The organism is Roseomonas sp. SRI_022 (assembly GCF_057586215.1).
Map to the genome: position 1 here is coordinate 1 of NZ_JBYCZL010000003.1, position 53,292 is coordinate 53,292.

Below are 53,292 nucleotides of genomic sequence, written 5' to 3' on the forward strand. Positions count from 1 at the left end.
CACTGAACCCGCAGCCGCTGCCGCCGTCCGGTGGGGATCGGATCTTCGTTTCTCCGCTCGCGCGGCGGATGGCACAGCAGGCCGGACTTGATCTGGCCGGCGTGAAAGGATCCGGTCCGAACGGCCGCATCGTGAAGGCGGATATCGAGGCTGCGCTCGCGCGTGGTCCCGCCGCCGCACCGGCCGCGGCACCCGCTGCCGCCGCGCCGGCACCGCGGCCCGCCGCCACGCCGGTTGCCATCACCGCCCCGCATACTGCCGTGCCGAACAGCACGATGCGCAAGGTGATCGCGCGCCGCCTGTCGGAATCCAAGGCGACCATCCCGCATTTCTATGTGACGATGGATATCGAGATCGACGCGCTGCTGAAGCTGCGCAGCGACCTCAATGCGCGTTCGCCGAAGGATGGGCCGGGCGCGTACAAGCTGTCGGTCAACGACCTGGTCATCAAGGCGACGGCGGCCACGCTGCGCCGCTTCCCGTCCTGCAACGCGACCTGGACCGACGACGCGATCATCCAGTACCACGACGTCGATATCTCCGTGGCCGTGTCCATCCCCGATGGGCTGATCACGCCGATCGTGAAGCAGGCCGACAGGAAGGGCTTGGCTGCGATCAGCAACGAGATGAAGGACCTCGCGGCGCGCGCCAAGTCCGGCAAGCTGAAGCCGGATGAATTCCAGGGCGGCGGCTTCTCCATCTCCAACATGGGGATGTACGGCGTCAGCGACTTCAGCGCGATCATCAACCCGCCGCAGGCCGGCATCCTCGCGGTCTCCGCCGGGTTGCAGAAGCCGGTGGTGAAGGATGGGGCGCTGGCGATCGCGACGGTGATGACCTGCACGCTGTCGGTCGATCACCGCGTCATCGACGGCGCACTGGCGGCCGAGTTCATGCAGGCGCTCAAGCGCACCATCGAGGATCCGCTGAGCCTGCTGCTCTGATGGGGGCGGGGCTCATCCTGCGGGATGCCGTCCCGGCCGACGTGCCGACCATCGCGCGCTTCGTGCGCGCGCTGGCCGAGTACGAGAAGCTGGGTCACGAGGTGCGCGGCACCGAAGCGGACTTCCACGCAGCGATCTTCGGCAGCCCGCCGCGTGCCGGCTGCCTGATCGCAGAGGTGGATGGCGTGCCGGCCGCCATGGCGCTCTACCACTGGACCTTCTCCACCTTCCTCGCCCGGCATGGGCGGTGGCTGGAGGATCTCTGGGTGGAACCGGCCTATCGCCGGCGTGGCGTCGCCAAGGCGCTGTTCGCGCGGCTGGCTGCGGAAACGCTCGCCGAAGGCGGCGGGCGGCTCGCCTGGAACGTGCTCGACTGGAACACCCCGGCCATCGCGACCTATGACGCGATGGGCGCGGAGAACATGAAGGAATGGATCACGCGCCGCCTGTCCGGCGATGCGCTGAGGTCCCTGGCAGCGGAGGCAGCGTGATGGCCGAACAATTCGACCTGGTGGTGGTGGGCGGCGGCCCCGGCGGCTACGTCGCGGCGATCCGCGCCAGCCAGCTCAAGATGAAGGTCGCGCTGGTGGAGCGCGAGAATCTGGGCGGCATTTGCCTCAACTGGGGCTGCATCCCGACCAAGGCGCTGCTCAAGGCGTCCGAGATCAACCACATGCTGCACAGCCTCGATGCCTATGGCTTCGCGGTGGACAATCCGCGCTTCGACTTCGCCAAGGTGATCAAGCGCTCGCGCAACGTCGCCAATCAGCTGTCCTCCGGCGTGAAGGGGCTGATGAAGAAGCACAAGATCACGGTGTTCGACGGGCATGGGAAGCTTGCCGGGCCAGGCAAGCTGTCCGTGACCAAGGACGGCAAGCCGGTCGCGGAGGTCGCCGCGAAGAACATCGTCCTCGCCACCGGTGCCCGCGCCCGCGTGCTGCCGGGGATGGAGCCGGACGGCAAGTTGATCTGGGACTATCGCGCGGCGCTGGTGCCCGACGCGCTGCCGAAGAAGCTGATCGTCATCGGCTCCGGCGCGATCGGCAGCGAGTTCGCCTCCTTCTACCTCAACATGGGCTCCGAGGTGACGCTGATCGAGGTGATGGACCGCATCCTGCCGGTCGAGGATGCCGAGGTTTCCGCCTTTGTCGCCAAGGCCTTTACCAAGCAGGGGATGAAGGTCATCACCGGCGCCAAGGTGCAGGGCGTGCGCAAGGAAGGCGGTGGCGTCGCCGCCATCGTCGAGGTCGATGGCAAGGTGACCGAGATCAAGGCCGACCGGCTGATCTCCGCGGTCGGCATCGTCGGCAATGTCGAGGATCTCGGCCTCGAGGGTACCAAGGTGAAGGTGGACCGGACCCATGTGGTGATCGACGGCTATGGCCGCACCGGGGAACCGGGCGTCTATGCCATCGGCGACCTGGCCGGCCCGCCCTGGCTTGCGCACAAGGCGATGCATGAAGGCGTGATCGTGGTCGAGGCGATCGCCGGGCTGCACCCGCATGAAATGGATGTCACCAACATCCCCGGCTGCACCTATTGCCGGCCGCAGGTCGCCTCTGTCGGCCTGACCGAAACGGCGGCCAAGGCTGCCGGGCACGAGGTCCGGGTCGGCCGCTTCCCCTTCATCGGCAATGGCAAGGCGATCGCGCTCGGCGAGCCCGAGGGCTTCATCAAGACGGTCTTCGACGCCAAGACCGGTGCGATGCTCGGCGCCCATATGGTCGGGCCGGAAGTCACCGAGATGATCCAGGGTTACGGTATCGCCCGCACCCTGGAGACGACGGAGGCCGAACTGATGGCGACCGTCTTCCCGCACCCGACGCTGTCCGAGGCGATGCATGAGTCTGTCCTCGACGCCTATGGCAAGGTGCTGCACATCTGACCTGCGCACGGGCCTTGGCCGGGAACCTCGCAGAACGCCGGGGATGGCCCTATATCCCCGGTCGGAAGGCCCCATGAGCACCCGTATCGAGATCGACCACCGCACGCCCCGCACGGGTGCCGACAGGCACCCGGAAAAGGCCCATCGCCCGGACAACCCCATCCAGCGCAAGCCCGCCTGGATCCGGGTGAAGGCGCCGACGCACCCGATCTATCACGAGACGCGCAACCTGATGCGCGACAAGAAGCTGGTGACGGTCTGCGAGGAGGCCGCCTGCCCGAATATCGGAGAGTGCTGGTCGCAGCGCCACGCCACCATGATGATCATGGGCGAGACCTGCACCCGCGCCTGTTCCTTCTGCAACGTCGCGACCGGCATCCCCAAGGCGCTCGACACCGACGAACCGCGCCGGGTGGGGGAGGCGGTGGCGACCCTCGGCCTGCGCCATGTCGTCATCACCTCCGTGGACCGCGACGACCTGAAGGATGGGGGCGCGGAACATTTCGCCCAGACCATCCGTGCCATCCGCGCCTCCGCCCCCGGCACGACCATCGAGATCCTGACCCCCGACTTCCTGCGCAAGGACGGCGCGCTGGAAGTGGTCGTCGCGGCGCGGCCGGATGTCTTCAACCACAACCTCGAAACCGTGCCGGGGCTGTATCCGACGATCCGCCCGGGCGCGCGTTACTATCATTCGCTGCGCCTGCTCGACCGGGTGAAGCAGCTCGACCCGTCGATCTTCACCAAGTCCGGCATGATGGTTGGCCTCGGCGAGGAACGGCTCCAGGTACTGCAGGTGATGGACGACCTGCGCTCGGCCGATGTCGATTTCCTCACCATCGGCCAGTACCTGCAGCCCACGGTGAAGCATGCCGCGGTCGATCGCTTCGTCACGCCGGATGAGTTCGACGACTACGCCACAACGGCCCGCGGCAAGGGCTTCCTGCTGGTCTCGGCGACGCCGCTGACCCGTTCCTCCTACCACGCCGACCGCGACTTCGCGGCCTTGCGCAGTGCGCGCGAGGAACGCCTGGCGGCCCGGGCCTGACATGCCCACCCACGCTGAGCGCAAGGTCCTGCGCTACTCGCCGGAGCAGATGTTCGACCTGGTGGCGGATGTTCGCCGCTACCCCGAATTCCTGCCCTGGTGCGTCGGTGCGCGAGTGCTGTCCCGGACCGACGGCGAACTCGTCGCCGACATGACCATTGGCTTCAAGATGTTCCGCGAGACCTTCCGATCCCGCGTGACGCTGGAACGGCCCGACCATGTCCACGTGACCTATGAGACGGGCCCCTTCCGCTACCTGAACAACCACTGGCGGTTCCGCCCCGTCCCACAGGGCACCGAGGTCGATTTCTTCGTCGATTTCGAGTTCAAGAGCCGCATCCTGCAGATGGCGATCGGCGTCGTCTTCAATGAGGCAGTGCGTCTTATGGTGCGGGCCTTCGAACGCCGTGCCATGGCGCTGTACGGACGCAATACGGCGCCCGTCGCGCCAAGTACGCCGGCACCTTCCGCCGCGGGCTGAGTCGAACTGCTTCGGTCACACGGTCTTCGCGGAGTTGGGGTTGGCAGGCGCAGCCGCGGGCATCAGCCCAGCGTTGCGAGGGCGGCCAGCGCCCTGTCGGGGTCCACAGGTGCATGATCGCTGTCTTGGTCGAGCACGCACATCGCGATCCCGAGGGTGCTGCACAGCGCGCTGAAGTAGGGCGCCTGCTTGATCTTGCGATGGGGAACGCGCTCAGGGTTCGGCAGGAATTCGAGGAGCCCTCCGTCGGGCCGAGCCCAGATCATGTGGGACAGGCCCGCGCCATGCTGACCGACGACGCGCCAGGCGCGGGAAAACAGGTACATCTGCTCGAACAGCGAGCAATCTTCGAGGCGTACGAGCAACGCGTCGTGCCGGCGCGCGATGGTGTCAAACACCTCCGTCATGTTGGGCACGCTGCGTCTCGCCGATCCACCTGAATGGACCCCGCCCGATGCGTCCAAGTATGCGGGGTGAGGCGGCGCGCGGTCCACCACCAGCACCATCCGCTCCGAAGCGGCAACGGCGTGCTTGGCGACGAATTCCTCGATCCGATGGCCATAGATCCGGGCGATGATGCGGCGGATGCGCCGGAACCTCTCGGCACTGTAGCCGTGCGGCCCATCAAAGCCCGGAATCATGATGCGCGGCATTCCGGCCATGCCGGACATCGTGCCCACCACCACCTCCAGCACCTTGTGCACCGGCCTCGTCTCGATGATGAAGCCGTCAAGCTCCTTGAACAGGTGGTTCATCGGGCCGCAATCCCGGACGCGAAACCGGTGGGATCCGCGCATGCCGTGGCAATGTTCGATGAGGGGCAGCAGATAACCGAACAGGAAATGATAGAAATGCTCGACAGACCCGCCGAGATTTCCTGGTACGACCAAAAGACTGGCGCGCCGATCGGCCGCAGGACCCGTTAGGTCAGCAAAGGTCATCGGTCTACGTCCTGGTTATAGCGCACCCCAATAGTCGAGTCCCCGAAGAAACAAGTAAACAGATATCATCAATCGCCGCGTCTGACGAATTTGTTAGCGGCGGATGGGCCGGTGCGGCAACCTTCACGCATGACCTACATCCTTTACGGCGACATCGGCTCCGGTTCTGCCCCTGTCGAAATGGCACTCGCCGAGATCGGTGCACCGGTCGAGTTGCGCGTTGTTCCGCTCGCGACCGATGCGCAACTCGCGGCCGAATACCGCCGCATCAACCCGATGGGGCGCATCCCCGCACTGATCCTGCCGGACGGCACCGTGCTGACCGAGAGCATCGCCATCCTGCTGGCGCTGGCCGATCGCCATCCGGATGCCGGGCTGTTGCCTGCGCCTGGCTCTTCCGATCGCGCTCGCGTCCTGCGCTGGATGGTGCTGGCCGGGGCCGAGGGCTACCCGCACGTCACCCGCGCCGACTATCCGGAGCGATTCAGCGCCGACCCCGCCCATGCCGAACCGATCCGCGCACGTGCGCGGGAGATGTATCGCGATCTCTGGCGGTTGGTGGAGGCGGAGGCGGGGCTGACGGGCCAGGCCGATGCACCCTTCCTGCTCGGTGCGCGCTTCACCATCGCCGACATCTACCTCGCCGTGCTGTCGCGCTGGCTGGGCGGCGCCAAATGGCTGCCGGAGGCCTGCCCGCGCCTTGCCACGCTCGGCCGCGCCGTCGCTGCCCGTCCTGCCATCACTCCGGTTTGGCAGCGCCACTTCCCCGCCTGATCATGCGCTGTGCGTGGCGCCATCTTCCAGCGAAGCGAGTGCCGACAGAACCTCCTCTCGCGCGACAGGCGCGTGTTGGCTGGCCTGCATCACGGCACGCCAGGGCATGCCCAGCCCTCTGCAGATGCCCTGGAAGTAGTCGACATTGGGAATGGCTTCGATCAGCCGGTTCCCGGGGTTCGGCAGGATCTCGACGAGTGCGGCATCCGGCCTCGCCCAGATCATGTGCGCCAGGCCCGCACCGTGCTGGCCCACCACGCGCCAGGCGCGCGAGAACAGGTGGATCTGCTCGAACAGGGAGCATTCCTCCAGCCGGACCACGAGCGTTTCGTGCCGGGTGGCGATCGCCGCGCGGAGTTCCTCCATGTTCGGCACGCTCCGCCGCCCGGCGCCGCCGGACCGGTTCTCCGCTGCGGCCGTCTCGTAAAATGGGTGTGGCGGCGCGCGCTCGATGATCAGCACCAGCCGATCCGAGGCTGTCTGCGGGTATCGCGCGGTCGCTGTCGCGATGCGCTCGCCGTAGAGGTCGCGCATCACCGCCCGGCTCCGCAGGAAGCGGTCCCGCGCATAGGCCCGCGGGATGTCGAAGCCCGGAACGATGATCTTGGGGAAGCCGCCGACCACGTCATTGACCCCGACCAGGCTGGTCAGGACGGTGTTCGCGGGAACCGTGCTGATGGTGAAGCCGTCGAGTTCCCGCAGCAGGCGGTTCATCATCGGGCCGCAATCGCGCAGCAGGAAATGATGCGTCGGCCGCAGCACGTGGCAATGGTCGAGGAACGGCAGCAGGTAGCCGAACAGGAAATGGTAGAAATGCTGGACCGAGCCGCCCTGGTTCGCCGGCACCACGATAAGCCTCGGCCGCCGCTGCGCGACGGAAGCTTCAATCGGCTCGATCGTCATGCCGGGCGCGCTGCGGTCATCGCGTATCGGTAACACCAGCCGTGCGGCAGGGCACGAGGCCAGGCGTCAGGCCCGAGGGCATCCGCGTCAGAAATGCACCAGCGTCGGCGCGAAGAACCCGAGCGCCGCGAAGCCGATGCCGATCAAGCCCAACAGCCCGCCGGCCATCGCCAGCATCGCCACCCCGGTGATGACGCTCGCCGAGGCGACGACGATGCCGACCTGGAAGGCCGCCGAGCCAACCTCGTACATGTGGTAGGCCGCCAGCGACCGGTCGCGCTTCTCCTCCGCCGCGCGGGCGCGCGCCATCAATTCGCGGCGCCCCTCGCCGGTTTCGGGTTCGCTGTCCCATCGAGCAGCGGTGCCGCGCCAAGCCGCTTGCTGCCGGGCAATCGCCTCGCGCGCGGCATCCGGCAGGGCGGGCAACCCGAGCTCCGCGTGCTCGGCCGCCGTGCGCACCGTGGTCTGGCGGATCGTCCGCGCCTGGAAGAAGGCCCAGAGGTTCGCGGCCTCGATGTTGCGGCTGATCGCTTCGGTCTGCTGGCTCTTTGCCCCGGTTTCCGCCAGCGCGAGGAACAGCGCCAGCACCGCGATCAGCAGCGCGACGCCCTTGTTGGACCCATGATCGACATGCGCGCCCCCGGCCATGGCAGGCTCCCCTTTGTTACGGAGAAGCCATCTGCCTGGGCTGCCCGATTCGTGGAAAGAGTCAGCGCGGCGCGCCCTCGCCGATCCGGTGCAGCAGCCGCCCGCCATCGGCCAACGCCATCACCACCACGATCTCCTCGGGTCGGGGGGCATCCCCCATCATCACGGTGATGGCGTCGAAATGCCCGCGCGACCAGGCATCGTCCTTGTGCCCGAGCGGCAGGTCGAGCGCCGTGCCCGGGCCACCCATCTTGACTGCGGAGGGGATCAGCGCCGCACCTCCGCCGATCGCAGCGCGCAGCGGCGCGCCCATGCGCGGATGCAGCAGCGCGTGCCCGTGCTCCAGCTCCCCCATCGATCCGATGATGGCGCCCTTGCCGTAGGACACGGGCGGCCCGTCCAGCATCTTCACGAGGTCCCCGGCAAAACGCTGGGCTAGCGCAGCACCGGCATCGACCAGCTCGGTCAGGTCGCCGACGAAGCGCCGGGCGAACGGGTTCTGCATGGCCACCAGAGCGACCGCGCGCACCACCGGGCGCTTGGCGGCGTGGCCCATCTCGCCGAAGGCCTGCTCGCGCAGCAGCGTCACCTTGCGGATCTCGACCATGGTCCGGGTCCTCCCTCTGGCCGGATCGTGGCGCCGGGGGCATGCTCCGCGCAACCGCATCGCAGGAAGACGCCAACCATGGTCCACGCCCCGAACCGTCCACCCGCCGGCGCACCGCCCACCCGCATCAACCTCTATTCCGACACGCAGACGCGTCCGACGCCTGCGATGAAGGACGCGATGATGCGCGCCGAGGTCGGCGACGAGCAGCATGGCGACGACCCGACGGTGCACGAACTCTGCGACCGCATGGCGGCGCTGATGGGGAAGGAGGCGGCCGTCTACCTGCCGTCCGGGACCATGTGCAACGTCATCGCGATCCTGACGCATTGCGGCAAGGGCGATGAGGTCATCGCGCATGAGACCAGCCACATCCTGCATTCTGAGGGCGGCACCCATGCCGCGCTGACCGGCGTGCAGATCATGCCGATGAAGGGCCCTCGTGGCATGTTCACGGCCGACGATGTGCGCGCCGCGATCCGCCCCAAGACCCGCTACGCCCCGCCGCAACGCCTGCTGGAGGTGGAGCAAACCGCCAATATCGGCGGCGGCGCGATCTGGCCGTTGGCGCAGCTCAACGCGGTCGCCGATGTCGCGCATGAACAGGGCTGGTCCACGCATATGGACGGCGCGCGGCTGATGAATGCCTGCGTCGGCGCCGGCATTGCGGCGAAGGACATGGTCGCGAATTACGACAGCGTCTGGCTCGACTTCACCAAGGGGCTCGGCGCGCCGCTCGGCGCCGTGCTCTGCGGGTCCGAGGAATTCATCGGCCGCGCCTGGCGCTGGAAGCAGCGCCTTGGCGGTTCGATGCGCCAGGCCGGCGTCTGTGCGGCAGCGTGCCTCTACGCGCTCGACAACAACATCGACCGCCTGGCCGAGGACCACAGCAACGCAAAGGCGCTTGCACGCGGCTTGCGCCAGATCCCCGGCGTGGTGGTGGAGGAGCCCGACACCAACCTGGTGTTCTTCGACATCAAGGATGCCGGCATGGATGTCGCGACCTTGCAGGCGAAGCTGCAGATGCGTGGCGTCGCCGTGTCGGGTCTCGGCGGCCGCGTGCGCGCCTGCACGCATCTCGACGTGACCGCGCCGATGATCGAGGAAGCGGTTGGCGAGATCCGGACGGCGCTGGCCGCCGCCTGACCGAGACGGCGCTAGGTATCCGGCCCGTCGTTCCGCCATGCGGCATGGTCCGCCCGGACCAGGGCCGCTAGGCGCGTAGCCTCGGCCGCGAGCCAGGCGGGGTCGCCGCGCCCCGCCTTCAGCGCAGCCGCGATGATCGCACTATCCTCCGGTCGTGCGGCATGCATGGCTCCGAGGTCTCGGCCCATCGCCACCAGCACCTCCCGGTCCAGCGGTGGCGGGGGCAGAGGTTCAGCCTCGCTCTCTGGATCGGGAAACTCGATCTTCCGATTGTTGGGCGATAGTCGCCGCACCGCGATTCCACCCTCGACCGCGAACCAGGCATCGGGCGAGCGCGTCGGGCCCTGTGCGGCCTCGGCGGTGCGGTTGCGAGGTGGGTCATCCCCACGGGCGACTGACCACGCCGAGGGCAGCAGCGCCTTCACTTCCCGCAGCGCGCGCCCTCCGCGAAAGGTCGCGATTGCCGCGAAACGCGGGCGCCCCAGGCTGCCCGTGCCGGCCTTGCGGGCGTATATGCGGCCCATCACCGCGCCCGGTGGGAAAGCACGCGCAAGCGTGGCGCGATAGCGTGGCGGCGGCTCCTCGGCGAACTTTTCGCTCTCCTTCGTCTCCTCCGCCCAGAATTCCGCGTGCATCCGGGCGGTGGTGAGTACGAGCTTGTCCCAAAGCCCGATCCCACCATCGAGGAGTACCGGCTGCCGCTCCCGCACGCCTTCGCCGTAACCCTTCAGGATCGCCGCCGCCATGGCCTTGGTATCGATATCGATGGCCGCCGCTTCGCCGCCGAGTAGGGCACTGGTGACCAGCCGCACCGGATCCTGCGGCCAGGGCATTTCGGCGGCCTCGTCGAAATCGTTGACGCCGAAGACCAACCGGCCCTCCACGTCACGCCAAGTGCCGAAATTCTCGACATGGATGTCACCAACGGCGAGGACGCGGTGCTCCCCCTCGAAGCCGAGCTGGTACCGGCACCAGCGCCAATAGGTGCCGCGCAGGAAGTGGAAGGCGTCCCTCGCGATCTTCTTCCGCCGGTTCCTGTAGTGCTTGGCGCGGAATTCATCGCCCAACTGGGCAACGAGCCAGTCGCGGTATCCGGCCTCGGCCTCGACGATCGGCAGCATCCTTGCGGTCCTCCCAGGCGAACCGCCAGCCTAGTCAATTACATTGCCAATATGAATCAATATGGCATTCCGCCAGATCAGAGCATCCGCGACCAGGACGCCTTCGGCCCGATGTCGATATGGGTGAAGGACCCGTACCAGCCGATGCCCATGAAGCCGAGATGCTGCGACAGCACCATCGCATGGCTGCACACATCGGCCTGTGACATGCCGCGCACGACGATATCGGCCGCCATGCCGCGCATGTGCAGGCTGTTCGGCGCGGCATAAGGCAGCATCGCGTTGGTCTGGGGCGTGCGGTAGCCGGAGATCAGCTTCAGCGGCCGCGTATAGCCCAGCCGTTCCTGCACCAGCGACAGCATGTCGAGCAGCAGCCCGGGGATTGGCCCCGGCGCGTCCTCGCGCAGGTCGCGGAACAGCCGTTGCAGCCGCATCAGGGCATGGATGTTGTAGTCCTGCCCGGTGCGGTAGGCGACCGCCTCCTCCTCCCCGGCATTGTTCTGCAGCCATAGCCAGCGGTCGCGCGGCGGCATGGCCGGCGGCGTGGGTGGGGGGACGTCGCCATAGCCGAGCAGATCGGCCCGCGCGGCACCGCCGCCGATGGCAGCTGCGCCCAGCCCGGCGAACAGGGCCCGCCGTCGCAGCCTCGCGGTATCCGGTGCGGGCGTCTTCACCATTTCTCGATCTTGCGACGGCGGCCGTCGCGCGTGCAACCACCCGACCGATTCGCGCGCAACGTGCGCCGGCGGTGTTGCCTGCGCGCCGCGATTCAGGCCGGCATGGCCAGGCGCAACGCCGCCGCGACTGTCGCCGCCCGCACCGCGGCGCGATCGCCGGGGAAGACGTGGCGTTCCACCACGGTCGCCGCATCCCGCCGCGCGCAGCCGATATAGACGAGGCCCACCGGCTTGCCCCGCGTCGCACCGCCCGGGCCCGCGATGCCGGTGCAGGACAGGGCGATATCCACCTCGGCCCGCGCCAGCGCACCCTCGGCCATCTCGCGCGCCACTGCCTCGCTGACCGCGCCATGGGCGGCGAGGCTGGCTTCCGCCACGCCGACCATCCGCGCCTTGGCGGCGTTGGAGTAGGTGACGAAGCCGGCCATCACCACGCTCGACGATCCCGCGATCGCCGTCAGCGCCGCGGCGATCAGCCCGCCGGTGCAGGATTCCGCCGTGGCCAGAGTCTGGCCGCGCGTCTCCAGCGCCGCCAGCAGGTCGCGCGCCTGGTCGAGTGTTCCGGCTGGCAGCATGGTCACAGCACCCCCGGCGCGACGGCGCCCATCAGCAGCAAAAGCGCGGCGGCGATCGCCCCGGCCAGGATGTCGTCCAGCATGACGCCGGTCGCGCCATGCAGCCCATCCGCCCAGGACACGGGCCAGGGCTTGAGGATGTCGAAGACGCGGAACAGCAGGAAGGCGATGCCGGCGCCAAGCCAACCCGCGCCATTGGGCAGGGCGGTGAGCGCAACCAGCATCCCCGCCGCTTCGTCCACCACGATCCAGCCGGGATCCTCCGCCGGCCGGTCGGCCAGCACGTCGCGCACCGCGGCCCAGCCCAGCGCGCCGACCAGGCAGGCGAGGATCAGGGCACCTTCGCGCCCCAGCAGCACGGCAGGCAGCGCCACGAGCGATCCCCACGTCCCCGGTGCCGGCCGGATGCGCCCGATGCCGCCCAGCGTGACCACCGCCATCGCCGGGGTCACGGCAGCTCCCTCAGGAAGGCGTCGAGTGCGGCGACTACGGGGGGTTCATCCAGGGTCGGTGCATGCCCGGTGCCTGGCAGGGAAACGACGCGCATCTCCGGCCGCATGACGCGCATGGCGGCGACGGTGTCGGCGGTCAGCAGCCGGCTCTCCTGCCCCCAGACCAGCATCACCGGCAAGCGCGCGAGCCCGCCGAAATAAGGCCAGAGATCGGGCGGCGCGCCCGCCCCGCCACCGACGGCCTGCTGGCCGACGCGGATGTCCCACCGCGGGTGCCAATGCCCGTCCTCGTCCTCGGCATAGGTGCGCCAGGCGAAATCCCGCCAGCCGGCGTCGTCGAGGAAGGGCAGCGGCGGGTGGCGCTCACGCAGCCAGGCCGTGGCGGCATCGAGCGAGGTGAAGGACGGGTCGCTGCCGACGAGCTCGACCACGGCCTCGCGCCCCATGGGTTCGATATGCGGGCCGATGTCGTTGAGCACCACGGCGGCGAGGGCGGTCGGTCGCATCACGCCGATCGCCATCGCGGCCAGCCCGCCGAAGGATGTGCCGACCAGCGCGACGCGATGCAGGTGCAGCGCCGCCATCGCATCCAGCGCATCGCGGATCAGCGCCTCGGGCCGGTAGCGCCGGGCGTCGATGGCACGCGCGCTCTCGCCGTGTCCGGCATAGTCCAGCGCGACCACCCGCCGCGTCCCCGCTTGGCGCGCGGCGAGGGAAGCGAAGTCGAGCGCCGTACGGCAGATACCGGGCAGGCAGAACAGCGGCGCCCGATGCGGATCGCCCGGCCAGACCGTCGCGGCGAGGCGCAGGCCGTCATGGGCCGTAACCTCGACCTGGTGGCCGGTCACCGCGCCTGCCGCAGATAGGGGGCGAGCGGATGATCCCGGTTCGCCGCCGAGGGGTCGGAGGCGCGATAGACCACGACATTCTCGATCACGCGCTGGACGTAGTTGCGTGTTTCGGAAAAGGGGATCTGCTCGATCCAGTCGAGCATGTCGACGTCGCCGCCGCGCGGGTCGCCATAGGTGCCGAGCCACTGGTCCACGCGCCCCGGCCCGGCATTGTAGGCGGCGGCGGCGAGCGGTAGCGCGCCCGCATAGCGTTCCAGCATCTGGTCGAGATACCCCGCGCCGAGCCGCATATTGGCCTGCGGATCGGCTGTGAGCTGCCCGACCTGGTAGGGCACGCCGAGCCGCCGCGCGACCAGCGCGGCGGTGGAAGGCAGCAACTGCATCAGGCCGCGCGCATTGGCGCCGCTCACCGCCTCGGTGTCGAAATTGCTCTCCTGGCGGGTGATGGCGTGGATATAGGCGGGCTCGGGGCTGCTGACAGGCGGCCGATAGGGGGTTGGCCAACCATCCGGCAGCAGGATGTCGCCATCGGCCCCGGCGCGGCGCGCGACCCAGACCGCATGGTCGGGCCGGCCGATATGGGTCGCGAGACGCGCGGCCAGCATCCGGTCGGTGCCATCGGCGGCGAGGTCTTCGAGCCGTAGCAGGAAGATGCGGGCGCGGCGGGTATCGCCGAGGTCGGCGAGCGTCAACACGGCGCGCGCCAGTTCCCGCCCGGTGAAGTCCACCGCGCGCGGCTGGGTCAGCGGCGGTGTCGGGGCGCGGGAGACGCGGGCGGACAGCCGCGCCGCATCTTCCCCCAGCGCCAGGGCGGACAACTGGCCATAGAAGGCGACCGGCAGTTCCGCGCCGGCGGCGAAGCGCGTCCGGGCGCCGGCCGCATCGCCCCGGGCCGCGAGGGCACGCCCTTCCCAATAGGCCGCGCGCGCCTTGGTGATGACCGAGCGGCTGTCCTGCCCAAGCGTGGCGAAATGCCGCTGCGCCGTGTTTGCATCGTTCAGCCGGCGCAATGCGATGAAGCCGGCGAGGAATTCGCCTTCCTGGCGCGGCTCGCCGGGTGCGGCCTGGCCATGCGCGGCGGCGGTGCGGTAGGCCTCCCGTTCCTGGCCGAGGCGCAGCAGCTTGCGCGACAGGACCTGGCGTTCGGCCCAGACGGCACGCGCGGCATCGCCTTCCAGGCCGGACTGCAAGGGTTCGGCCACGACCCAGGCGGCGGCGGCTTCAGCGTCGCGGTCGCGGCGCCGCAACAGGCGCGCCTGTTCATAGGCCCAGCCGATATCGGTCGGCCGCGCGGCCAGCACGCTGTCATCGTCCCGCGCCAGGGCCAGCCGCGCCGCAGCGGCGGCGGCGCGCGCACCGGACAGGCGGCCGGCGGCGCGGCCGGCGCCGGCGTAGTCCCGCGCGAAGGCCAGCCGGTCGAAGCGGCGCCAATGGTCGTCGTCGGTCAACTGGCTGCCGAAGCGCAGCAGCAGCGTCTCCTCGCTCAGCGCGTCGCCGGGGGTCTCGACCCAGCCCTGCCGGACCACGGCGCGCAGGTCGGCGGCGCGGCCGCCGCGTTCCAGCGCCTCGGCATGGCGCAGCGTCCCTTGCAGCGTGCGCGCTGGATTGCGCGAGAAGTGGCGCAGCGCGAGCGCATCGTCGGATTCCACCGCCAGCGCGGCCTCGGCCCGCCGGTTCATCGCGTCGGGCAGGGGCCAGTCCGGATTCTCGGCGATGAAGGCGACGAGTTCGTTCGCGGAGGCCGGGGCGGTCCGGTTGGACAGCCGCATCCACAGCGCGATCTTGGCGGCGAGCGGATCGGCCGCGGCGGCGTAGGACTCGGCTTCGCCCCAGCGCCCGGCGCCGGCGGCGGCGAGCGCCTGGCGGCCGGCCACGCGCGCGCCTTCGGGCGCCCAGGGCTGCGCCGCGGCGGGCAGGGGGAGGGCAAGGGCGGCGAGGAGGAGCAGGCGGCGCATGGCTGCCTTCCTAGCCGAACATCCCCCCGCTTGTCCCGCCGGCCTTGTCCCGGCGGGGGGCGGCGCCTAGGTTGCGGCCTTGCTGCCGGAAAAGCTGGAGGAAGACGCCATGTTCAGGGGTTCGATGGTCGCGCTGATCACGCCGATGCGTGCCGACGGATCCGTGGACGAAAAAGCCTTCCAGGACCTGGTCGAGTGGCAGATCGCCGAGGGCACCGAGGGCCTGGTCCCCGTCGGCACCACGGGCGAGAGCCCGACCCTGTCGCATGCCGAGCACAAGCGCGTCGTCGAGATGTGCGTCGCCGCCGCCAGGGGCCGCGTGCCGGTGATGGCCGGCGCGGGTAGCAATTCGACCGCCGAGGCGATCGACTTCGCCCAGCACGCGAAGAAGGCTGGCGCCGACGGCATCCTCGTCGTCACGCCCTACTACAACAAGCCGACGCAGGAAGGGATGTTCCTGCACTTCACGGCGATCGCCGATGCCGCGGACATTCCGATGTTCATCTACAACATCCCCCCGCGCAGCGTGATCGACATGACGCCCGAGACGATGGGGCGCCTCGCGAAGCACAAGAACATCGTCGGCGTGAAAGACGCGACGGCGAACCTCGCGCGCCCGCTGCACACCAAGCGCGCCTGCGGAGAGGACTTCATCCAGCTGTCGGGTGAGGACCACACCGCGCTCGCCTTCAACGCCGCGGGCGGGGTGGGCTGCATCAGCGTCACTGCCAACGTCGCCCCGCGCCTCTGCTCGGATATGCACAAGGCCTGGCGCGATGGCCGTTTGCGCGACGCCATGGCAATCCAGGACCGCCTGACGCCGCTGCACGACGCGCTGTTCAGCGAGACCTCGCCGGGTCCGGTGAAGTATGCCGCGAGCCTGCTCGCCAAGAGCACCGACCATTGCCGCCTGCCGCTCGCCCCGGTGGGGGAGGCGACCAAGGTGCGGGTGCGCGAGGCGATGGTCTCGGCCGGGCTACTGAACTGAGGAGGATTGGAGGGGCGCTGCCCCTCCGAGCCACCCGCCAAGGGCCCGGGGCCTTTGGAAACCGTCACTTGGCGCCTTGCCAGCAACGTGGGTGGAGCGGCGATGCTCGCTCCTGCGCGACGCCCCCATGCTGGACCCGCGCGCCCGAACCGCGTAGAGCACCGCCCCTTCTCCGGATCGCACCGCAATGGCTGAACCACGCAAGAAGGGCCTGATCTCCCACGGCATCGCCGCGCAGAACCGCAAGGCCCGTTACGACTACAAGATCGGCGAGACGATCGAGGCCGGCCTGGCGCTGATCGGCCCCGAGGTGAAGTCGCTCCGGGCCGGCCGCGCCACGCTGTCCGAGGCCTGGGCCGGCGAGCGCGACGGCGAGATGTGGCTGTTCAACTGCTACATCCCCGAATGGCAGGCCGGATCCTTCGTCGCGAAGTTCGAACCGCGCCGGCCGCGCAAGCTGCTGCTGCACCGCAAGCAGGTGGCGACGCTGACCGGTGCCATCACGCGCGAGGGCGCGACGCTCGTGCCGCTCGACATCCACTTCAACGACCGCGGGCGGGCGAAGATCCTGCTCGGCGTCGCCGAGGGCAAGAAGCAGCACGACAAGCGCGCCGCCATCGCCGAGCGCGACTGGCAGCGCGACAAGTCGCGCATGATGCGCAACAAGGGGCAGGAGTAGCCCCGGGGCCTTGCATCCACTGGCCCGCGCCGCACGTAATGGCGGCGAGGAGATCCCGATGGCCGAGGACGACGTCCCCCTGACCGGCGCGGTCAAGGACAAGCTAATCCGCACCAAGGAACGCTGGGCCGAGGAAGGCCGGCTGCTGACCGGCACGACGGCCGACCCGGCGCGCGACCGGCTGCCGCCCGGCCAGACCCTGGTGAAGGACTGGCCGGTGCTCGATCTCGGCGTGCAGCCGGATGTCGCGAAGGAGAAGTTCCGCCTGCGCATGGAAGGGCTGGTGGAGAACCGCCTCGCGCTGGACTGGAACGGCTTCATGGCGCTGCCGCAGACCGAGATCGTTCGCGACATCCACTGCGTGACGCAATGGAGCCGTTACGACAACCGCTTCACCGGTGTGCTGGTGCGCGACCTGTTGGAACTGGCGCGGCCGAAGGCGGAGGCGCGGTTCGTCTCGCTCACCTGCTATGACGGCTACACCACGAACCTGACGCTCGACGATTTCGCCGAGGCCGATGTGATGTTCGCCCATGCCTGGGAAGGCGCGCCGCTCGCGCGCCAGCATGGCGGTCCGGTCCGGCTGGTCCTGCCGAAGCTGTATTTCTGGAAGAGCCCGAAATGGGTGACGCGGGTGGAGCTGCTCGCCGAGGATCGCCCGGGATTCTGGGAGGTGCGCGGCTACCACAACCGCGGCGATCCTTGGATGGAGGAGCGCTATGGCTGATGCGTCCCGCCGCGCCATCCTGGCCGTGCCGTTGCTGATGGCTGCGTCACCGCCCGTGCCCGATGCCTGGTCCTTCAGCCTGCCATCGCTGGAAGGTGGCATGCACGACCTGGCCGCCTGGCGCGGGAAGGTGCTGCTGGTGGTCAACACCGCGTCCTTCTGCGGCTACACGCCGCAATATGCAGCGCTGCAGCGGCTGCATCAGCGGTTCCAGGCGCGCGGCCTCGTGGTGCTCGGCGTGCCGTCCAACGACTTCAATCAGGAAAGCGCGGACAACGCCGCGATCCGTGAGTTCTGCGACGCGCAATTCGGGATCGAGTTCCCGATGGCGGCGCTGGCGCATGTGCGCGGCAACGATGCGGTGCCGCTGTTCCGCTGGCTCGCGGCGCGCGGCGGCGGGGAGCCCCGCTGGAACTTTCACAAATATCTGGTGGCGCGGGACGGCAGGACGGTGCGCGGCTTCGCGACCGGCGTGGAGCCGGACGGCGCCGAGATGCTGCGCGCGATCGAGTCGGCGCTTGCGGCAACCGTATAGTACTGACGATATGAGCGAAATGCATTTTGCTCATGCGCGCAGCACGGTTATTGTGGGTCACTTGAATGATTATTCCCGCCGCGATGCGGCGAGACAATTGTCGTAAAATATTCAAATTTTCAAAGATTTTCTACTCTTAGGCGATCATTCTGAACTCAGATTCTTAACCGGGCGCCCGACAGCATTGGTAAATTTGAGAATTTCGGAATCTATCAGCGCGTGATTAGGATCACGATATGCGGACGCTCGACGCGTAAACGTGATGCTTCGGCAACGGCTCCAAAAACAGACGAACGTCATCACTGTTGATCGCCGGGTGCCAGTGGGAGGCACGCAGCCATGCAAGTCCTGCCAAAGATAGCGATCGGGTGGTCCAGAGGCCACGGCCAGCAATATATCTGCGGCGGCCGCTCGCACCGAGGTTTCGGGCGGGACGTCCGCAATTCGTCGGGCACCGCCTTGCAGTCCTGTTTCGCCACGGCAGTGGCTGCCTGCGAGCGGCTCCGGCTTCACGATCCATGGATGGTGGCGCCCCTGCGCTTCGCGATGGCGGGCGCCCCGGGATCAGGCGACGCCATGGGTGGTCAGGTTGGCCTGGGCAGCGACGGTGCGGCGAAGGACGGCCTGATCGGGTCGAACCTGTTTCGTACGGGCATTGTCGTGCTTCTTGCCCTCGAGGCCTGGGAACTGATGATCTTCACCTGCGTGGTGCTGCTTCGCCTGACGATCGACCTTCTCCTGCCCATTGGCGACTGAAGCCGCGCACTGCCCCGTCGGCCGATGATCAGGCCAGGCGGGCCAGCAATGCCGCCACTGCTGCCTCGAACATCTCGGCCGTCAGTCGCCGGGTCGAGGTGTTGTACCGGCTGACATGGTAGGAATCCGCCAGCATCAACCCGTCCGGGAGTGCGTGAATGGCACCGTGCCCGAAGGCGAAGCGCGATGCCGGAATGCCTTTCGCCCGCAGCAGCGCATTATGCGCCACCACGCCGAGCGCCAGCACCGCCCGCAACTTCGGCATGCCGGCCAGTTCCGCCTTCACGTAGCCGTTGCAGGTGCGGATTTCCGCCGGCGTCGGCAGGTTCTCCGGCGGCACGCAGCGCACGGCATTGGCGATGCGGCAGCCGAGCAGTTCCATGCCGTCATTCGGGTCTTCGAGGAACTGGCCACGTGCCACACCGAATTTCAGCAGCGTCCCGTAGAGCAACCGCCCGGCGTAATCGCCGGTGAAGGGGCGGCCGGTGCGGTTCGCCCCGCGCACCCCGGGTGCCAGGCCGAGCACCAGCAGCGGCGCATCGACCGGCCCCCAGGACGGCACCGGCCCATTGTGCCAGCCCGGGTTCGCTGCACGGTTGGCGCTGCGATAATCGACCAGGCGGGCGCAGAGCGGGCAGTCGCGCGACGGAGCCTCGATCACGCCTCCGGCTCCGGCAGCACGGCATCGGCATACGGGTCCGCCGGCGTCGCCCGCGTCGGGCGCGGCGCGGGTGCCGCCGCCGGGGCAGGGGCCGGCGCCGGCGTGCGTCCACGCGGTTCGATCTGGCGCCGGGCGATGTCCGGCGCGATGTCCGCGATGTCGAGGAAATTGTCGGCCTGGCGGCGCAGTTCATCCGCGATCATCGGCGGCTGCGCGCGGGTCGAGGAGACCACCGTCACCCGCACGCCCATCCGCTGCACGGCTTCCACCAGCCGGCGGAAATCCCCGTCGCCCGAGAACAGCACGACATGGTCGAGCTGCGGGGCGAGTTCCAGCATGTCGACCGCCAGCTCGACATCCATGTTGCCCTTCAGGCGCAGCCGCCCGGCGGGGTCGGTCTGCTGCTTGGCCGGCTTGGTGACGACCTGCCAGCCATTGTAGGCGAGCCAGTCGGTCAGCGGCCGCAGCGGGGAGTAGTCCTCCGTCTCGACCAGGGCCGTGTAGTAGAAGGCGCGCACGAGATAGGTGCCGCCCCGGAAGTAGTCGAGCAGCTGGGCGAAATCGATCTCGAAGCCCAGCGCGCGCGAGGTGTGGTAGAGGTTCGCGCCATCCACGAACAACCCGACCCGCTCCGCCGTACCCGATCGCCGCATGTCGCCAGCCATTCCTTCAACCCCCGCCAGGCGCCCGAATGGGCGCGGCCGTGTGCCCGCTACACAATTCGCGGCGGCCTGTCATGGGCGCTGAGATGGCCCTGGTCGCGGTCGGGGCCAACCTGCCGAAGCCCGATGGCACGTCGGCCTTGGAGACCTGCCGCTGGGCGGTGGGACGGCTGGACGCCATTCCCGGCATGCGGGTCGCCGCGGTGTCCTCCTGGTGGGAATCGGCGCCGATCCCGCCGGATCCGGCCTCACCACCCTATATCAATGGTGTCGTCAGGCTTGAGGGAGCGGCCAGCCCCGAGGCGCTGCTCGCTGCCCTGCACGCCATCGAGGACGAGGCCGGCCGCGCCCGGCCCTACCCGAATGCGCCGCGGGTGCTCGACCTCGACCTGATCGACCTCGGCGGCCGGGTGCAGGTGGGGCCGGCGCCGATCCTGCCGCACCCTCGCGCCCACCTGCGCGCCTTCGTGCTGCGCCCGCTGGCGGAAATCGCCCCGGGCTGGATCCACCCGGTCCTGCAACGACCGGTCGAGGGCCTTGTCGCGGCGCTGGAACCGCAGGAGATCCGCCGCCTGCCGGAAGCGTAGGCGGCTTTCATCTTGCGGTGCAGCGTGCCCATGGCTATGTGGAAGGTTCACCGGCATTTCCGGGCGCCCGGAACCCCCTTCCGCGCGCCCCCAAACGTGTTTGGAGCCTCCATGGCGCGCGTCACCGTCGAAGACTGCATCGAGAAGATCCCGAACCGTTTCGAGCTCGTGCTGCTCGCTGCCCAGCGCGCGCGCAACATCAGCCGTGGTGAATCGATCGAAGTCGAGCGCGACAACGACAAGAACCCCGTCGTCGCGCTGCGCGAGATCGCCGAGGAGAAGGTGGAACTCGCCGGCCTGGAAGGCGACCTGATCAAGTCGCTGTCCCGCGCGCCGGAACCGGAGCCTGCCGAGGAGGAGGTGATGGACATCATCGCCACCGACGAGAACATCTTCGGCATCATGGAAGTCCAGGAGGAGACGCTGCCGGAAGCGGCGGCCGAGGATTTCTCCCCCGACGACCTCGAAGCGGCGCTCGCCGCGGAACTGGGCGGCAAGCGCTAGGACCCGCCGATGGGCCAGGGCGCCAGCGGCACCCGACGATCCGGCCCCGCGCAGGCCCCCGAAGGCCTGCGCACCCAGGAGGCGACCAATCCCGGCACGGAGATCGCGCGCAAGGTCGCTGCCTATGACCCGCGTGCCGATCTGCAACTGATCGAGAACGCCTACGCCCTGGCGGCGGAGGCGCACGCGCCGCAGCGGCGCGAGGACGGCCAGCCCTACATCGTCCACCCGATCGCGGTGGCCGACATCCTCGCCGGCTATCGCCTTGATGCCGCGACGGTCGCGACCGCGCTGCTGCACGACACGGTCGAGGATACCGGCGTCACCCTCGCCGAGATCGAGAAGCGCTTCGGCAAGGAAGTCGCGCGGCTGGTCGATGGCGTCACCAAGCTGACGCGCCTCGAACTGCAATCCGAACGCACCAAGCAGGCGGAGAATTTCCGCAAGCTGGTCCTGGCGATGAGCGAGGACATCCGTGTCCTGCTCGTGAAGCTCGCCGACCGGCTGCACAACATGCGCACGCTGGGCGGCAAGGGCAGCCCCGAGAAGCGCGCGCGCACGGCGCGCGAGACGATCGAGATCTATGCCCCGCTCGCCGAGCGCATCGGCATGGACGCGCTCAAGACCGAGATCGAGACGCTGTCCTTCCGGGAGATGAACCCGGATGCCTGGCAGACCATCGCTGCGCGCCTGACCTATCTGCGCGGCCAGGGTGCGGACCTGATCGAGGAGATCGAGCAGGATCTCCGCCGCGTGCTGGCCGAGAATGGCGTGCACGATGTCGAGGTGCAGGGGCGGGAGAAGTCGCCCTATTCCATCTGGCTCAAGATGCAGCGCAAGAACGTGGCGTTCGAGCAGTTGTCGGACATCATGGCCTTCCGCGTCATCGTGAAGGACAAGCACGACTGCTACGCGGCGCTCGGCGCCATCCATTCCGCCTATCGCGTGGTGCCGGGCCGTTTCAAGGACTGGATCTCCACGCCCAAGACCAACGGCTACCAGTCGCTGCACACAGGCGTGACGGTGCCCGAGCGGCGCAACGCCAAGATCGAGGTGCAGATCCGCACGCGCGAGATGCATGAAGTCGCCGAGTTCGGCGTCGCCGCGCACTGGATCTACAAGCAGGGCGAGGGCATCGCGCCGAACCGCAAGCGATACCCTTGGGTGCGCGACCTGCTCGAGATCCTGGAAAGCGCGTCCGACCCGCAGGACTTCCTCGATCACACCAAGCTGGAACTGCATCGCGACCAGGTCTTCTGCTTCACGCCGAAGGGCGACCTGATCGAATTGCCGCGCGGTGCGACGCCGGTGGATTTCGCCTACCAGGTGCACAGCCAGGTCGGCGACAACACGGTAGGCGCAAAGGTCAACGGCAAGATCGTGCCGCTGCGCCATCCGCTCGAGAACGGCGACCAGGTCGAGATCATCACCGCGCGCGGCGGCACGCCGAACCCGGCCTGGGAACGCTTCGTCGTCACCGGTAAGGCGCGCGCGCGCATCCGCCGCTTCGTCCACGCCCGCCAGCGCGCGACGCAGAAGGAGGAAGGCCGCGCCGCGATCGCCAAGGCGTTCCGCGCCGCAGGCCTCGACTTCTCGGAGAAGCTCGCCGAGCCGGCGGTCAAGGCGCTGAAGCAGCCTGATTTCGAGACGCTGTCCATCGCCGTCGCCTCGGGCAACCTGACGCCGCGCGACGTGCTGAACGCGGCGGTGCCGGAACTGCGCACGCCGGCGCGCAGCGTGGACCAGATGCCGCTGGCGCGCCCGCGTGGGCGGCTCGGCACCGGCCCGCTGCTGACCGCAGGCAAGGCGGAGCGGCCCACCAGCCCGCGGCGCGGCGACGCGGCGATGGGCATCACCGGCCTCGTCGCCGGCATGGCCGTGCATTTCGCCGGCTGCTGCCACCCGCTGCCGGGCGACCGCATTGTCGGCATCGTCACGACCGGCCGCGGCGTGACCATCCACAAGAACGACTGCCATGGGCTCGAGGCCTTCTCGGCCACGCCCGAGCGCTTCATCGACGTGGACTGGGAATATGACGGCGGCCCCAGCGGCAGCCATGTCGGACGCATCGAACTGACGGCCGAGAACAAGCCGGCCGCGCTCGCCAGCCTGACCACGGCGATCGCGCGCCAGGAAGGGGCGGTGAACAATCTGCGTATCGTCAACCGTTCCGGTGACTGGTGCGAGGTTCTGGTCGATGTCGAGGTGCGCGACACCGGGCACCTGGCGGCGATCCTCGCCGCATTGCGCGCCTGCCCCGGCGTGACACAGGTGGAGCGGGCGGCGGGGTGAGGTGCCGGCGGGGAGGCGCCGGGCCTCTCCGACGAAGCCTCCCTACCGCGACGCTGGCCGTGCCAGCCCGCTTGCCGCCGGGTGCAGCGGCAGCGGAATGCCGTGCCCCGCCGCGCCCGGCGAGACCATCAGCGCCAGGGGCTCGCGTTCCCGGGCACCGATCCGGCCCAGCACCGCCTGGCCGACGCGACGGGCTTCAGCCTCGGTCAGGCGCGTATCCGTCACCAGCAGCGCGGTCACCGCCACGGTCGGCACCGCCGCCGACTGCCCGGCATAAGCGCCGGCAGGGATCGGCAATGGCACCAGGCCGGAAGCGGCGAGCCGCCCCGCCAGCGCGGCTTCGACCGGCAGCAGGCGCAGGCGGGCCGCGCCGAAGGCCTCGACCACCGGCGGGAAGGGCGCGGCGCCAACGAGCATCACGGCATCGACGCGGCCCGCGTTCAGTGCTGCGAGTGCCGCCTTGGGATCGAGCGTGGCGGCCTCCGGCGCTTCCGCGACGGCGATGCCGGCGGCGGCCAGGACCTCCATCGCCGTCACCCGGCTGCCCGAACCCGCGAGGCCGGGCGCGACCCGCCGCCCGGCGAGGTCAGCCACGCCGCGCGCCGCATCATCGGCGCGCACGACGATGTGCAACTGCTCGGGGAACAGGGCGAGCAGCGCGCGCAGCGATTCATTCGGCCCGGCCTCGGCGAAGGGGCCACGGCCGGCGGCGGCCAGCGCGGCGACATCGGCCTGGGCGAAGGCCAGCGAGACGCGGCCGTCCCGCAGCAGGGTCAGGTTCTCGACGCTGCCGGCGGTGGGCAGCACCACCAGGCGGACGCCCTGGGCCTGCGCATCCGTGGCGAGGGCGGCGGCAAGCCGGGCATAGGCCCCGCCTGGTGGGCCCGCCGCCACCGGGTAGCCCGCGGTCAGCCGGGCGAAGCGCGCCTCGATGTTGCGCCGTGCGGTCTCCAGCTCCTGCTCGATGATCGCTTCGCCGGTCGGCGCGGTATGGGCGGGGGCGGCGCGCAGCGTCTCCGCCAAGGTGGCAAGCAGGCGTTCAGCGGCACTTGGCTGGCCGGGCGGGCCACTGATGGTGGTGTCCACCGGGCCGGGCACGGCGACGGCGACCCAGCCGTGGCCGTCCCGGCGATAGGGCAGGGTGCCGAACACGGTCAGCCGGTCGCCGGCCTGGTTGCCGCCCAGGGTCAGCCCGGCGATGCCAGCGGAACCGGTGCCGAGCACGCCGGCCAGCAGCTGCGCATTGGGCCCGCCCCACTGGCCGAAATCGACCGGCCGGTCGAGCCGCAGCCGTGCCTTGAAATACACCACCCGCCCGCCGTCGAGGGTTTCCATCCGGCCCTGCCGCTCGATCGATTCGATCGTCAGCGCCTGCTCGGGGAAGGCGCTGCGCAGTCGGGCCTCGACATCGCGGCGTAGCTGCGCGGCATCGGGCTGTTCGCCGCAGGCGGCGAACAGCAGCAGGAGCAGGATCGGGATCAGGCGGCGCATCAGGTGAACCATGGCAGGGCCAGGAAGCCGGCCAGCACGCCGGCATTGACGAGGTCGATGAAGAAGGCGCCGGTCAGCGGCACGATCAGCGTCGCCGTCGGGCTCGGGCCGTGGCGGGCGGCGAGGGCCTGGGTGATGGCGACCGCCGTCGCCGTCGAGCCCATGCAGAAGCCGATCACGCCGGCGGCCATCAGCGCGGCATCGTAGCTCCGCCCCATGCCGGGGAAGGCGATGAACATGGCGTAGAGCGCGCAGGCGACCGTCTGGGCGATCAGGATGGCGGCGAGCGGCCCGGCCAGGGTGGCGAATTCCCACAACCGCATCTGCATCATGGCCAGCGACAGGAACAGGCCGAGGGCGACGCCGCCGAGCAGGTCGGTCGGCCCCGTGCCCATGCGCCACAGCCCCGCCGCCTGCAGCCCGTTGCGCAGCAGCACGCCGGTCAGCAGGGCCCAGACGAAGGCAGGCAAGGTCAGCACCCCGCCGGCCATCATCTGCGCGAGTTCGCCGCCCACGATCATGCAGAAGGTGATGGCGGCGAAGGCGGCGATCGCCTTGGTGATGGTGACGTGCTCGGCCGCTTCCTGCCGTTCCTGCGCGATTGCCGCCGCGCTGCCAGCCAGGCGGTAGCGGGTGATCAGGATGTTGCCGACCGGCCCGCCGGTCAGCCCGCCCAGCACCAGACCGAAGGTCGCCGCCGCCATGGCGATCGGCAGCGCGCCGGCGAGGTTGTAGCTGTCGGCGAACAGATCGGCATAGGCCGCACCCGTACCATGCCCACCGACCAGGGTGATGGAGCCCACGATCAGCCCCATGGTCGGCGGCAGGTCGAGCATCCAGGCGGTGCTCATCCCCACCACATTCTGCAGGGCGACGAAGGGGGCGAGCACGGCGAGGTAGCGGATCAGCACCAGCCCGCCGCGCGCAAGGTCGCGGAAATCCGCCGACAGCCCCACCGTGGCGAAGAAGGCGAGCAGCAGGGGGCGCGACATCACCGGGTCGAAGCGCATCTCGAACCCCGCGACGGCCTGGGCGGCCCAGGCGGCGAGGGCGAAGATCAGCCCGCCGGTCACCGGATCGGGGATGGCATAGCGGCTGAGGGCCGGGACCGCCCGGTTCACCACCGTGCCGAGCAGCAGCACGCAGGCGGTGGCGAAGAGAGTGGCGACGGCAGACAGGCTCATGCGCGCATCCGATGCTTTCGCGGATCGTTGCAGTCTGGCGAAGTCGTGGCCTCCCTTCAACGCGCGGCGGCGTGTGGTTGGCGGCGGCGCCACGGTGCGGCGTCGCCGTCGCTGCGATATAAGGGTGCATGATCAATGGCCCGGACCCCTCGATCGCCGCTCGCCCCCGCCACGCCGCCGCACCGGGCGGGGCGGCGGAGATGCCGCGGTGATCATCGGCATCGGGTCGGACGTGCTCGACATCCGGCGTCTGGAGAAGACCATCCAGCGGCACGGCGACCGCTTCCTCGACCGCATCTTCACGCCCGTCGAACGCGCCAAGGCCGAAAAGCGCACCGAACGCATCCGTGCGGCCACCTATGCCAAGCGCTTCGCCGCCAAGGAGGCGGCCTCGAAGGCGCTCGGCACCGGCTTCCGCGCCGGGGTGTTCTGGCGCGACCTTGGGGTGGTGAACCTGCCATCCGGCCAGCCCACCCTGCGGATGACCGGGGGGGCGGCGGCGCGGCTCGCGGCCATCACGCCGCCGGGGCACCGCGCCGATGTGGCCCTGACCATGACGGACGAGTTTCCCTACGCCCAGGCCGTGGTCATCATTACGGCCGTGCCGCTTCCTTGACAGCGCGCCCCCCCGCTGTTTTCCCTGCCGCCTCCGCGCCGCCCCGGCGCCGGGCCCACCCCTGACCAGGCCGTCGAAGCACCCCACCCCATGATGAAGAAGAAGACGTCCGGCGGCTGGCTGGAGAGCGTCAAGACGATCCTCTACGCGGCGCTGATCGCCATCGGTATCCGCACTGTCGCCTTCGAACCCTTCAACATTCCATCCGGTTCCATGATCCCGACCCTGCTGGTCGGCGACTATCTCTTCGTCTCGAAGTTCTCCTACGGGTATTCGCGGCATTCGATGCCGTTCAGCCCGAACCTGTTCGAGGGCCGGATCTTCGGATCCCTGCCGCGGCGCGGCGATGTCGCGGTGTTCAAGCTGCCGCGCGACGGGACGACGGACTACATCAAGCGCATCATCGGCCTGCCGGGCGACCGCATCCAGGTCCGTGGCGGCATCCTGCACGTCAACGGCCAAGCGGTGCGGCGCGAGAACCTCGGCCCATACACCGTCGAAGGCGACGGCCCACGCATGACGGTGCGCCGGTATCTTGAGACGCTGCCGGGCACGGACGGGCAACCGGGCGTGTCGCACCAGATCCTCGAATCGACCGATGATGGCCCCTTCGACAACACGCCGGAGTTCCGCGTGCCGGAGGGCCACGTCTTCGCCATGGGCGACAACCGCGACAACAGCCTCGACAGCCGGGCGATGAACGCGGTCGGCTTCATCCCGATCGAGAACCTGGTCGGCCGCGCGGAGTTCATCTTCTTCTCGGTGGATGGATCGGCGTCCTGGTGGGAGGTCTGGGCCTGGCCCTTCGCCATCCGCTGGAGCCGAATCTTCTCGGCCGTGAGATGAGCGGGATCGAGGATCGCCTCGGCCATCGCTTCGCCGATCCGGCACTGCTGACGCAGGCGCTGACCCACCGCAGCGCGGCCGATGCGCGCGGTGGCCAGCTCGATTCGAACGAGCGGCTGGAATTCCTGGGCGACCGCGTGCTCGGCTTGGTGATGGCCGAATGGCTGATCGAACGCTTCCCCGCCGAGCGGGAAGGCAATCTCACGCGCCGGCTGTCGTCCCTCGTGGCGTGGGAGACGCTGGCGAAGGTCGGTGACGCGGTGGGCCTTGCCGAGGCGATCCGCATTCCGCCGGGCGAGGAACGCGCCGGGCTGCGCGCCCGCCAGACGGTCATGGCCGATGCGGTGGAGGCGCTGCTCGGCGCCATCTATCGCGACGGCGGGCTGGAGGCGGCGCGCGGCGTGATCCATCGGCATTGGGCGGCGCTGCTGGATGCGGATGTGAAGCCGCCGGTCTCGGCCAAGAACCGGCTGCAGGAATACACGTTGGGGCGCGGGCTCGGCCTGCCGCAGTATCGGGTGGTGTCCTCCGCCGGCCCGTCCCACGCGCCGCTGTTCGTCATCGCCGTGCTGGCGGCAGGGCGGGAGGCCGAGGGCGCGGGCGATTCGAAGCGCGCGGCCGAACTCGCCGCCGCCGAGGCCTGGCTCGCAGGAGTGGAAGCATGAGCGGCACGACACATTGCGGCTTGGTCGCCATCGTCGGTGCCCCCAATGCCGGCAAGTCCACCCTGGTCAACCAATTGACCGGGACGAAGGTGACGATCGTCTCGCCCAAGCCGCAGACGACGCGCTTCCGTATCCGCGCTGTTCTGATGCATGGCGCGGCACAGATCATCCTGGTGGATACGCCGGGCATCTTCGCGCCGCGCCGGCGGTTGGACCGCGCCATGGTCGCCGCCGCCTGGGGCGGCGCGCAGGACGCCGATGTGGCGCTGCTGGTCGTCGATGCGCGGGCCGGGCTGACGGACGCCGTGCGCAAGATCGCCGAGGGGCTGGCGAAATCCCGCCAGCCGGTCTGGCTGGCGCTGAACAAGATCGACCTGATCCCGCGCGAGCGGCTGCTGCCGCTGACCGCCGAGCTCAACGCCATCCTGTCCTTCGCCGAGACCTTCATGATCTCGGCCGAGAAGGGGGAGGGCATCGACCGCCTGCAGGACCGCATGGCTGCGGCGATGCCCCCCGGCCCCTACCTGTTTCCCGAGGACGAACTCACCGATCTGCCCAACCGGATGCTGGCCGCCGAGATCGTGCGCGAGCAGATCCTGCGCCAGACGCATCAGGAAGTGCCGCACCACGCCTCGGTCGAGACCGAGCAGTGGACCGAGAATGCCGACGGTTCAGTGCGCGTGGATTGCACCGTCTATGTTTCACGCGCGACGCAGAAGGCGATCCTGATCGGGGACAAGGGCAGCCGTATCCGGGCGATCGGCCAGAGCGCGCGGATCGAGTTGACCAAGCTGCTGGAACGCCCGGTGCACCTGTTCCTGAACGTGAAGGAACGGGAAGGCTGGGACGAGGAACGCGCACGGATCCGGGCGATCGGTCTCGAGGATATGGGATGACCGTCCGCCCGGGCTGGGTGAAGGCCTGGGTTGTGACCGGACTCCTGGCCGGCGTCTGGGTGGTCCTCCTCGTCGTCGCGCCCGACGAGTGCAACATGATCGGCCGCTGCGACTGGTGGAGCCGCTTCGGCGTGTTGCTGCTCGGCGCGCCGGTGGTGGCGCTGGCGGCCCTCGCCGCGCTTGTGATGAGTGTCCCGGCCTGGTTGCGCCGCTGAGATGGACTGGTCCGCCCCCGCCGTGGTCCTCGATGTCCGCCCGTTCGGGGAGGGAGCGGCGATCGTGACACTGTTGACCGAGGAGCATGGCCGCCATGCTGGCCTCGCCAAGGGCGGCGCGTCGCGCGCCCAGGCTGGGCTTTGGCTGCCGGGCAACCTGGTGGAAGCGCACTGGGTCGCGCGCCTCTCGGATCAGCTCGGCGCACTGAGTGGCGAAATGGTCCACGCGGCCGCCGCGCTCGCGATGGATGACCCGTTGGCCCTGTCTCTCCTGTCATCCGCCTGCGCGATCGCCGCGGATGCGCTTCCGGAACGGGAAGCGCATCCGCGCGCCTTCCATGGCCTGGTCTCGCTGATCGGCCATCTGGCCGGCGGCGCGGAGGGCGTCTTGGCGGATTATGTGCGGTGGGAAGCGCTGGTGCTGGCCGAACTGGGCTATGGCCTGGACCTGTCCGCTTGCGCAGTGACCGGGGCGGCGACCGGGCTCACCCACGTCTCGCCCCGCACCGGCCGGGCCGTGAGCGCCGAGGCGGCCGCGCCCTATGCCGGGCGGCTGCTGGCCCTGCCAGGCTTCCTGCTGGGCAATGAGGGCCCCGGCGACCCCGCGGCCTGGGATGCGGGGCTGCGCCTGACCGGCCATTTCCTGGAACGCGACGCCTTCGGTGCCCGGCACCGCCCGGTGCCGGAAGCGCGGCACCGGCTCGCGGACCGGGTGGCGGCGCTGGCCGCGGCGGTGTAAGCCCCCCGTTTAGAGAACGAAGCGCGAATCTATTCCCATGCCCGACGACCTCAAGGACCTGCCCGACGGCGGCAACACGCGCGAGACGCGCCTCGCCGATGCGCTGTCCGAGCGCTACTTGGCCTATGCCCTGTCCACCATCACCGCGCGCTCCCTGCCGGATGTGCGTGACGGGCTGAAGCCGGTGCATCGCCGGTTGTTGTGGGCGATGCACCAGCTGCGGCTGGACCCGGCGACGGGCTTCAAGAAATGCGCCCGCATCGTCGGCGACGTGATGGGCAAGTATCACCCGCATGGCGACAGCTCGATCTATGAGGCGATGGTGCGCCTCGCGCAGGAATTCGCCGCGCGCTACCCGCTGGTCGAAGGCCAGGGGAACTTCGGGAACATCGACGGCGATAACGCCGCGGCCATGCGCTACACCGAAGCGCGCCTGACCGAGGTCGCCAAGGCGATGCTGGAAGGCATCGAGGAGGATGCGGTCGATTTCCGCGCCACCTATGACGGCGAGGAACGCGAGCCGATCGTCCTGCCCGCCGCCTTCCCGAACCTGCTGGCGAATGGCGCGGCGGGCATCGCCGTAGGCATGGCGACCTCGATCCCGCCGCACAATGCGGGGGAGCTGTGCGACGCCGCACTCGCGCTGATCAAGGACCCCGGTGCCGACCTGATGCAGCACATCAGCGGCCCGGATTTCCCCACCGGCGGCGTGCTGGTCGAACCTGCCGAATCCATCCGCGACGCCTATGAGACCGGCCGCGGCGGCTTCCGCGTACGCGCGAAGTGGGAACGCGAGGCGCTGAAGAACGGCACCTGGCAGATCGTCGTCACCGAGATCCCGTACCAGGTCCAGAAGGCCAAGCTGATCGAGCAGATCGCCCAGCTGCTTGAGGAAAAGAAGCTGCCGCTGCTCGGCGACGTGCGCGACGAAAGCACCGACGTCGTGCGCCTGGTGCTGGAGCCGAAGACGCGCGCGGTCGAACCCGCCGTGCTGATGGAGACGCTGTTCCGCGCCACCGCGCTGGAATCCCGCTTCCCGCTCAACATGAACGTGCTCGATGCGAACCGCACCCCGCGCGTGATGGGATTGCGGGAGGTGCTGCGGTCCTGGCTCGACCATCGCCATGTCGTGCTGGTGCGGCGGACGGAACACCGCCTCGCCGCGATCGCGCGGCGGCTCGAGATCCTCGACGGCTACCTCGTCGCCTACCTCAACCTCGACGAGGTGATCCGCGTCATCCGCAGCGAGGACGAGCCGAAGCCGGTGCTGATGGCGACCTTCTCGCTGACGGATCTCCAGGCGGAATCCATCCTCAACATGCGCCTGCGCGCCCTGCGCCGCCTTGAGGAAATGGAGATCCGCAAGGAGCACAAGAAGCTCAGCGCGGAACAGAAGAAGCTGCAGGGGCTCTTGGCCTCGGAAGGCAAGCGCTGGACCGCGATCGCCGAGGAGATCGCGGCGACGCGCGCGAAATTCGGCGACGGCCCGCTCGGCAAGCGGCGCACCGAGACCGGCCGCGTCCTGCCCGCCGTGCTGGTGGACGAGACCGCCTTCGTCGAGCGCGAGCCCATCACCGTCATCCTGTCCGAGAAGGGCTGGATCCGCGCGCAGAAGGGGCACATCGCCCTCGATGGCGAGATCCGCTTCAAGGAAGGCGACGGGCTGTTCGCCGCGCTGCATGCCGAGACGACCGACCGCATCGTGATCTTCGCCACCAACGGCAAGGCCTATACGCTCAAGGCCGACGCCATTCCGCGCGGGCGCGGGGATGGCCAGCCCGTGCGGCTGATGGTCGACCTCACCAACGAGGACGCGGTGGTGACGATGTTCGTGCATGAGGAAGGCAAGCGCTTCCTGCTCGCCGCATCCGACGGCAAGGGCTTCGTCGTGAAGGGCGAAGACCTGCTGGCGGAAAAGCGCACCGGCAAGCAGTTGCTCAATGTCGATGCCGCGGCGGAGGCCGCGATCTGCACTCCGGTCGAGGGCGACACCGTCGCCGTGATCGGTCAGAACCGGAAGCTGTTGGTCTTCCCGCTGGAACAGGTGCCGGAGATGAGCCGCGGCCGCGGCGTGCAGTTGCAGGCCTATCGCGACGGCGGCTTGTCGGACGCCAAGGTGTTCACCAAGGCCGAGGGCCTGTCCTGGACGCTGGGCGGACGCACGCGGACGGAGACGGACCTTCGCCAGTGGATCGGCAACCGTGCCGGCGCCGGCAAGGCGCCGCCGAACGGGTTCCCGAAGGCGAACCGCTTCGAGTAGCCGTCGCGGCGCAGTGACTTGCCAGGGCGGCCCGCGAAGGCGCAGGGTTTCTTCCGCATAGGGAACGAAACCATGGCACCTCGCGCGGCGACGGACCCGAAATCCCTGGTCGTCTTCTACGCGACCAATCGGCGACGCAACTCGGACGCCTTCGACGCCATCAGCGGGGAGGTGCCCGACAACCGCAAGCTCTGGCTCGGCAAGGCCGCCGTCGAGATGATCGGCGACCCGGAGCAGACCGAGGCCCGCCGGCGCCTGCTGGCGCATCCGGAAATCCCGGGCGACGACGATTTCGCTGACCCGGATGCCGGCTCCGCCGCAAAACTGCTGGACGCATGGCTCGACAACGCGGTGGGCCGGGGTGCGGTCGCGCTGTTCTTCGTGCACGGCTTCGCCAACAGCTTCGGCTCGGCCATCGAACGCGCCGCGCAGATCACCGAATTCTACAGCGAGCAGGTCGCGCTCGCGCCCTTCGCCTTCTCATGGCCGTCGGATGGCCTGGTCATCGACCCGCAGAAGCTTGCCGCGCTGGTCGGTGCCGTGATCTCCCAATACCGGGCCGACCAGACGGATGCGATCGCCGCGGGCGGCGCGCTGTCGCGCCTGTTGCGGGAGATCCATCGCGCCCGGCTGCGGGCGAAGAAGCGCCGCCGCCTGCCGCGCATGGTCCTGCTGGCGCACAGCATGGGCAATCTCGCCCTGGCTGCCGGGCTCGCGGTGATGCGCAACGGCCTGCTGACGGCGCCGATGGCGGGCACCTTCGACCATGCGGTGCTGGTCGCCTCGGACGTGCCCCACAACGCATTGCAGCCGCAGGAGCCGCTGAGCGAGATCGCGCTTCTGGCGGACGGCGTGACGGTCGTGACCAGTCGCGACAACACGCTCGCCATCGCCAGTCGCATCGCCAATGACGGGTCCCGGCGGCTCGGCCATTTCGGCCCGGCGGAGCTGTCGCTGCTGCCGCCGGGGGTGACGGTGGTGGACTACTTCCTGGGGCTGCAGGCCCCGCAGTCCAAGCCGGATCTGTTCCAGGTCGGCGGCACCGAATGGGACATCGTCGAGCACCAGTACTACCGCAACGACCGCAAGGCGCGCGCGGACCTCGCGGAGGTGCTCGCGGGGCGGAACCCGGTGGGGCGCGTGGTGCTCGATCCAGCGGACCAGGTCCAGCACGAACGGGCGCGCCACCAGATCCTGCCCTTCACGGGGGTGTAGCGCCCTGGCAGGCGCTCGCCGGCTCAGTGCAGGCCGGATAGATCCATCGTCGCACCCTGCGCGATCGTGTGCGGGTGGGCTGCGACGATGGCGCGGATCGAATCGGCGTCGGCCTGCGACAGCACCATCATGTGCAGCCCGGTCGGGTCCCACATCGCCTGCACGACGCGCATCGCCTCGGCGCGCATCGGATCGACACCGCCGGTCTTGGCGGTGATCGGGAGGTTGCCCTGCGCATGCAGTGCGATCGCCTCGGCGATGTAGCCGATGGACTCCGCGATCGCCGTCTCGATCTTCCCGGGGTTGAGCATGTCGTGGACGCTGTGCGTGCCCTCATGCGCCAGCAGGGCCCGCCAGTAGTCCTTCTTGATGTCGAAGTCGGAGCGGAACCAGAACTCGTTCAGACCGTATTTCCAGCTGGCGCCGGCGCCGGAGCTCATCGGCAGGGCCGCCGAATCCCGCACCGGGATATCGCCGCTGTCGATCTTCTCGGCGATGAGTTCGTATTGCCCGGGGCTGAAGCGGAAGCCGAAGGCCTCGAAGTTGAGGTAACGGATCTCGCGGCTATGCTTCAGGAAATCGCTGACATCGTCCTTGAGGCTCATGGATCACTCCTGTGATCACCTGGCTTGCCCCTGCGACGACGATATTTATCACGGAGGCGTGCCGTCCACCACGGAGTTGCGGACCGCACGCCTCGGAGTGAAGCCTTTCAGCCTGCGCGCACCAGCACGTGACGCTTGCGCCCGGCCGACAGCTTCGCCGCACCGTCGCGCAGGTCGGCTGGCGTCACGGTCAGCGTCGCATCCGTCACCGACGCGTCGTTCAGCCTGAGGCCATTCTGCGCGATCAGCCGCCGCGCCTCGCCCTTGGACGCGGCAAGCCCCGCCTGGACCGCGAGGTCGATGAACGGCGCGGGCAGGGCAGCGGTGATGGAGGGCAGCGTCTCGGCCGCCGCGCCGTCCTCGAAGGCGCGCCGCGCTGTCTCGGCGGCTGCCTCCGCGGCCTCGCGCCCATGCAGCAGGGCGGTGGCCTCGGTGGCGAGGATCTTCTTCGCCTCGTTCACCTCCGCACCCTGCAGCGCGCCCAGGCGGCGCACTTCATCCATCGGCAATTCGGTGAACAGGCCGAGGAAGCGGCCCACATCCGCGTCCTCGGTATTGCGCCAGAACTGCCAGTAATCGTAGGGCGACAGGCGATCGGGATTGAGCCACACCGCGCCCGCGGCCGTCTTGCCCATCTTGGCACCCGAGGCGGTGGTGAGCAGCGGCGTCGTCAGCACATGCGCATGCCCGCCCGCCATGCGGCGGATGAGTTCCGCGCCCATGACGATGTTGCCCCACTGGTCCGACCCGCCCATCTGCAGCACCGCGCCGTGGCGGCGGTGCAGCTCCAGGAAGTCGTAGGACTGCAGCAGCATGTAGTTGAACTCGAGGAAGGACAGCGAGTGCTCGCGTTCGAGCCGCAGCTTCACGCTGTCCATCGTCAGCATGCGGTTGACGCTGAAATGCCGGCCGACATCGCGCAGGAAGGGGATGTAGCGCAGCTCGTCCAGCCATGCGGCGTTGTCGAGCATCATCGCACCGGCGTTGAAGTCGAGCAGCGCGTCGAAGGTGCGGCGGATGCCGACCTTGTTGGCCTCGATGATGTCTTCGGTCAGCAGTTGCCGCGCCTCATCCTTGCCGGAGGGGTCGCCGACCTTGGTGGTGCCGCCGCCGATCAGCGCGATGGGCCGCCCGCCGGTCTTCTGCAGCAGGCGCAGCAGCATGGTCGGCATCAGGTGCCCCACATGCAGGCTGTCGGCCGTGCAGTCGTAGCCGATATACGCGACGAGCCCGCCCTTCGAGAGCGCGGCATCGAGCTCCGCCTCGTCCGAGGTCTGGTGGATGTAGCCGCGTTCCTTGGCAATGCGCAGGAAATCGCTGTTCGGGGCGCTCATCGTGCTGTCCTGATGCTGCGGGGACTTCCGCCGGAAGGTCCGGGGGGCTAGCACGTCGAGAGCATGCTGAGAACCATCGGGCTGATGAGCGGGACCTCGCTGGACGGGGTGGATGCCGCGTATCTGGAAACGGACGGGGAGACGATCGCGCGGATCGGCCCCCGCTTGACCCTGCCCTACGACCCCAGGCTGCGCCGCGCGCTGCGGGCGCTGCTCGACCGCGCGGAGACCCTGGCCTGGGACGACCCGGACCTGCTGGACGCCGTGAAGCGCCTGACGGACCGGCATGCGGAGGCGGTGGAGGCACTCGGGCTCGAGGCCGACCTGATCGGCTTCCATGGCCAGACCATCCTGCACCGGCCGCCGGTAGCCGGGCGCAACGTCACGCCCTTCACCTGGCAGGTGGGGGATGCGGTTTCCCTGGCGCGGCGGACCGGCATGACGGTCGCCTACGACTTCCGTTCCGCCGATGTCTCGGCGGGCGGGCAGGGGGCGCCGCTGGTGCCGGTGTTCCACCGGGCGCTGTCGGCGCCGCTGCCCAAGCCGCTGGCGATCCTGAACCTCGGCGGGGTGGGCAACGTCACCTGGCTCGGCGCGGATGGCGAGATGCTGGCCTTCGACACCGGGCCGGCGAACGGCCCGCTGGACGACTGGGCGCGGCAGCACACCGGCAAGGACTACGACGCCGCGGGCAAGCTGGCGCTAGCCGGCCAGGCCGATGGGGCGGTGCTGGGGCGGCTGATGGCGCATCCCTATCTGACCGCGCCGCCGCCGAAATCGCTCGACCGGCTGGATTTCGACCGGGCCTTGAAGGAGGCCGGGGCGGCTGAACTGTCGGCCGCCGATGGCGCGGCGACGCTCTGCGCCTTCTGCGCGGTCTGCGTCGCGGCGGCTGCGCGGCTGTTTCCGAAACCGCCGCTGCAATGGCTGGTGGCCGGCGGTGGGCGGCGAAACCCGGCGATCATGAAGGCGCTGGCCGGCGCGCTGGAGGAACCCGTCCGCCCGGTCGAGGTCGCCGGCTGGGATGGCGATGCGCTGGAAGCCCAGGCCTTCGGCCTGCTGGCGGCGCGGGTGGCCCGCGGGCTGCCGATCACCTTCCCCGGCACGACCGGTGCGCCGGCGCCGCTGACGGGCGGGCGCATCCTGGGATCGCTGCTCTGACCGGATGGAACGGGCCGGCGCGGGGTGAATCCGACGGCCCGAGGACAGCCCCGGCCGAATTCCGATAGCGCATCGACCGCGCCTGGTCGCAGGCTGGCCCTGGCCGCCCGATGCCGGCTCTCGCGGATGGACGGCGGCAAGTCGCAACGCAGGGCGGAGACCAGCCACCATGCTGCGGAGGAGCCTTCTCGCGGCCGCCGGGACAAGCCTCGCGCAGGCGCCGGACACGCCCGACGTGCTCCTGGTCCTCGCCATCGATGCGTCGGGCAGCCTCAGCGACGAACACTTCACACTGCAGCGCGAGGGTCACGCCCGCGCGGTGCAGAGCGATGCATTTCTTGAGGCGGTGGCGTCAGGCCCGCGTGGCCGGGTGGCCCTGGCCGCGGTGGAATGGTCGGATCACGATCGCCAAGGTCTCGCCGTTCCCTGGACGGTCGTCGGGAATGCGGCCAGCGCCCACGGCTTCGCAGCCGCATTGCGGCGGGCGCCGAGGCCGATCCCTGGATTCACCTCGATCAGCGGCGCCCTCGACTTCTCGGCCCGTCTGCTTGCGCGCGCCCCCTACGCGACGGACCGCCGTGTCATAGACGTCTCGGGCAATGGGCCGAACAACGACGGGAGGCCCGTGGCCGAGGCGCGCGATGCCGCGGTGGCGGCGGGCATCACCGTCAACGGCTTGCCGATCCTCGATGCCGTGGGCGATCTCGACGCCTACTACACGCAAAGCGTCATCGGCGGCCCCCGGGCCTTCATCATCGTCGCCCGCGACATGCAGAGCTTCGCGCAGGCCGTGCTCAGGAAGCTGGTGGTCGAGATCGCGGCCCTGCCGGCGCATACCCACCCCATCGGCGCGGCACGGCCGCGGACGGGCGGCTTGCCGGGCTGATCGCGCCCGCGAACATCGCCAGCCTGATTGCGCTGAAGGGCTGATGGCGCGACGCGCCGGCCAGGCTCAGGCGTTGCCCGGCGGTAGCGGCGGCGGGCCGAGCAACAGCGCACGCATGCGTTCCGGCCCGATCGCCCGCGACACCTGGCGGAAGCCGCAGAAAGGGATCAGCGCCACGAAGAAGCTGAACCCCGCGAATGCCAACCCCAGCGGGCCGCCACCGCCGATTATGGGAATGCTGGCCGCCAGCGCCTCGCCGTGGATCATGCCGGCGATCACGTGCTCCAGCACATGGATGGCGAGGAACAGCACGGCCAGGATGAAGGCCTCGATGACGATCGGGTAGATCAGCGGGTTGGGCTTGAAGCGCGTGCCGAGACGAAGCTGCTCGGCGACCAGCATCACCTTGCCGAGCACCAGGGCGTTCACCAGGGCCCAGCCATGCGGGGCGAGGCCGAGGCTGCGTTCGCGCAGCACCATGTCCTCATGGACGGTGAAGACGCCGAGCAGCACGTAGAGATAAAGGAAGGCGATGACGTAGCGGCGCAATTCCTCCGCCGCGATATGCTTCGCCTTCTGCAGGCGCGAAGGTGCTGCCTGCGCGGCGGCGCGGTCGTCATGCATCGCTGCGGCTCCTGGCGGCGTTGCGCTTGGTTGCGTGAGCATACATGGCGGCAGCCGCCGTGTCGGTGGCGAAGCCGCCCGGCCCGGCTGTCGATCGCTGGGCTTTACCCCGCCAGCGAGGGCAGCCCCCGGCCGAGCCGTCCCAGGATGGACACCCCCAGCGGGTGCGGCTCCACGCAAGGCCGGCGCCCGTGCGGCGGCGCGATGCCGGCGCGCTTCGCGAAGAACGGCTTGCCATAGGCCGCGAAATGCTCGGCCGTGCGCGGCATCATCATGAAGGTCGCGATCGGCAGCACCGACCGGTGCAGTGCCTCCGCACCCTTCTCGTCGTCGGCATCCATCAATTCCCAGATCCGTGCCTGCACGTCGGCGACATCCGGCGCGGGGATCATGCCCGCGCAGCCGATCCGGTGCGTGTCGGTCAATTCCAGGCCCGCGAGGCCGTTGAAGATCGCGAAGGCGCCCTCGGTCTCCTCGATCAGGCGCTGCACGTACAGGATCGGGCCTTCGCCCTTCATCATGCGGAAATGCGGATGCTGCCGGTTCAGCGTCCGAAGTGCGGAGGCCGACAGCGCCACATCCATCATCGACGGATTGTTCTGCGGCCCGCAGGGGATCGACACGCCTTCGGCCAGCGCGCCCATGAAGCGGATCAGCGCAGCCTCGTTCATGCCGGCGATCTGCGGCGGCTGCAGCACCAGCCAGGCCGCGCCCGCCGCTTCCGCCGCGCGTGCGACTTCCAACGCGGCGGCCACGCCGGATTCGTTCACCGTCACCGCGACGGGCAGGCGGCCGCCGACATCCTCCAGCACCCAGTCGATGATCGTGCGACGTTCCACCAGCGTCAGCTTGTGGAATTCCGTCACCAGGCCGAGCACAGCGATGCCATGCGCGCCGCCGCGGATGCAGGCCTCGACCTGCGCGCGCATCGCCGCGCGGTCCAGCCGTTCCTGCGCATCGAAGAAGGCGTAGAGGATCGGCCAGACGCCGCGAAATTCCGACACTGGCCTCATTCCTTCCAGGGATGCGCGTTCCACAGCGCCTGGTAGCGGTCGCGCAGCGCCAGCAGCTCGGCGCGGTATTCGTCCGGCGCCAGGAAGCGCAGCGGCAGGCTCTGCTGCGTGGCGAGCGCCTGGAATTCCCGGTCATCCACGGTGCGCCGGACCGACAGCGCAAGCCGCGCCATCACTTCCGGCGGCATGCCCGCCGGCGCGGCCATGCCGCGCATCGACCCTTCCACGATGTCGAGGCCGAGTTCCTTCAGCGTCGGCACCGTGGCCGCCGGCTCCCAGCGCGTGGCACCCATCTGCACCAGCGGGCGCATCACGTCCTGGCGCCATTCGTTCATGCCCTCGGCCATGTTCATCACGGCCACCGGGATCGCGCGGGACAGCAGGTTCTGCTTCACCTGGGCGGATCCGGCAAAGGGGATATGCAGGAAGGACGTGCCGCTGGCGCGTTCGATGGCAAGCATCGCCAGGTGGTCGTCGGACCCGATCCCGGTGGTGCCGTAGCCGATCGTCCCCGGCCGCGCGCGCGCCGCTGCCAGCATGCCCTGGAAATCGCGGAACGGGCTGTCGTTCAGCACCCAGATGCCGCCGGGATCATCGACGATGTTCGCGATCAGGGCGAAATCATCCAGGCTGAAGCGCGCCCGGCGCTCGATCGGCACCGTCACGATGGATGGCGTGTTGATGAACCCGATCGTGTAGCCATCCGGCCGGGCACGGGCCAATTCGCTGAACCCGATCTCGCCGCCGGCGCCTGGCCGGTTCAGGACCACCACCGGCTGGCCGAGATCCTTCTCCATGAACCGCGCGATCGTGCGCGCCGCCGTGTCGGTGCCCCCGCCGGCCGCATAGGCGACGATCATGGTGATCTGCCGGTCCGGCCGCCAGCCGCTGCCCTGGGCCCGGGCGATAGCGGGCATGGCAAGCGTGGCGGTGAGCAGCACGCCGCGACGGGTGGCATTCATCGATCGTTTCCCCCGGAAGGTCGTTGTCGCCACGATGCACGGCCGCGTCCCGGCCGCAAAGGGGCTTCGGCAGCGGGTCGATCAGGCGACACATGTGACATTGCGCACAGCATTGGCCGGCGAGCCGGCGCAGCCTCCGCTCCAGGGTTCCCACCCACAGGCGCGTCGTCCAGGTCCCGTGATGGCATGCGCCGAACATGCGAAGGGCCGCCGGTTGCCCGGCGGCCCTGCTCGAGGCGGAGCGCTGTGGCGCCCGCGCGTCAGTCGGCGGCGAGAGCCATCCGGCCGCGATTGAGCACGCCCATGACGTGGTCCTCGGTGGCGTCCACGACCTTCTCGGTCTGGTCCGGCGTATAGACATGGCCTGCGCCCGGCATCACCCGGTAGTCGATGGTGATGCCCTTCTGGGTGTTCAGCTTGTCCACCAGCTTCCGCACCGACGGTTCCGGCACCAGCTCATCATCCGCGCCGTGGAAGATCAGCCCGTTGCAGGGGCAGGGCGCGAGGAAGCCGAAATCATAGTGCGACGCCGGCGCGCTGATGGAGATGAAGCCGCCCATCTCGGGCCGCCGCATCAGCACCTGCATGCCGACATAGGCGCCGAAGGAATAGCCGGCGACCCAGAGCATCGAGGCGTTCGGGTTGACCGCCTGCAGGAAGTCCAGCCCCGAACAGGCATCCGACACTTCGCCGATGCCACCGTCATAGCGGCCCTGGCTGCGGCCCACGCCGCGATAGTTGAAGCGGAGGACGGAGAAGCCCATCGCCTGGAAGCGCTGGTACAGGCTGTAGGACACCCGGTTGTTCATGGTCCCGCCATGCAGCGGGTGGGGGTGGAGGATCAGCGCCACCGGGGCATTGGGCCGCTTCGAGTGATGGTATCGTCCCTCGAGCCGGCCATCCGGCCCGGCGAACATGACCTCAGGCATCGTGCGTTCAGTCCAATGCTTTGCCGCAGGCCGCTCCAACCTGACTCGCCCCTCGCGGGGCCTGGGCCGGTTTGGCGGCGACCTGCCGCAGTTTGGGGAACCCCGCACGAGTGGCGCTGGGGGTGCGCCTTGCCATGGATCGCTCCGCGCCGCCGGAATTGTTGACTGCGGCGGTCGGAAAACTTAGCGTCAATCCGCGCCCCGGCCCGCATTGCTGCGATGCTGCGAAATCAACGGTCTGGGAGCATTCCATGTTGCCCTGAGGGAGGTTCCCGTGTCCCAGGGCTCGCGCACTATATGGGAACCGGACGTCGATCGCATAACAGAATCACTACAGACCCCCCATGTGTGAACGACGGATCAGGGTTGCGAGGAGAGCGGAGTAGGTCATGCGCTTGTCCACCCGCGGACGTTACGCCGTCATGGCGCTGGTCGACATGGCGGCACGGGAGGGCCGATCCGAGGGCTGCGTGAACGGTCGCCCGGTCACCCTCAACGACATCGCCGCCGCGCAGCAATTGTCGGTGGCCTATCTGGAGCAATTGTTCGGCCGCTTGCGGCGCGCGGGGCTGGTGGCCTCGGCGCGCGGGCCGGGTGGCGGCTACCGGCTCGCCCGCCCGGCCAGCGCCATCCGCATCGCCGAGGTGGTGGAGGCCGCCGACGAGCCCATCGTCGCAACCCGCTGCGAGGAAGGCGGGCCAGGCTGCCTCGGCGGCACGCGCTGCCTGACGCATGATCTCTGGGCCGAACTCGGCGACCAGATTCGGCTGTTCCTGGGCGCCATGACGTTGGCCGATGTGGTGGATGGCCGCGTCACCGGTCGCGCCCGCCCGCCCGCCGGAGCCGAGGCCGCCGCCGGCACCCCGCCGTGACAGGGGGTCTCTACCTCGACGCCAATGCGACCGAACCGCTGCGGCCGGAGGCGCGGGCGGCCGTGCTCGCCGCGTTGGACCTGCCAGGCAACCCGTCCTCGGTCCATGCGGAGGGCCGTGCGGCGCGGCGGGTGCTGGAGGATGCGCGGGCGGCCGTCGCGGCGCGTTTCGGCGCCAGGGCGCAGGATATCGTCTTCACCGCCGGCGGCACCGAGGCGAATGCGCTGGCCGTCCGCGGGCTGGCCGCCGGGCGGCGGGTGCTGCTGGGTGCGACGGAACACCCCGCGGTGCTGCGCGCCGCGCCCGAGGCGGCGCTGCTGCCGGTGCAGGCCGATGGCACAATCGACCTCGTGGCGCTCGACGCCGCGCTCGCCACAGGCGGCCCGGCTCTGGTGTGCCTGATGGCCGCGAACAATGAGACCGGCGTATTGCACCCGATCGAGGCCGCCGCCGCCATCTGCCGCCGGCATGGCGCACTGCTGCATGTCGATGCGGTGCAGGCGGCCGGGCGCGTGGCCCTGCCGCCCGGGGCCGACAGCCTGGCCCTGTCGGCGCACAAGATCGGCGGGCCCAAGGGGGCGGGGGCGCTGCTGCTGCGCCCGGGGCTGGATGTTTCGCCCCTGGTCGCCGGCGGAGGCCAGGAACGCGGGCGCCGCGGCGGCACCGAACCGCTGCCCGCCATCGCCGGTTTCGCGGCCGCCTGCCGCGCGGCGACGGAAGGGCAAGCCGCGCGCCTCGCTCCGATCCGCGATGGCATCGAGGCCGCCATTGCCGCCCTTGCGCCGGAGGCACGCTTCCCTGGCCGGGACGCGCCGCGCCTGCCCAACACGACCTCCATCCTGCTGCCCGGCGTGCCGGCGGAAACGCAGGTGATCGCGCTGGATCTCGCGGGCATGCGCGTCTCTGCGGGCGCGGCGTGTTCTTCGGGAAAGGTCGGGGCGTCCCATGTGCTGGCGGCCATGGGGCTGGGCGCGGAGGCCGCCTGCGCCATCCGCGTCTCGCTGCCCTGGAACGCGCCCGAGGACACCGCCGGCCGCTTCGTCGCGGCATGGGCCGCCATGCGGGCGCGGGCGTCACGGCGGGCAGCGTAAGTGGTCAGGGGGCGAGGGAACTCGCCCCCCGACACCCCCCACTCCTTTTTCTGTCTGTTGGGCTGGCGCTACTGGAGTTCGGGAATGATCCAGAGCGGCGCCTCGCCCCGCGCCACGCGCTGGCAATTGTCGAAGGCATTGCGGAAGCGCGCCGGCTGATTGTCCCAGGTCGGGCCGGCGTAGTGCGGCGTCAGGACGACATTCTCCATCCTGAACAGCGGATTGTCGGAAGGCGGCGGTTCCTGGTCGAACACGTCGAGACCCGCCCCGGCGATCACCCCGCCATCGAGTGCTGCGATCAGCGCTTTCTCGTCGATCACCGGGCCGCGGCAGGTGTTCACCAGGAAGGCGCTGGGCTTCATCAGCGCGAGTTCCGCCGCGCCGATCATGTGTCTCGACGCCGGCGTCAGCGGCACATGCAGGGAGACGATGTCGGAGCTGCGCAGGATCTCGTTCATCAGCCGGAAGCGGACGTCGAGCGCGTCCTCCTCGGCTTCGGAGACACGGCGGATGTCGTAGTACTGCACGCGCATGCCGAAGGCGTTGGCCAAGCGTGCAACCTTTTTGCCGATCGCACCCAGCCCGACGATGCCGAGCACCTTGTCGCGCAATTCGAACAGCTTGGTCGCACCCGGATTGTTGCCGCGCCAGCGTCCACTGACCACGCTGTCATGCTGCCACACGAGACGCCGGCAGGTTGCCATCATCAGCATGATGGCGTGCTCGGACACCGCCGTGGAATTCGCCCCGCCATTGTTGCAGACCGGGATACCGGCGCCGCGAGCCGCTTCGATATCGACCGTGTCGTAGCCGGCGGACAGTAGCTGGAACAGCTTGAGCTTCGGCGCCGCGGCGTAGAAGCTGGCATCGATCGCCTTGTTGCCGAAACCCACGAGGAAGTCGGCGTCGCCGATGGCGGCCTTGAAGGCATCGCTGCCGAAGGGCGCGACGGTCAGTTCCATCCCGGGCGGCGCGATCTCTCGTGCGGTCGGGATGTCGGAGAGCGGGCTGTCCATCATGAGGATCTTGGGCGCCATGCGGGTCTTTCCTGAACGTGCTTGGGATTACGATACGCCGCGCCGGAGACCCGGCAAGCGGGGCGCCTTTACGTGCTCCGCGACCGTGACGGCGACGAGGACACGTTCCGTCGTCGGCGACGGCAAAGCGGCCGAATGGCTGCAACGAACGAAAGCAACGCTGGCTGCGTGCAAGCGCAACCTTCGGAGTGCGGCCACGCCATCCCGTGCGCCACGTTCGGGCCGCAGCTTCGAGGGAAATCCAATGCACGCGCCGCTGAAACGGGACATGGAGATGGACGTCGATACGCTGCACAAGGCCATCGTCGGACGATGGATTGCAGCGTTCTGGGGCGAGCAGCCCGACCTGAGGATCGTGGACGAATTGGCTTCGGCCGACGTGGCTCTGCAGTATTCGACGGAGGGGCCGCTGCGCGGTCGAGAGGCGTTGAAGGCCTTCATCATTGGGCTCCGCGAAGCCTTCCCTGACCTGCGCTTCAAGCGAAGCGGGCCGATGCTCGCTGACCGCAGCATGGTCGTCTACCGGTGGCAGTGCAGCGGGATCCACACTGGCCCCGCCTATCATGACTTTCACATTGGACCGTTGAAGCCTGCTTCGGGTCGGCGGATCGACATGGCCGGCTACGCTGCCGTGAGACTGGAGGGTGAGGTCATTGTCGAAGAGGCCGTGTGGTCGACGGAGCGACAGGCGCAGATGCGCGTCATCCCGGGTGGCCTGGCGACGTAGGGCCGTCCGGGTTGCTGCCTTCTCGCATGGGCTGGCGATTGCCCTGCAAGAGACGCTCGACGAGCATCTCGCGCGGCGTGCGCGCCGTGCAGCGGGCGGCGTTTCGTCTACAGCGATTGCCGGAGGTGATAGGTGACGGCGCCTTGAGGCCCCAGTCGGGGCTTGCAGCATTGCAATAAGTAATAATTCCTAGTATCCTGGCGCCCATTTTTCGGAGGGTGCCGTCGTGCCGCCAGTTCGTCGCAACCCCAAGCCACACGGCGCGACCTGATGCTGTGCGCCGCCCATGCCTTCGTGGTGGGCGCCTGGCGAGCCCGATCCGGCAATTTGTCCAAAATCGACATTGTTGAGGCTTTCTTCAACTCACGGTTGCTCTCCCGCTTTCCGCCTTCCCAGCCCATCTTGGCGCCATGACCGTCCCGCCGAACCGCCCCATCTACCTCGACTGCCATGCCACCACGCCGGTCGATCCGCGCGTGCTCGCCGCCATGCGGCCCTGGTGGGAGGAGAATTTCGCCAATCCCGGCTCCGTCGAGCACGCCATGGGCCGCGCCGCCGAGGAAGCCGTCGAGGAAGCCCGCAGCCACGTCGCCGAACTGATCGGCGCCGATGCGAAGGAGATCGTGCTGACTTCCGGCGCGACCGAGGCCAATAACCTCGCCATCAAGGGTGCCGCGCGCTTCGCGGCGTCCCAGGGGTCGGAACGCTGGCGGATCGTCACTGTCGCGACCGAGCACAAATGCGTCCTCGAAAGCGTGAAGGCGCTGGCCGAGGAAGGATTCGAACCAGTGTTCCTGCCGGTGGACGGCAACGGGCTGCTGGACCTCGATGCGCTGCGCGCGGCGGTGGATGACCGCACGCTGCTGGTCTCGGTCATGGCGGTGAACAACGAGATCGGCGTCATCCAGGATCTGGCCGCGATCGGGGCGATCGCCAAGGAGGCCGGGGCGCTGTTCCACACAGATGCGGCGCAGGCGGCCGGGCGCATTCCGCTCGACGTGGCGGAGATCCGGGCCGACCTGCTGTCGCTGTCGGCGCACAAGATCTATGGGCCGAAGGGGATCGGCGCGCTTTATGTCCGGCGCCGGCCGCGGGTCCGCATCGCCCCGCTGCTGTCCGGCGGCGGGCAGGAACGGGGCCTGCGCTCCGGCACCCTCCCGGCGCCGCTGGTGGTCGGCTTCGGAGAGGCAGCGCGGATCGCCGCGATCGAAGGCCTGCTCGATGCCGGGCGGATCGCCGGGCAGCGGGACCTGTTCCTCGCGGCGCTGCAGGCCGCCGTGCCGGGGCTACAGATCAATGCGCCGGGGGCGCCACGGGTGACGGGCAACGTCAACATCGCCTTCCCGGGCGGTGCCTCGGCGCAGGACATCATGGCGGCCGCGCCCGGGGTCTGCGTCTCCACCGGATCGGCCTGTTCCTCGGCCGAGGTCGAACCGTCCTATGTCCTGAAGGCGATCGGGCTGGAGGAGGCCCGGGCGCGCGCCACCTTGCGGATCGGCATCGGACGCTTTACCTCGCCCGCCGATGTGGACCGGGCCGCCGCGATGCTCGCGGAGGGGTGGCGCCGGGCTGTTTCCGGAACAAGCAGGGCGGCGGAGTAGATATGCCGAAGATGGTCTTCATTCAGCGCGACGGGACGCGCAAGGAAGTGGATGCGCCGCTCGGGCTGTCCGTGCTCGAGATCGCGCACCGCCACGATGTGGATATCGAGGGCGCCTGCGAGGGCTCGCTCGCCTGTTCGACCTGCCACGTCATCGTGGATGCGTCCTGGTTCAGCAAGCTTGCGGCGCCAACCGAGGATGAGGAGGACATGCTCGACCTCGCCTTCGACCTGCAGGAGACCTCGCGGCTCGGCTGCCAGCTCATCATGACCGAGAAGCTGGACGGGCTGGTGGTGAAGCTGCCTGCCGGCAGCCGCAACGCGGGCGGCTGAGGCTATGGCCGCACCGCGCTGGGAGACGGATTTCGGTGCGGAAGGCGGCCTGTTCCGCCGGCTGCGCGCGGCCGCGGCCGAGGCGTGGTCGGGCTATACGTGGCATCCCTTCGTGCAGCGCCTGTCGGACGGGACGCTGCCGTTGCCGGCCTTCCGCACCTATCTGATCCAGGACTACCTGTTCCTGATCCATTTCGCCCGCGCCAAGGCGCTGGCGGTGGTGAAGGGGGAGAGCCTGGCCGCGATGCGCGACAAGGCCGCCGCGGTGCTGGCGATCCTCGACGAGACCAAGCTGCACCTGAAGTACTGCGCGGAATGGGGCCTGTCCGAGGCCGATGTGATCGCGACGCCGGAAAGCGCTGAGACGGTCTCCTACACCCGCTGGGTGCTGGATCGCGGGCTGTTCGGCGACATCCTCGACCTTGAGGTGGCGCTGGTGCCCTGCACGGTCGGCTACGGGGAGGTGGCGCTGCGCGTGCTGGCCGACCCCGCGCGCAGGGTCGATGGCAACCCGTACCAGTCCTGGATCGATACCTACGGGTCCGAGGATTACCAGGCGATGGCGCGCGCCGCCGCGCTGCGCATCGATGCCTTGGGCGTGTCCCATGGCGGGGAAGCACGCTTCGCGCGGCTGGCGGCGGATTTCGCTGAGGCCGCGCGGCTCGAGCAGCGCTTCTGGCAGCAGGGGCTGGACGCGGCGCCATGAGGATCCTCGTCGCCCCCTTAATGGCGCAGCCATGAAGATCCTGGTCGCCATGTCCGGCGGCGTCGATTCCTCGGTCGTCGCCGGTCTGCTGGCCGAGGAAGGCCACGAGGTCGTCGGCGCCACGCTGCAGCTCTACGACCATGGCGCGGCGGTGCAGAAGAAGGGCGCCTGCTGCGCCGGGCAGGACATCCACGACGCGCGCAACGTCGCGGACCGGCTTGGCATCCCGCACTACGTGCTGGATCGCGAGCAGGTGTTTCGGCGCGAGGTGATCGGCGATTTCGCCGACACCTACGCCCGCGGCGAGACGCCGGTGCCCTGCATCCGCTGCAACCAGACGGTGAAGTTCCGTGACCTAGTAGCGTTGGCGCGTGACCTCGGCTGCGAGGCTCTGGCGACCGGGCACTACGCGCGCCGGGTGGAGGGCGCCTCGGGCGCCGAGCTGCACCGGGCCGCGGACCCGGCGCGGGACCAGTCCTACTTCCTGGCGGCGACGACGCGCGAGCAGCTCGACTTCGCGCGCTTCCCCCTCGGCGGCTATCCGGACAAGGCGGCGGTGCGGGCGGTGGCGGCGCGGCTGGGCCTGGCCGTCGCCGACAAGCCCGACAGCCAGGACATCTGCTTCGTGCCGGAAGGCCGCTACGATTCGCTGGTGGCGAAGCTGCGCCCGGATGCCGTGGCGCCGGGCGAACTGGTTCATGCCGATGGCCGGGTGCTGGGCGGGCATGACGGGATCGCCCGTTACACGGTCGGGCAGGGCAGGGGCCTCGGTGGCGCGTCCTGGGATGGTGATGACCGGCTCTACGTCGCCGGGGTGGATGCCGGGCGGCGGCGCGTCGTCCTGGCCCCGCGTGGCGCGCTGGAAACGGCCGAGGCCGCGGTCGGCGAGGTGAACTGGCTGATCGAACCGCCCGCCGCGCCGCTCCGCTGCGCGGTGAAGCTGCGGGCGCGGGAGGTGCCGCGTGCGGCGGTCGTGGCCTGGGACGCGGCGGCGAGCCTGGCGCGGGTGACGCTTGACGTGCCGGGGATCGTGGCACCTGGGCAGGCCTGCGTGATGTATGACGGCGACCGTGTCCTCGGCGGCGGCTTCCTGCGGGCGGCGGGAAGTGTTGACAGGGCGCGGGCCGCGGCCTAACTCGCGGCCCTCGCTTCGATGGCGGCGTAGCTCAGCTGGTTAGAGCACGGCACTCATAATGCCGGGGTCAGCGGTTCAAGTCCGCTCGCCGCTACCATCGAAAGGCCCGGGGGCAAGCCGGGGGCAAGTCTTCCTGGAATCCCCAATTTTCCCGCTGTCGCACGTGTGATGCTCCACGCGGTCGCTGGACGGCGTTTGCAGGCCTCGCCCCCTTTTCCTATGCGGTGGTGCTCCGGCAGGCTGCGTCAGCCGCGCGGCTCATCCGTACCAGGGGATCGTGAACGGCACTCCAACCTCGCCCGCCGGCTGATCCACCCGGCGGGCTTCCTTTTTCGCGTCTGGGACTCGGCGAACCAGCCGGCTGGTTGGCGCCCAGGCGGCACCGCTACATGTTCCGCGTGCCGCGAAACGGTGCAGCGGCCGGAAAAGATCCCCGCCTCACGTCGGCGGCCAGGCGGAGAGCATCAGCGCGGCTGCTATGGCCACCACTACGCCTACCTAGAAGCGCCCATCGGTCATGTCGGTGTCCTCTCGCGAGGGAACGCGGACTGCCCACCCGGGTCTCGTCGCGTCGTCGTTCACCTTCGGAGGCACAGGCCGATCAGGATGCCGGCGACCAGCGCTGCGAGCGTGACTTGGATCGGGCGTTTCTGGATGTGCTCGACTGTCCGCACCGCCCGGTCGGCCGCCCTGTTGACCGCATCCTTCGCCGTATCCGCTGCCGCCTGCGCGGCGTCCTGCACGCGTTCGGATACCCGATCGATCTGCTCGATGTTGCCGCTCATGGGTGCTCTCCTGATGGAGACTCAGCAACGTGCGACCCCCGGTGCAGTTTTGGCCTCGCGAAAGAATGTCGGGGCTGGAGGCGCAGCATGTTGCCGCATGGGTCCGGTTGACCGAAGCGACGGGCGATGCGTCGCAACGCGCGACGCATGAGCCGAGAAAGGCGGGCCAGCAGCCCGGAGACGACAACGCTGCATCGCGCGCGAGTTGGGCATTGACCGCACCGCGGTTCGGCGCGCCGCTGCCGCCCCGGGCCGTGAACAAGGCCGGAGCGCGCTCAGTTTACGATGAATAGCCGGGCCTACCGCCGCATGTAGACGCCTATGCCGATGCCGGCGAGCACGGCGAACCCGATGGACCAGAACGGCCGCTCGCGCACCGTTTGCGCTAGTTCCGCGCCAAGCGTGGTGGGCACGGCTGCATCCTCCTGTTCACTAAACTCCGCTTTGGCTTGCAGCACATCGCGCAAGTTGGTGGGCTCACCACCCGACATCCCTTCGGCGGAGGCGTCGGCCAACTGGCGCGCATCCTGCTCCAGTGTATCGAGCGCCTTTCGCTTCTGATCCGCCGATAGATGCGGATCGGACACGACATCGCCGGGCGCTTCGAAATAGGTTGCCGGCTTCTCAACCTTTGCTTTCGGGTTTGAGAGTTCAATCATTGGCTTGCCTCCTGCTTCAGTGCTGTGAACAAGGAGATACGCAGCCAGCACGGCATAGTTGCGGGCGGCCGTTCTGAGTGGCCAGCGTCCGACCGTCAGAAATTACGCCGCACCGCGTGCGGCTCGACGGGCGGGGCCGGTTCCTGGCGCCGATCGGGGCGCCAAGGAACCTCAGCGGAAAGGGATACGCTGGCCGCTGCCTTGGTCGTGGAACCCCGCAGCGGCGGCCGAGGAACGCCCTGAACCCTTCCGGCGTCCTCAGGGATCTAACGACCGCCGCGGCCCACGGTTGCTCGCTCCGCGCGCGCCCTACCAGCGCAGGCCGTTCGCCGTGATCTTCTGGTCCCACGTGCTCTTGTAGAGTGCGGACTCGCGAATCGCCTTGTGCAGCGCCTTGAGGTCCACGTCGTCCGCGGTGATCTTGGGCGTCTCCTGGTCAACGATCTTCAGGGCCAATTTCCACGCGGGGCCGAAGATCGCATTATAGTCGGCGTTGTCCTGGTCTGCGAGGAACTGTGGCCGGATCGCCGATTTGCTGTAGCGATCCCAGCGGCGCGTATAGACGGTCTCGGCGATGTAGGACGCCTGTTCGGTCTCGACCACGAGCAGGTCGGCGCGGCTGGTCATGTCATGGTGCGCGTGCACCGACTCATGCACCACCGCTGTGCGGTAGCGGTGGCGTTTTTCCCAGTCACCCTCGGCGATCTTCAGCACGTCGTCACCGGGGACATACATTGCATGGGCATGTTCGAAGTCCGGGTCACCCTGGCTCATGATGCCGGTGGAGATCGACCCGAGCAGGATCGCCGTGCCCACCTTGGCAAAGTTGTCGGGCTCGACCTTGCAGAAGGGCAGTTCGAAGGTGACGCCGCGGATTTGTGGACTTTGCAGCACCTGAAGGGCGAACATGCGCGCGACCAACGTGCTCGGATCGCCCGCGAAATCCAAGATCTGCCGAAGCATCGAAGTATGGGCCCGGCCGAGATGGCTCCAGTACGGATGTTCGTCTTCCATGGCGCGCTTCCCGGCCGTAAGGCCGGCCGGCCTTCATCGCGACGCTCAATCTACTACCGGAGTGGAGGCGGTGGGCCGGGCTTTCCTGCACCCGCCGTTGACAACCGCGTGTCCCGGCCGAGATCCACACACCCGGACCGTTTCACCGCTGTGACGCTGGAGCCATCGCCGGCCGCGCAACACCGGGCGCCAATGGCAGCGCGATGACTAGGAACGGCTCGGCGCCCTCGCAGGATACAGCGCCAGCAAGAGCACTACTCCCGCCCCAATTACCGTTGCGACGGCCACCGCGGCACCGCCGCCCGCAAAGAGAAGGGCCGCGCCGACAGTCGCGGCCGTCGCCAGGGCCGCCGCAGATACGCGCACAACCCGACTGCGAAATACCAGCGCAAGGACGGCGGAAATCAGGAACACCGGCGGGCAATAGATCACCAGCAGGATGACCGCCCAAACAGCTGCGCCCCCCGCTCCTACCTCCGAGAAGGCGCCCGCGACGGTGTAGCCGACAACGAAGATCACCATCAGCGCCAGGTGGGCGCCAACTATGCGCGCGGCTGGGCTCGTCATTCGGGCCATCCCGCAATTGCAGCATAGCTGTTCGCCGTTCCACCAGCCTTCTCACGCGGCTGGTCACGGTTTCCCGCCCGCTCGCATCAATTCCAATGCAGCACTGGCCGTTGCTCAAGCGGCCAGCAGCCCCGGCGTCATCGCGGCGTCCCCCTCTCTGCCTCATACTGGGCGACCTCCGCGGCGTGCTGCGGGTACTGGGCCATGACGGCATGAAACAGGCGTTCGGCCTCCGCCTCCGAAGCATCGTCGATCTGGGCGAGGCGGCCACGGAAGAACGCCCTCACGCGCGAGCCGGGACGCACCTGCTTCACCACCGCGAAGGTGAGTAGGTCGGTGTCTAGGGCCACCTCGTGGAAACCCGCACGGCGCAGGCGGTAATTCCGCCCGGGATGGGCTGCGAACCACGCGCGGTCATCGTTGCTCGCCTTCTCCATGCCGTGGATCTGCTCAGCGGACAAAGGATGGCGTTGCAGGTCGCGGTCCTGCAGGGGGCGGATGAAGTCCTGGTTCATCGCGTGGTCATGCGGCCACCCCCAGACGCTGTGCGTCCCTTGTACAGAGCAGCGCCGCATCCTCCTTGAGCCCGCTCAGCACGGCTTCGGTAGCGTCATCCGACATGCTCTCGGCCTCGATGCGCCCCAGGAGATACGCGACCTTCGCCGCGAATTCCTGCAACGAAGCCGGTCGCCGGCGGGCAATGACCTCGGACATGATGTCGTCGAACGATGCCAACGCCGAAAACTCATCATCCTCAAATTCCCGCCCATGCACGTTAATGGCGGCGTGGAAGATCCGCCCGCAGGCGACGAGCTCGACCATCGATGCCCCGTCAATCACCGCCTGATGCCGTTGCCGCATGGCCTCGACTGCGGGGGTCTGTGCGGCGCTCACGACTGCGCCTCCAAGTCACGCAGCAGGCCCTGGGCTTCGGCGAGGATAATCCACCGCGGCCGCTCCTCGTGGGCCAGCGCATGGAGACCCTCGACCACGCCGCGCGCGTATCCGGCCAGCCAGCCGAGGCCGCCCATGGCTGCTTCGTTCGGCTCCCCCTCGCAGCCGACGACGCCATCGATCGCGAGGTGGAGGGCGCCCATCACGTTCGACAAGTGCGTCATGTGGTCGGCGAATTTGCCGGGGAGTTGGCCAGCCCCAGGGGCAGGCGTGCTATGGGCAGCATCAGCCATGGTCGCGATCTCCCAAAAGGTCGCGGTTGCGGTTAGGCGGGGCGGGGTGTTCGAGCACCCCGCCTGACCGTATGATTGGCAATCATTGCCAACATCCGGTATGATTACGGCTTCAGACAGCCGAAAGTCAACAATCATTGCGGATATTGGTTCTCGCACCTGAGCAATGCCGCGGAGCGCGCGCAATGCTCGGTCTCAAGCGTGAGGATCTCGCGCTAGCATCGGGTGTTGCGCACTCAACGCTTTTCGATTTCGAGAGCGGAAGACGGCAGCCCCACGGTCGCACTCTCGCCGCAATCCGCACCGCCCTCGAAGCCGCGGGTGTCGAGTTCATCCCGGAGAATGGCGGTGGGGCTGGGGTGCGCTTGAAGAAGGCAGGAGGGTGAGTTGGAGAAGATCGACGCCAAGGTTCTCGCAATGTCCGCTGTCACGCTGCTGACCAGGCTGACGGCGCATCTGGAACGCAGCGGGATATTGCCCCTCGGATGGACCGCAGGGGAACTGCGTCAGGCTGCCGCGCAGGCTGAGAACAACATTCT

General features: G+C 69.1%; 62 protein-coding genes and 1 tRNA gene (1 of these 63 only partly in view). 35 read left to right on the forward strand and 28 right to left on the reverse strand.

From position 1 onward, the window contains the following. The 5 genes from AC2YHJ_RS03175 to AC2YHJ_RS03195 all read left to right on the forward strand — a co-directional run. The coding region (locus tag AC2YHJ_RS03175) for a 2-oxo acid dehydrogenase subunit E2 (RefSeq protein ID WP_487393911.1) at positions 1-944 on the forward strand (944 nt) is incomplete at its 5' end. Continuing rightward, entirely contained in the window at positions 944-1,435 is a 492-nt protein-coding gene (locus AC2YHJ_RS03180; RefSeq protein ID WP_487393912.1) for an N-acetyltransferase family protein, read from the forward strand. The genes AC2YHJ_RS03175 and AC2YHJ_RS03180, both read left to right, overlap by 1 nt. Next, positions 1,435-2,829: a dihydrolipoyl dehydrogenase gene (lpdA, locus tag AC2YHJ_RS03185; protein ID WP_487393913.1), complete on the forward strand. Its 1,395-nt coding sequence runs from the start codon at positions 1,435-1,437 to the stop codon at positions 2,827-2,829. The genes AC2YHJ_RS03180 and lpdA overlap by 1 nt, the downstream gene beginning before the upstream one ends. 73 nt (positions 2,830-2,902) lie before the next feature. Then, entirely contained in the window at positions 2,903-3,877 is a 975-nt protein-coding gene (gene lipA / locus AC2YHJ_RS03190; RefSeq protein WP_487393915.1) for a lipoyl synthase, read from the forward strand. Between the two features lies 1 nt (position 3,878). Next, the gene (locus tag AC2YHJ_RS03195) at positions 3,879-4,358 is read left to right on the forward strand and encodes a type II toxin-antitoxin system RatA family toxin (RefSeq protein ID WP_487393916.1); all 480 of its coding nucleotides are present in this window, start codon (positions 3,879-3,881) and stop codon (positions 4,356-4,358) included. Positions 4,359-4,420: 62 nt separating this feature from the next. Here AC2YHJ_RS03195 and AC2YHJ_RS03200 read toward each other — a convergent pair whose 3' ends face one another. After that, positions 4,421-5,299 (reverse strand): glycosyltransferase 61 family protein, encoded by an 879-nt coding sequence (locus tag AC2YHJ_RS03200; RefSeq protein ID WP_487393917.1) that lies wholly within the window; start codon positions 5,297-5,299, stop codon positions 4,421-4,423. A gap of 129 nt (positions 5,300-5,428) precedes the next feature. Between AC2YHJ_RS03200 and AC2YHJ_RS03205 the strand changes: the two genes are divergently transcribed. Next, entirely contained in the window at positions 5,429-6,073 is a 645-nt protein-coding gene (locus AC2YHJ_RS03205) for a glutathione S-transferase family protein (protein ID WP_487393918.1), read from the forward strand. Here the strand turns inward: AC2YHJ_RS03205 and AC2YHJ_RS03210 are convergent, their stop codons facing one another. The 3 genes from AC2YHJ_RS03210 to AC2YHJ_RS03220 all read right to left on the reverse strand — a co-directional run bounded on the left by AC2YHJ_RS03210 (position 6,074) and on the right by AC2YHJ_RS03220 (position 8,231). Beyond that, a complete protein-coding gene (locus AC2YHJ_RS03210) occupies positions 6,074-6,976 on the reverse strand; it encodes a glycosyltransferase 61 family protein (RefSeq protein WP_487393919.1) in 903 nt (300 codons plus the stop codon). 87 nt (positions 6,977-7,063) lie between these two features. Continuing rightward, on the reverse strand, positions 7,064-7,624 hold the full coding sequence (locus AC2YHJ_RS03215) for a DUF4337 domain-containing protein (protein ID WP_487393920.1): 561 nt from the start codon (positions 7,622-7,624) through the stop codon (positions 7,064-7,066). Positions 7,625-7,685: 61 nt separating this feature from the next. Further along, positions 7,686-8,231 (reverse strand): amino acid synthesis family protein, encoded by a 546-nt coding sequence (locus AC2YHJ_RS03220; protein ID WP_487393921.1) that lies wholly within the window; start codon positions 8,229-8,231, stop codon positions 7,686-7,688. A gap of 78 nt (positions 8,232-8,309) precedes the next feature. On the opposite strand from AC2YHJ_RS03220, the gene AC2YHJ_RS03225 reads away from it, so the two are divergent. Continuing rightward, entirely contained in the window at positions 8,310-9,377 is a 1,068-nt protein-coding gene (locus tag AC2YHJ_RS03225; protein WP_487393922.1) for a threonine aldolase family protein, read from the forward strand. An 11-nt stretch (positions 9,378-9,388) separates the two neighbouring features. Here the strand turns inward: AC2YHJ_RS03225 and AC2YHJ_RS03230 are convergent, their stop codons facing one another. From AC2YHJ_RS03230 to AC2YHJ_RS03255, 6 genes are all read right to left on the reverse strand, one after another. Next, entirely contained in the window at positions 9,389-10,498 is a 1,110-nt protein-coding gene (locus tag AC2YHJ_RS03230) for a DUF2252 family protein (protein WP_487393923.1), read from the reverse strand. Positions 10,499-10,575: 77 nt separating this feature from the next. Continuing rightward, entirely contained in the window at positions 10,576-11,175 is a 600-nt protein-coding gene (locus AC2YHJ_RS03235; protein ID WP_487393925.1) for a YcbK family protein, read from the reverse strand. A gap of 92 nt (positions 11,176-11,267) precedes the next feature. Further along, a complete protein-coding gene (locus AC2YHJ_RS03240) occupies positions 11,268-11,750 on the reverse strand; it encodes a CinA family protein (protein ID WP_487393926.1) in 483 nt (160 codons plus the stop codon). A gap of 2 nt (positions 11,751-11,752) precedes the next feature. Continuing rightward, entirely contained in the window at positions 11,753-12,202 is a 450-nt protein-coding gene (locus tag AC2YHJ_RS03245) for a phosphatidylglycerophosphatase A family protein (protein WP_487393927.1), read from the reverse strand. Then, positions 12,199-13,050, reverse strand: coding sequence for an alpha/beta fold hydrolase (locus tag AC2YHJ_RS03250; protein WP_487393929.1), 852 nt, complete (start codon positions 13,048-13,050; stop codon positions 12,199-12,201). The genes AC2YHJ_RS03245 and AC2YHJ_RS03250 overlap by 4 nt, the downstream gene beginning before the upstream one ends. Next, a complete protein-coding gene (locus AC2YHJ_RS03255) occupies positions 13,047-15,008 on the reverse strand; it encodes a lytic transglycosylase domain-containing protein (RefSeq protein ID WP_487393931.1) in 1,962 nt (653 codons plus the stop codon). The genes AC2YHJ_RS03250 and AC2YHJ_RS03255 overlap by 4 nt, the downstream gene beginning before the upstream one ends. 109 nt (positions 15,009-15,117) lie before the next feature. On the opposite strand from AC2YHJ_RS03255, the gene dapA reads away from it, so the two are divergent. From dapA to AC2YHJ_RS03280, 5 genes are all read left to right on the forward strand, one after another. Further along, positions 15,118-15,996 carry a 4-hydroxy-tetrahydrodipicolinate synthase gene (gene dapA, locus AC2YHJ_RS03260; RefSeq protein ID WP_487393932.1) on the forward strand — a complete coding sequence of 293 codons (879 nt, stop codon included), beginning with the start codon at positions 15,118-15,120 and terminating at the stop codon, positions 15,994-15,996. A gap of 187 nt (positions 15,997-16,183) precedes the next feature. Further along, positions 16,184-16,675 carry an SsrA-binding protein SmpB gene (gene smpB, locus AC2YHJ_RS03265; RefSeq protein ID WP_487393933.1) on the forward strand — a complete coding sequence of 164 codons (492 nt, stop codon included), beginning with the start codon at positions 16,184-16,186 and terminating at the stop codon, positions 16,673-16,675. A gap of 58 nt (positions 16,676-16,733) precedes the next feature. After that, the gene (locus AC2YHJ_RS03270) at positions 16,734-17,402 is read left to right on the forward strand and encodes a sulfite oxidase-like oxidoreductase (protein ID WP_487393934.1); all 669 of its coding nucleotides are present in this window, start codon (positions 16,734-16,736) and stop codon (positions 17,400-17,402) included. After that, entirely contained in the window at positions 17,395-17,937 is a 543-nt protein-coding gene (locus tag AC2YHJ_RS03275; RefSeq protein ID WP_487393935.1) for a glutathione peroxidase, read from the forward strand. The genes AC2YHJ_RS03270 and AC2YHJ_RS03275 overlap by 8 nt, the downstream gene beginning before the upstream one ends. Positions 17,938-18,276: 339 nt before the next feature. Further along, the gene (locus tag AC2YHJ_RS03280; protein WP_487393936.1) at positions 18,277-18,693 is read left to right on the forward strand and encodes a hypothetical protein; all 417 of its coding nucleotides are present in this window, start codon (positions 18,277-18,279) and stop codon (positions 18,691-18,693) included. 28 nt (positions 18,694-18,721) lie between these two features. On the opposite strand, the gene AC2YHJ_RS03285 is transcribed toward AC2YHJ_RS03280, so the two are convergent. Further along, positions 18,722-19,354 (reverse strand): uracil-DNA glycosylase, encoded by a 633-nt coding sequence (locus tag AC2YHJ_RS03285; RefSeq protein ID WP_487393938.1) that lies wholly within the window; start codon positions 19,352-19,354, stop codon positions 18,722-18,724. Further along, positions 19,351-20,007, reverse strand: a complete 657-nt coding sequence (locus AC2YHJ_RS03290) for a LabA-like NYN domain-containing protein (RefSeq protein WP_487393939.1) — start codon at positions 20,005-20,007, stop codon at positions 19,351-19,353. The genes AC2YHJ_RS03285 and AC2YHJ_RS03290 overlap by 4 nt, the downstream gene beginning before the upstream one ends. Before the next feature lie 83 nt (positions 20,008-20,090). On the opposite strand from AC2YHJ_RS03290, the gene folK reads away from it, so the two are divergent. From folK to AC2YHJ_RS03305, 3 genes are all read left to right on the forward strand, one after another. Continuing rightward, positions 20,091-20,603 (forward strand): 2-amino-4-hydroxy-6-hydroxymethyldihydropteridine diphosphokinase, encoded by a 513-nt coding sequence (gene folK / locus AC2YHJ_RS03295; RefSeq protein ID WP_487393940.1) that lies wholly within the window; start codon positions 20,091-20,093, stop codon positions 20,601-20,603. A gap of 111 nt (positions 20,604-20,714) precedes the next feature. Then, positions 20,715-21,107 carry a DNA-directed RNA polymerase subunit omega gene (rpoZ, locus tag AC2YHJ_RS03300; protein ID WP_487393941.1) on the forward strand — a complete coding sequence of 131 codons (393 nt, stop codon included), beginning with the start codon at positions 20,715-20,717 and terminating at the stop codon, positions 21,105-21,107. Positions 21,108-21,116: 9 nt separating this feature from the next. Then, a complete protein-coding gene (locus AC2YHJ_RS03305) occupies positions 21,117-23,399 on the forward strand; it encodes a RelA/SpoT family protein (protein ID WP_487393943.1) in 2,283 nt (760 codons plus the stop codon). A gap of 42 nt (positions 23,400-23,441) precedes the next feature. Here AC2YHJ_RS03305 and AC2YHJ_RS03310 read toward each other — a convergent pair whose 3' ends face one another. Further along, on the reverse strand, positions 23,442-24,890 hold the full coding sequence (locus AC2YHJ_RS03310) for a TAXI family TRAP transporter solute-binding subunit (protein ID WP_487393945.1): 1,449 nt from the start codon (positions 24,888-24,890) through the stop codon (positions 23,442-23,444). Beyond that, entirely contained in the window at positions 24,890-26,074 is a 1,185-nt protein-coding gene (gene gltS, locus AC2YHJ_RS03315; RefSeq protein ID WP_487393947.1) for a sodium/glutamate symporter, read from the reverse strand. The genes AC2YHJ_RS03310 and gltS overlap by 1 nt, the downstream gene beginning before the upstream one ends. A 208-nt stretch (positions 26,075-26,282) precedes the next feature. On the opposite strand from gltS, the gene acpS reads away from it, so the two are divergent. From acpS to AC2YHJ_RS03355, 8 genes are all read left to right on the forward strand, one after another. Beyond that, positions 26,283-26,690 carry a holo-ACP synthase gene (acpS, locus tag AC2YHJ_RS03320; protein ID WP_487393949.1) on the forward strand — a complete coding sequence of 136 codons (408 nt, stop codon included), beginning with the start codon at positions 26,283-26,285 and terminating at the stop codon, positions 26,688-26,690. A gap of 90 nt (positions 26,691-26,780) precedes the next feature. Further along, on the forward strand, positions 26,781-27,536 hold the full coding sequence (gene lepB, locus AC2YHJ_RS03325; protein WP_487393950.1) for a signal peptidase I: 756 nt from the start codon (positions 26,781-26,783) through the stop codon (positions 27,534-27,536). Then, positions 27,533-28,201: a ribonuclease III gene (gene rnc, locus AC2YHJ_RS03330; protein WP_487393951.1), complete on the forward strand. Its 669-nt coding sequence runs from the start codon at positions 27,533-27,535 to the stop codon at positions 28,199-28,201. The genes lepB and rnc overlap by 4 nt, the downstream gene beginning before the upstream one ends. Next, on the forward strand, positions 28,198-29,097 hold the full coding sequence (gene era / locus AC2YHJ_RS03335; RefSeq protein WP_487393952.1) for a GTPase Era: 900 nt from the start codon (positions 28,198-28,200) through the stop codon (positions 29,095-29,097). The genes rnc and era overlap by 4 nt, the downstream gene beginning before the upstream one ends. Next, positions 29,094-29,312, forward strand: coding sequence for a hypothetical protein (locus AC2YHJ_RS03340; RefSeq protein ID WP_487393953.1), 219 nt, complete (start codon positions 29,094-29,096; stop codon positions 29,310-29,312). The genes era and AC2YHJ_RS03340 overlap by 4 nt, the downstream gene beginning before the upstream one ends. A gap of 1 nt (position 29,313) precedes the next feature. After that, positions 29,314-30,051, forward strand: coding sequence for a DNA repair protein RecO (gene recO / locus AC2YHJ_RS03345; protein ID WP_487393955.1), 738 nt, complete (start codon positions 29,314-29,316; stop codon positions 30,049-30,051). A gap of 37 nt (positions 30,052-30,088) precedes the next feature. Beyond that, complete coding sequence (parC, locus tag AC2YHJ_RS03350; protein WP_487393956.1) at positions 30,089-32,311, forward strand: DNA topoisomerase IV subunit A; 2,223 nt, start codon at positions 30,089-30,091, stop codon at positions 32,309-32,311. Between the two features lie 72 nt (positions 32,312-32,383). Beyond that, positions 32,384-33,526, forward strand: a complete 1,143-nt coding sequence (locus tag AC2YHJ_RS03355) for an alpha/beta hydrolase (RefSeq protein WP_487393957.1) — start codon at positions 32,384-32,386, stop codon at positions 33,524-33,526. 23 nt (positions 33,527-33,549) lie between these two features. Here AC2YHJ_RS03355 and AC2YHJ_RS03360 read toward each other — a convergent pair whose 3' ends face one another. Continuing rightward, positions 33,550-34,131, reverse strand: coding sequence for a hypothetical protein (locus tag AC2YHJ_RS03360; protein WP_487393958.1), 582 nt, complete (start codon positions 34,129-34,131; stop codon positions 33,550-33,552). A gap of 107 nt (positions 34,132-34,238) precedes the next feature. Continuing rightward, positions 34,239-35,465 (reverse strand): tyrosine--tRNA ligase, encoded by a 1,227-nt coding sequence (gene tyrS, locus AC2YHJ_RS03365; protein WP_487393959.1) that lies wholly within the window; start codon positions 35,463-35,465, stop codon positions 34,239-34,241. Positions 35,466-35,531: 66 nt separating this feature from the next. Between tyrS and AC2YHJ_RS03370 the strand changes: the two genes are divergently transcribed. Together AC2YHJ_RS03370 and AC2YHJ_RS03375 are read left to right on the forward strand one after the other, a co-directional pair. Then, the gene (locus tag AC2YHJ_RS03370) at positions 35,532-36,626 is read left to right on the forward strand and encodes an anhydro-N-acetylmuramic acid kinase (protein ID WP_487394295.1); all 1,095 of its coding nucleotides are present in this window, start codon (positions 35,532-35,534) and stop codon (positions 36,624-36,626) included. A 169-nt stretch (positions 36,627-36,795) separates the two neighbouring features. Then, the gene (locus AC2YHJ_RS03375) at positions 36,796-37,512 is read left to right on the forward strand and encodes a DUF1194 domain-containing protein (RefSeq protein WP_487393960.1); all 717 of its coding nucleotides are present in this window, start codon (positions 36,796-36,798) and stop codon (positions 37,510-37,512) included. A gap of 66 nt (positions 37,513-37,578) precedes the next feature. Here AC2YHJ_RS03375 and AC2YHJ_RS03380 read toward each other — a convergent pair whose 3' ends face one another. From AC2YHJ_RS03380 to AC2YHJ_RS03395, 4 genes are all read right to left on the reverse strand, one after another. After that, entirely contained in the window at positions 37,579-38,136 is a 558-nt protein-coding gene (locus tag AC2YHJ_RS03380; protein WP_487393961.1) for a hypothetical protein, read from the reverse strand. 104 nt (positions 38,137-38,240) lie between these two features. Next, the gene (locus AC2YHJ_RS03385) at positions 38,241-39,140 is read right to left on the reverse strand and encodes a dihydrodipicolinate synthase family protein (RefSeq protein WP_487393962.1); all 900 of its coding nucleotides are present in this window, start codon (positions 39,138-39,140) and stop codon (positions 38,241-38,243) included. A gap of 5 nt (positions 39,141-39,145) precedes the next feature. Beyond that, entirely contained in the window at positions 39,146-40,111 is a 966-nt protein-coding gene (locus AC2YHJ_RS03390) for a tripartite tricarboxylate transporter substrate binding protein (protein WP_487393964.1), read from the reverse strand. Positions 40,112-40,371: 260 nt separating this feature from the next. Next, positions 40,372-41,040: an alpha/beta hydrolase gene (locus tag AC2YHJ_RS03395; protein WP_487393965.1), complete on the reverse strand. Its 669-nt coding sequence runs from the start codon at positions 41,038-41,040 to the stop codon at positions 40,372-40,374. Positions 41,041-41,429: 389 nt separating this feature from the next. Between AC2YHJ_RS03395 and AC2YHJ_RS03400 the strand changes: the two genes are divergently transcribed. Both AC2YHJ_RS03400 and AC2YHJ_RS03405 read left to right on the forward strand, forming a co-directional pair. Beyond that, a complete protein-coding gene (locus AC2YHJ_RS03400; RefSeq protein ID WP_487393967.1) occupies positions 41,430-41,912 on the forward strand; it encodes an Rrf2 family transcriptional regulator in 483 nt (160 codons plus the stop codon). Continuing rightward, on the forward strand, positions 41,909-43,003 hold the full coding sequence (locus tag AC2YHJ_RS03405) for a cysteine desulfurase family protein (RefSeq protein WP_487393968.1): 1,095 nt from the start codon (positions 41,909-41,911) through the stop codon (positions 43,001-43,003). The genes AC2YHJ_RS03400 and AC2YHJ_RS03405 overlap by 4 nt, the downstream gene beginning before the upstream one ends. Before the next feature lie 68 nt (positions 43,004-43,071). Here the strand turns inward: AC2YHJ_RS03405 and AC2YHJ_RS03410 are convergent, their stop codons facing one another. After that, complete coding sequence (locus tag AC2YHJ_RS03410) at positions 43,072-44,040, reverse strand: 2-hydroxyacid dehydrogenase (protein WP_487393969.1); 969 nt, start codon at positions 44,038-44,040, stop codon at positions 43,072-43,074. A 244-nt stretch (positions 44,041-44,284) separates the two neighbouring features. On the opposite strand from AC2YHJ_RS03410, the gene AC2YHJ_RS03415 reads away from it, so the two are divergent. The 6 genes from AC2YHJ_RS03415 (at position 44,285) to AC2YHJ_RS03440 (ending at position 48,638) form a co-directional block, all read left to right on the forward strand. Continuing rightward, the gene (locus tag AC2YHJ_RS03415; RefSeq protein WP_487393970.1) at positions 44,285-44,767 is read left to right on the forward strand and encodes an ester cyclase; all 483 of its coding nucleotides are present in this window, start codon (positions 44,285-44,287) and stop codon (positions 44,765-44,767) included. Between the two features lie 410 nt (positions 44,768-45,177). Continuing rightward, positions 45,178-46,368, forward strand: a complete 1,191-nt coding sequence (locus AC2YHJ_RS03420; RefSeq protein WP_487393971.1) for a cysteine desulfurase family protein — start codon at positions 45,178-45,180, stop codon at positions 46,366-46,368. 2 nt (positions 46,369-46,370) lie between these two features. Then, positions 46,371-46,700 (forward strand): ferredoxin family 2Fe-2S iron-sulfur cluster binding protein, encoded by a 330-nt coding sequence (locus tag AC2YHJ_RS03425; RefSeq protein ID WP_487393972.1) that lies wholly within the window; start codon positions 46,371-46,373, stop codon positions 46,698-46,700. Positions 46,701-46,704: 4 nt separating this feature from the next. Continuing rightward, a complete protein-coding gene (locus tag AC2YHJ_RS03430) occupies positions 46,705-47,406 on the forward strand; it encodes a TenA family protein (protein ID WP_487393973.1) in 702 nt (233 codons plus the stop codon). A 31-nt stretch (positions 47,407-47,437) separates the two neighbouring features. After that, entirely contained in the window at positions 47,438-48,541 is a 1,104-nt protein-coding gene (gene mnmA, locus AC2YHJ_RS03435) for a tRNA 2-thiouridine(34) synthase MnmA (RefSeq protein ID WP_487393974.1), read from the forward strand. A gap of 20 nt (positions 48,542-48,561) precedes the next feature. Continuing rightward, a tRNA-Met gene (locus tag AC2YHJ_RS03440) sits at positions 48,562-48,638 on the forward strand. Between the two features lie 481 nt (positions 48,639-49,119). Here the strand turns inward: AC2YHJ_RS03440 and AC2YHJ_RS03445 are convergent. The 7 genes from AC2YHJ_RS03445 to AC2YHJ_RS03475 all read right to left on the reverse strand — a co-directional run bounded on the left by AC2YHJ_RS03445 (position 49,120) and on the right by AC2YHJ_RS03475 (position 52,753). Next, positions 49,120-49,326 (reverse strand): hypothetical protein, encoded by a 207-nt coding sequence (locus AC2YHJ_RS03445; RefSeq protein WP_487393976.1) that lies wholly within the window; start codon positions 49,324-49,326, stop codon positions 49,120-49,122. 299 nt (positions 49,327-49,625) lie between these two features. Then, entirely contained in the window at positions 49,626-49,985 is a 360-nt protein-coding gene (locus AC2YHJ_RS03450) for a hypothetical protein (RefSeq protein WP_487393978.1), read from the reverse strand. A 309-nt stretch (positions 49,986-50,294) separates the two neighbouring features. Continuing rightward, positions 50,295-50,999, reverse strand: a complete 705-nt coding sequence (locus AC2YHJ_RS03455; protein WP_487393979.1) for a hypothetical protein — start codon at positions 50,997-50,999, stop codon at positions 50,295-50,297. Between the two features lie 207 nt (positions 51,000-51,206). Continuing rightward, positions 51,207-51,566: a hypothetical protein gene (locus tag AC2YHJ_RS03460; protein WP_487393981.1), complete on the reverse strand. Its 360-nt coding sequence runs from the start codon at positions 51,564-51,566 to the stop codon at positions 51,207-51,209. Positions 51,567-51,703: 137 nt separating this feature from the next. Continuing rightward, positions 51,704-52,081, reverse strand: a complete 378-nt coding sequence (locus AC2YHJ_RS03465; protein ID WP_487393982.1) for a hypothetical protein — start codon at positions 52,079-52,081, stop codon at positions 51,704-51,706. A gap of 7 nt (positions 52,082-52,088) precedes the next feature. Then, on the reverse strand, positions 52,089-52,460 hold the full coding sequence (locus tag AC2YHJ_RS03470) for a hypothetical protein (protein ID WP_487393983.1): 372 nt from the start codon (positions 52,458-52,460) through the stop codon (positions 52,089-52,091). Next, positions 52,457-52,753: a hypothetical protein gene (locus AC2YHJ_RS03475; protein WP_487393984.1), complete on the reverse strand. Its 297-nt coding sequence runs from the start codon at positions 52,751-52,753 to the stop codon at positions 52,457-52,459. Before AC2YHJ_RS03475 ends, AC2YHJ_RS03470 begins: the two co-directional genes overlap by 4 nt. A gap of 185 nt (positions 52,754-52,938) precedes the next feature. Here AC2YHJ_RS03475 and AC2YHJ_RS03480 point away from each other — a divergent pair, with 185 nt between their 5' ends. Then, a complete protein-coding gene (locus AC2YHJ_RS03480; protein ID WP_487393985.1) occupies positions 52,939-53,139 on the forward strand; it encodes a helix-turn-helix domain-containing protein in 201 nt (66 codons plus the stop codon). 1 nt (position 53,140) lies between these two features. Beyond that, positions 53,141-53,292, forward strand: partial view of a hypothetical protein gene (locus AC2YHJ_RS03485; protein WP_487393987.1) — the 5' end (the start) only. Its footprint extends 205 nt past the window's final position; the window shows 152 of its 357 coding nt (coding positions 1-152); it begins with the start codon at positions 53,141-53,143; its stop codon lies beyond the right edge, outside the window.

What these genes read in the sequence shown, in the direction of transcription:
- dapA (WP_487393932.1), top strand. Translation starts at nt 15,118, where the DNA reads ATGTTCAGGGGTTCGATGGTCGCGCTGATCACGCCGATGCGTGCCGAC.
- AC2YHJ_RS03380 (WP_487393961.1), bottom strand. Translation starts at nt 38,136, where the DNA reads ATGCATGACGACCGCGCCGCCGCGCAGGCAGCACCTTCGCGCCTGCAG.
- AC2YHJ_RS03230 (WP_487393923.1), bottom strand. Translation starts at nt 10,498, where the DNA reads ATGCTGCCGATCGTCGAGGCCGAGGCCGGATACCGCGACTGGCTCGTT.
- AC2YHJ_RS03270 (WP_487393934.1), top strand. Translation starts at nt 16,734, where the DNA reads ATGGCCGAGGACGACGTCCCCCTGACCGGCGCGGTCAAGGACAAGCTA.
- AC2YHJ_RS03220 (WP_487393921.1), bottom strand. Translation starts at nt 8,231, where the DNA reads ATGGTCGAGATCCGCAAGGTGACGCTGCTGCGCGAGCAGGCCTTCGGC.
- AC2YHJ_RS03225 (WP_487393922.1), top strand. Translation starts at nt 8,310, where the DNA reads ATGGTCCACGCCCCGAACCGTCCACCCGCCGGCGCACCGCCCACCCGC.
- smpB (WP_487393933.1), top strand. Translation starts at nt 16,184, where the DNA reads ATGGCTGAACCACGCAAGAAGGGCCTGATCTCCCACGGCATCGCCGCG.
- AC2YHJ_RS03395 (WP_487393965.1), bottom strand. Translation starts at nt 41,040, where the DNA reads ATGCCTGAGGTCATGTTCGCCGGGCCGGATGGCCGGCTCGAGGGACGA.
- AC2YHJ_RS03475 (WP_487393984.1), bottom strand. Translation starts at nt 52,753, where the DNA reads ATGGCTGATGCTGCCCATAGCACGCCTGCCCCTGGGGCTGGCCAACTC.
- AC2YHJ_RS03410 (WP_487393969.1), bottom strand. Translation starts at nt 44,040, where the DNA reads ATGGCGCCCAAGATCCTCATGATGGACAGCCCGCTCTCCGACATCCCG.
- AC2YHJ_RS03280 (WP_487393936.1), top strand. Translation starts at nt 18,277, where the DNA reads ATGCAAGTCCTGCCAAAGATAGCGATCGGGTGGTCCAGAGGCCACGGC.
- tyrS (WP_487393959.1), bottom strand. Translation starts at nt 35,465, where the DNA reads ATGAGCGCCCCGAACAGCGATTTCCTGCGCATTGCCAAGGAACGCGGC.
- AC2YHJ_RS03200 (WP_487393917.1), bottom strand. Translation starts at nt 5,299, where the DNA reads ATGACCTTTGCTGACCTAACGGGTCCTGCGGCCGATCGGCGCGCCAGT.
- AC2YHJ_RS03340 (WP_487393953.1), top strand. Translation starts at nt 29,094, where the DNA reads ATGACCGTCCGCCCGGGCTGGGTGAAGGCCTGGGTTGTGACCGGACTC.
- AC2YHJ_RS03305 (WP_487393943.1), top strand. Translation starts at nt 21,117, where the DNA reads ATGGGCCAGGGCGCCAGCGGCACCCGACGATCCGGCCCCGCGCAGGCC.
- parC (WP_487393956.1), top strand. Translation starts at nt 30,089, where the DNA reads ATGCCCGACGACCTCAAGGACCTGCCCGACGGCGGCAACACGCGCGAG.
- AC2YHJ_RS03480 (WP_487393985.1), top strand. Translation starts at nt 52,939, where the DNA reads ATGCTCGGTCTCAAGCGTGAGGATCTCGCGCTAGCATCGGGTGTTGCG.
- AC2YHJ_RS03455 (WP_487393979.1), bottom strand. Translation starts at nt 50,999, where the DNA reads ATGGAAGACGAACATCCGTACTGGAGCCATCTCGGCCGGGCCCATACT.
- rpoZ (WP_487393941.1), top strand. Translation starts at nt 20,715, where the DNA reads ATGGCGCGCGTCACCGTCGAAGACTGCATCGAGAAGATCCCGAACCGT.
- AC2YHJ_RS03355 (WP_487393957.1), top strand. Translation starts at nt 32,384, where the DNA reads ATGGCACCTCGCGCGGCGACGGACCCGAAATCCCTGGTCGTCTTCTAC.
- AC2YHJ_RS03430 (WP_487393973.1), top strand. Translation starts at nt 46,705, where the DNA reads ATGGCCGCACCGCGCTGGGAGACGGATTTCGGTGCGGAAGGCGGCCTG.
- AC2YHJ_RS03460 (WP_487393981.1), bottom strand. Translation starts at nt 51,566, where the DNA reads ATGACGAGCCCAGCCGCGCGCATAGTTGGCGCCCACCTGGCGCTGATG.
- AC2YHJ_RS03425 (WP_487393972.1), top strand. Translation starts at nt 46,371, where the DNA reads ATGCCGAAGATGGTCTTCATTCAGCGCGACGGGACGCGCAAGGAAGTG.
- mnmA (WP_487393974.1), top strand. Translation starts at nt 47,438, where the DNA reads ATGAAGATCCTGGTCGCCATGTCCGGCGGCGTCGATTCCTCGGTCGTC.
- AC2YHJ_RS03375 (WP_487393960.1), top strand. Translation starts at nt 36,796, where the DNA reads ATGCTGCGGAGGAGCCTTCTCGCGGCCGCCGGGACAAGCCTCGCGCAG.
- AC2YHJ_RS03195 (WP_487393916.1), top strand. Translation starts at nt 3,879, where the DNA reads ATGCCCACCCACGCTGAGCGCAAGGTCCTGCGCTACTCGCCGGAGCAG.
- AC2YHJ_RS03180 (WP_487393912.1), top strand. Translation starts at nt 944, where the DNA reads ATGGGGGCGGGGCTCATCCTGCGGGATGCCGTCCCGGCCGACGTGCCG.
- AC2YHJ_RS03255 (WP_487393931.1), bottom strand. Translation starts at nt 15,008, where the DNA reads ATGCGCCGCCTGCTCCTCCTCGCCGCCCTTGCCCTCCCCCTGCCCGCC.
- gltS (WP_487393947.1), bottom strand. Translation starts at nt 26,074, where the DNA reads ATGAGCCTGTCTGCCGTCGCCACTCTCTTCGCCACCGCCTGCGTGCTG.
- lepB (WP_487393950.1), top strand. Translation starts at nt 26,781, where the DNA reads ATGATGAAGAAGAAGACGTCCGGCGGCTGGCTGGAGAGCGTCAAGACG.
- folK (WP_487393940.1), top strand. Translation starts at nt 20,091, where the DNA reads ATGGGCGCTGAGATGGCCCTGGTCGCGGTCGGGGCCAACCTGCCGAAG.
- AC2YHJ_RS03420 (WP_487393971.1), top strand. Translation starts at nt 45,178, where the DNA reads ATGACCGTCCCGCCGAACCGCCCCATCTACCTCGACTGCCATGCCACC.
- AC2YHJ_RS03400 (WP_487393967.1), top strand. Translation starts at nt 41,430, where the DNA reads ATGCGCTTGTCCACCCGCGGACGTTACGCCGTCATGGCGCTGGTCGAC.
- AC2YHJ_RS03275 (WP_487393935.1), top strand. Translation starts at nt 17,395, where the DNA reads ATGGCTGATGCGTCCCGCCGCGCCATCCTGGCCGTGCCGTTGCTGATG.
- AC2YHJ_RS03390 (WP_487393964.1), bottom strand. Translation starts at nt 40,111, where the DNA reads ATGAATGCCACCCGTCGCGGCGTGCTGCTCACCGCCACGCTTGCCATG.
- AC2YHJ_RS03210 (WP_487393919.1), bottom strand. Translation starts at nt 6,976, where the DNA reads ATGACGATCGAGCCGATTGAAGCTTCCGTCGCGCAGCGGCGGCCGAGG.
- AC2YHJ_RS03215 (WP_487393920.1), bottom strand. Translation starts at nt 7,624, where the DNA reads ATGGCCGGGGGCGCGCATGTCGATCATGGGTCCAACAAGGGCGTCGCG.
- AC2YHJ_RS03310 (WP_487393945.1), bottom strand. Translation starts at nt 24,890, where the DNA reads ATGCGCCGCCTGATCCCGATCCTGCTCCTGCTGCTGTTCGCCGCCTGC.
- rnc (WP_487393951.1), top strand. Translation starts at nt 27,533, where the DNA reads ATGAGCGGGATCGAGGATCGCCTCGGCCATCGCTTCGCCGATCCGGCA.
- AC2YHJ_RS03240 (WP_487393926.1), bottom strand. Translation starts at nt 11,750, where the DNA reads ATGCTGCCAGCCGGAACACTCGACCAGGCGCGCGACCTGCTGGCGGCG.
- lpdA (WP_487393913.1), top strand. Translation starts at nt 1,435, where the DNA reads ATGGCCGAACAATTCGACCTGGTGGTGGTGGGCGGCGGCCCCGGCGGC.
- AC2YHJ_RS03465 (WP_487393982.1), bottom strand. Translation starts at nt 52,081, where the DNA reads ATGAACCAGGACTTCATCCGCCCCCTGCAGGACCGCGACCTGCAACGC.
- AC2YHJ_RS03360 (WP_487393958.1), bottom strand. Translation starts at nt 34,131, where the DNA reads ATGAGCCTCAAGGACGATGTCAGCGATTTCCTGAAGCATAGCCGCGAG.
- era (WP_487393952.1), top strand. Translation starts at nt 28,198, where the DNA reads ATGAGCGGCACGACACATTGCGGCTTGGTCGCCATCGTCGGTGCCCCC.
- AC2YHJ_RS03290 (WP_487393939.1), bottom strand. Translation starts at nt 20,007, where the DNA reads ATGCGGCGATCGGGTACGGCGGAGCGGGTCGGGTTGTTCGTGGATGGC.
- AC2YHJ_RS03450 (WP_487393978.1), bottom strand. Translation starts at nt 49,985, where the DNA reads ATGATTGAACTCTCAAACCCGAAAGCAAAGGTTGAGAAGCCGGCAACC.
- AC2YHJ_RS03205 (WP_487393918.1), top strand. Translation starts at nt 5,429, where the DNA reads ATGACCTACATCCTTTACGGCGACATCGGCTCCGGTTCTGCCCCTGTC.
- AC2YHJ_RS03415 (WP_487393970.1), top strand. Translation starts at nt 44,285, where the DNA reads ATGCACGCGCCGCTGAAACGGGACATGGAGATGGACGTCGATACGCTG.
- AC2YHJ_RS03235 (WP_487393925.1), bottom strand. Translation starts at nt 11,175, where the DNA reads ATGGTGAAGACGCCCGCACCGGATACCGCGAGGCTGCGACGGCGGGCC.
- AC2YHJ_RS03445 (WP_487393976.1), bottom strand. Translation starts at nt 49,326, where the DNA reads ATGAGCGGCAACATCGAGCAGATCGATCGGGTATCCGAACGCGTGCAG.
- lipA (WP_487393915.1), top strand. Translation starts at nt 2,903, where the DNA reads ATGAGCACCCGTATCGAGATCGACCACCGCACGCCCCGCACGGGTGCC.
- recO (WP_487393955.1), top strand. Translation starts at nt 29,314, where the DNA reads ATGGACTGGTCCGCCCCCGCCGTGGTCCTCGATGTCCGCCCGTTCGGG.